We start from the raw sequence: 56798 nt of genomic DNA, 5'->3' as shown, positions 1-56798 counted from the left end.
GCTCTACATCGAGCACAACCCGTCCGGCGCGCAGCTGACCTTCTCCTCGCCGGCGAACGACCCGTCGTACGTGTCGGTTCCGCTGCGCGAGCAGTGATCTCCGGCTGCCGCCGGACGGGCCTGGCCGATGTGAACCGCCGCCCCCGTGGCCTTCGGGCCGTGGGGGCCGCACCCGGCGGGGAGAGCCCCGCGGACCGGGCGGGCGGTCTGCTCATCCCCGGCGGGATCGGCGGCCTTCGGCGAAGTCCCCCTCTCCGACAGGGATGAAGGGCACATCGTAGTCGAGGTCCGATGCGATGAGCCGTCCGGCGTGCGCCCGTTCAGTGCTTGAGGATCTTGGAGAGGAAGTCCTTGGCGCGGTCACTGCTCGGGTTGGTGAAGAACTCGTCGGGGGTGCGGTCCTCGACGATCCGGCCGTCGGCCATGAAGACCACACGGTTGGCGGCCGAGCGGGCGAAGCCCATCTCGTGGGTGACGACGATCATGGTCATGCCGTCGCGGGCGAGTTGCTTCATGACCTCCAGCACCTCGTTGATCATCTCCGGGTCCAGGGCCGAGGTGGGCTCGTCGAAGAGCATCGCCTTGGGCTCCATGGCCAGGGCGCGGGCGATGGCCACGCGCTGCTGCTGGCCTCCGGAGAGCTGCGCCGGGTACTTGTCCGCCTGATTGGCGACACCGACCCGGTCGAGGAGTTCACGGGAGCGCTCGTCGGCGTCCTCCTTCCGGCGCCCGCGGACCTTGACCTGCCCCAGGGAGACGTTCTGCAGGACGGTCTTGTGGGCGAAGAGGTTGAACGACTGGAAGACCATGCCGACGTCCGCGCGCAGCCGGGCCAGCGGCTTGCCCTCCTCCGGCAGCGGCTGACCGTCGAGGACGATCTGCCCGGACTCGATGGTCTCCAGCCGGTTGATCGCCCGGCAGAGGGTGGACTTGCCCGACCCCGAGGGGCCGATCACCACGACCACCTCCCCCCGGCCGACGGTGAGGTTGATGTCCTGCAGGACATGCAGCTCCCCGAAGTGCTTGTTGACGTCACGCAGCTCGATCAGCGGCTCGACGGCCATGCTCAGCCCTACTCACTCTCAGCTGTGTGGTGGTTGCCGCAACGTATCCAGGCAAGATCGAACTTGTCGGGCGACACGCACTTTTCGATCATTAGCCGTATTTACGTCGGACTTTGGGCCAAAGGTTGTGGCCATGGGGCTCACGACTCCGCGACTTCCGCGTACAACTGCGACAGCTCGGGCACCCCGTACGCGGCCCACTCGTGGCCGGACTCGACGACGTCGAACTCGCGGCCGGAGTCCAGCCGTACGACGGGCTGGCCGTCCGCACGGATCTCCCAGGCGGCGCCCGCGACGGTGCGCACGATGACGCCGCCCAGGTAGAGACCGGCGTCGTTGCCGAGCCAGGTCAGGGTGTCCGCGTCGTCCCGCCAGCGCGGCAGGAGCTGGTCGAGGGCCTCCAGCGAGGCCGCCGTGTCGTCCAGGCGGACACCCGCCCGGGACGCCTGGGAGCGGAGCAGTTCGCACTCGGCGAGGAGTTCCGCGATGCCTGCCGGATCGGGGACCTCGACCTTCCGGCGCCGGTTGCCCAGGAAAGGGATGTTCATACGTCCAGCGTGTCATTCGTACCGCCGTACGCACCACAGGGCGCGCGGACCCGCCGATCCGGGTCGAGTTCAGGCCGAGTTCACGCGACGCGCGTTGACGGGTCACTCCCGTCTCCCTAACTTCACCGTGCGCCTTGTGTCTCTGCCGTCGTTACCTGTGCAGTTCCGTGCCTGCGTGTGCCGGTGTCGCGTCGTGTGTCGATGAGCGGGAGGAGTCGGCCGTGCGCCGATGTGTCCGGGGGATCCTGGTCGTGCTGGCCCTGTGCGGGTCGCTGGTTCCGGCGGTGTCGGCGCATGCCGCCGGCGAGGGGCGGGCCGCGCCGGTGCCGCTGGAGCGGCTGTTCGACAACGTGGCGGTCAGCGACGACGGCTCCCCCGAGGAGGCCGACTTCGACGGCTCAGGTGCCTCCCTGGCGGCACGGGACCTCCGCGCCGCGGGCTGGACGCCCGGGCGCGTCCTCACCGTGCGGGGCGCCCGGCTGACCTGGCCGAAGCGCGGGCCCGGGGAGCGGAACAACGTCCGCGCCGCCGGGCAGGACGTCCGGGTCGCGGGGCGCGGGGACGCTCTGGCCTTCCTGGTGGCGGGCACCGCCGGCACCGAGGTGGGCGGTCCGGGCACGGTCACCTACGCCGACGGCACCCGCTCCGGGTACCGGCTGACCGCGCCGGACTGGCGCACCGGCCCGCTCGCGACCAAGGCGGTGGCCCTGCCCCACATCAACACCCCGGGCGGCCAACTCACCCGTCAGGCCCGTCTGTACGTCGCGACCGTGCCGCTGCGTCCGGACCGCGCGGTCACCTCCGTCCGGCTGCCCGACGCGGCCGGTCTGCACGTCTTCGCGATGTCGGTACGGACCGCCACACGGGGCTGGACGGGCAGCTGGACCACCGCCACGGGCGGCTACGCCGCCGTCGGCCCCTGGACGGACCGGACCCTGCGCCTGGTCGTGCACACCTCGGCCGGCGGGCCCCGGGTGCGGGTGCGGTTCGACAACACCTTCGCGGCGGCCCCGGTACGGATCGGGAGCGCCACGGTCGCGGTGCAGGCGACCGGCGCGGCCTCCCGGGGCACGCCGGTGGCGCTGTCGTTCGGTGGCGCGGCTGGTGTGACGATCCCGGCCGGGGCGCAGGCGTACAGCGATCCGCTCGGCTTCTCCGTCCCGGCGGACACCAATCTGCTGGTGAGCTTCCATCTGCCCGGGACCGTGGCCGCGGCGCCCGTGCACGGGCTCGCGCAGCAGCGTTCCTACGTCAGCGGGCCCGGCGACCACACGGCCGACGGCGCCGCCGGGGCGTACACCTCGGTGATCACCCGCTGGCCGCTGCTCGCCGGGCTCGACGTGAGCGGCGGGCCCGGGTCGGTGGTGCTGCTCGGGGACTCGATCACCGACGGCGACAAGTCGACGGTGGACGCCAACCGGCGCTGGCCGAACAGGCTGGCCGGCCGGCTCCTGCGGCAGAGCACCGTCCCGCGCTACGGCGTGCTGAACCTGGGCGTCTCCGGCAACCGCGTGGTCACCGACCGCTACCCCGGCGACGGGGTGTCCACGGACACGGCCGGGGTGAGCGCGCTGAACCGCTTCGACCGGGATGTGCTCGCCCAGCCGTCGCCCCGTACGGCCGTCGTCTTCGAGGGCGTCAACGACCTGCGGTGGGGCACCTCGGCGGAGCAGGTGATCGCGGGCCTGCGGGAGCTCGCGGCGCGCGGGCACGCCCGGGGGCTCAGGATGCTGGCGGCGACGATCCTGCCCTGCGAGGGCGAGGCGCGGTGCACGGCGGCCGTCGACGCCGAGCGGGTCGCCGTGAACGCGTGGATCCGCGAGGGCGCGGTCTTCGACGGTGTGCTCGACTTCGACGCGGTGGTCCGGGACCCCGCTCGGCCGTCCCGGATGCTGCCCGCCTACGACAGCGGGGATCATCTGCATCCGGGCGACACCGGGCTGGCGGCCCTGGCGGACTCGGTCGACCTGCGGCTGCTGGAGCCCCGGGGCGGCAGGCCCTAGACGTCCAGGTCCACGACCACCGGCGCGTGGTCGGACGCGCCCTTGCCCTTGCGCTCCTCGCGGTCCACGTACGCGTCGCTGACGGCCTTGGCGAAGGGCGCGTTGCCGTACACCAGGTCGATGCGCATGCCGCGGTTCTTCGGGAAGCAGAGCTGGCGGTAGTCCCAGTACGTGAACGGCTGGTCGTACTTGAGGGGCCTCGGGACCACGTCGGACAGGCCCGCCTCGCGCAGGGAGGCCAGGGCGGCGCGCTCGGCCGGGGTGACGTGGGTGGAGCCCTCGAAGAAGGCGGGGTCGAAGACGTCGTCGTCGGTCGGCGCCACGTTGTAGTCGCCCATCACCGCGAAGGGGCGGCTGCCGGCCGCGTCACCGGCGACGGCGGCCTTGAGCGCCTCGAACCACTGGAGCTTGTAGGCGTAGTGCGGGTGGTCCACCTCACGGCCGTTCGGCACGTAGACCGACCAGACGCGCACCGGGCCGCAGGTCGCGGAGACGGCGCGGGGCTCCACCGAGCCGTCGAACCCGGGGTCGCCGGGCACGCCCTTGACGATGTCCTCGAGGCCGACGCGGGAGAGCACCGCCACGCCGTTCCACCGGCCGGTGGCGTGGACGGCCGCCTCGTAGCCCAGTTCGCGCAGCTGCTCCGTGGGGAACTGCTCCTCGGCGACCTTGGCCTCCTGGAGGCACAGCACGTCGGTGCCGCTGCTCTCCAGCCAGGCCAGGAGCCTCGGCAGGCGGGCGGTGATCGAGTTCACGTTCCAGGTCGCGATGCGCATGTCCCACAACCTACCCGGCGGGTCCGACAACGCCGTCCCGGCGTCAGAGGTCCGCCGACGTCCCCGGGGCGAGGCGCAGGTGGTCGGCGCCGCCGAGCTGTCCGATCTGCCGGTCGTAGATCGGGCGGGCCAGGTCGGTGAGCAGGGCGTCGTGGATGTCGTAGGCGCGCCGCGGCCTCAGTTCGCGGACGTAGTCGATGACCTCGGAGATCTTGTTCCAGGGGGCCATCACCGGAAGCAGCAGCGTCTCGACGGGGTGGTCGGGGACGGTGAGGGCGTCGCCGGGGTGGAAGACCGTACCGCCGTCGACGAGATAGCCGACGTTGGTGATGCGCGGGATGTCCGGGTGGATCACCGCGTGCAGCTCGCCGTGGACCTGGACGTCGAACCCCGCGGCGGTGAAGCTGTCGCCGTGGCCGACGGTGTGGACACGACCGGGGAAGGCGGCGGAGATCTTCTCCGCGACCGCCCCGAGGGTCCAGATCTCGGCGGCCGGGTTGTCCTCCATCGCGGAGCGCAGCCGTTGCTCGTCGAAGTGGTCGGGGTGCTCGTGGGTGACGAGGATGGCGTCCGCGCCGAGCGCGGCGTCCTCCTCGCTGAACCCGCCGGGGTCCAGGACGAGTGTCCGGCCGTCCTTCTCCAGACGGACGCAGGCGTGCGACTTCTTCGTGAGCTTCATGGTCTCCATCCTGCCCCCGGGGCCGGGGTGAGGCTCACTCCTGCGGCAGGGGGCCGGGGGCAGGGGGCCGAGGGCCGAGGGCCGGGGACCGGGGTGGCTCACTCCTGCGGTGTGGTCTCCTCGCGGATGACCTGCTGGGCCACCCTGAACGCGCTGTTCGCGGCGGGGATGCCGCAGTAGACGGCCGCCTGGAGCAGCACTTCCTTGATCTCGACCGGGGTGAGTCCGTTGCGCAGGGCGGCTCTGGTGTGGGGGGCCAGCTCGTCCAGGTGCCCCCCGGCGACGAGGGCGGTGAGGGTGACGCAGCTGCGGGTGCGCCGGTCGAGGCCGGGGCGGTCCCAGATCTCGCCCCAGGCGTAGCGGGTGACGAACTCCTGGAAGTCCCCGGAGAACTCGTCGGCCTGCGCCAGCGTCCGGTCGACGTGCGCGTCGCCCAGCACCTCGCGGCGGACCTTGATACCGGCGTCGTACGGGTCGGGCCGCCCCAGCGCCTGCGGCGGTACGACGACCGGGGCGATCTCGGCGACGGGCCCGGTCTGCGGGGGCTGCTGCGGGGCGGGCGACAGGACCGGCTTGTGGGCGACCGGGGGCAGGACGTTGTGGCCGGTGGACGTCTCGAACGCGGGCTGCCAGGCGGTGGAGAAGTGCCGCACCAGCAGGTCGGTGACGGCCGCGGGCTGCTCCACCGGGACCAGGTGGGAGGCGCCGGGGACGACGGCGAGGCGCGCGTCCGGGATCCCCGCGACCAGCGTGCGGGCCTCGGCGGGGCCGGTGACCTGGTCGTCCGAGCCGACCAGGACCAGGGTCGGCACGCCGACCCGCCCCAGCTCGGGGCGGACGTCGAACGAGGCGAGCGCCTCGCAGGAGGCGATGTAGCAGCCGGGGTCGGTGGTGCGCACCATCTGCACGGCCCACTCGGTGATCGCGGGCTGCGCGGCGGCGAACCCGCCGGTGAACCAGCGCTCGGGCGCGGTACGGGCGATGGGGTCGAGGCCGTTCGTGCGGACGATCACGCCCCGCTGCCGGAACTCGTCGGCCGAGCCGAAGCGCGGCGAGGCGGCGATCAGCGCGAGTGAGGCGAGCCGCTCCGGGTGGCGCAGGGCCAGCTCGATGCCGACCGCCCCGCCGAGCGCGCAGCCCGCGTAGCCGAAGCGCTGCACGCCGAGTCCTTCGAGGGTGGCCAGCAGCCGCGTGGCGAGCTCACCCACCGACCCCGCCGGGTACGCGGGGGCACCGCCGTGCCCGGGCAGGTCGAACCGGAAGACGCGCCACTGCTTGATCAGCTCGGGGATCTGGCGGTCCCACATGTGCCATGTGGTACCCAGTGAGGGACCCAGGATCAGGACGGGAGCGTCTTCTGGCCCGTCAAAGCGGTATTGCAGGGTGTTCGGTGGTGTCTCGCTCACCCGTCTGAGCCTCTCATCTGTCACGAGATGTCACATCGCCGGGGTGGACCTAGCGGGCCTTGCCCCGCTCCGGTCCTGCCAACCAGAACCCAGGTATACATTCTCCGGCATGTACTCGTGGCCGTGTCGGCAGTGGGCCCTCCGGGCGCGTGCCCTCCTTCAGCCGCTACGAGCAACGCTTTCCTCTTTGATCACGGCCTCCAGGCGGTTCAGGAAGCAGCATCGAGTGTGGTGGCACGAACGAGGCTCGGCGCGATCCACCTGGAAACCTTCCGAAACCCCGCCCAACAGCAACTTAAACGCCACACGGTGAACGCTTGGTAGAAGGCTTGGCCGTAGCCGGATGCTCTCAGTTACAGCCACCGGTCCAAAACCAGCAAGCGGACTCCGAAGCCCCCTCGCCCCAATCCTGCAGGCCATACGGCGCGCAAGTTGCTCGGCTCATAGTCCGCGTGGCTCACTCTTGCCCCTCTGCCGTACCCCCGTGCAGGCCATCCCAAGTGGTGGCGGCTCCGCGAAGATCTTCTACATCCGGCTTGACGTACCACCGCTTGGTCGTCTTTACGTTCGTATGTCCGGCCCATCGCGCGAGGATGTGGTCCGGGACGCCGTTGTTGGCCAGGAAGGTGAAGCACGACGAGCGTGCGTCGTAGAGCCTGACGCGACGGAGCCCGAGAAGCTCCATAAGCCGGTACGCGCGTCGGCGAAGTTGCTTGATCGTGAAGGCGTCGCCCGTCTCATGCGCCAGCACGTAGCCCGACACCGTGTACGCCTCCCCCAAAGCGAGCCTCTCCTCGGCTTGGAGAGCCCGGAATGCCTTGAGGGCTCCCAGCACAAGCGCCGGCAGCGGCAGGTCCCGCTCACCCGCAAGAGACTTGGTGTCCTTCTCCACCACGTACCGGTTGCCCATCATCGTGCGCGTGTTGGCAATGACGATCGTGGCGTTCTCCAAGTCAACGTCTTCCCACCGGAGGCCGCAGACTTCAGCTGGGCGAAGCCCCATCAGCGAAAGAAGAAGCGCAGCATAAAGACGCTCGCCCCTAATTCCATGGATGAATTTCTGAACCTCCTGGACGTTCCAGGGCGGCACCTCCTCTTTAGTCTTCCGTTCTTCCTTGCGCGCTCTCCGGGGAATGGTCACGTGCGCAGCGACATTGACGTACACCAACCGCCGGGTAACGGCTCTCCCCAGCGCTTCCTTCAGCCGAGCGAGGCTCATATCCACACTCGTGACACTGAGTGGCGTCCCGGCCCTTTTACCACGCACGCGGCCATGCGCCAGTGCCCAGTCTCTCCACTCTTCCACGTGCTCTTCAGTAAGGTCCTGGAGACGGATATTGCCGAGCCTCCCCCGAACTCGGTCCAGGGTAATCCCGTAGTTGTAGATGGTGGTTTCTTCGAGATCCTCCGCTTTCATGGCCAGCCATCGGTCGAGCCACTCATTCACGGTGATCTTGTTGGGCGGCACAAGCGACCCATCATGCCGCCGGTTAGTTATGTTTGCGTACTCAGCCCTAGCTTCCTTCAACGAGTCGAAGGTGCGCCTCAACTGCTTACGCTTACCAGTTTCGGGGTCGATTCCTGCGTCGACAACAAACCGGTATCGAACCTTCCCCTTCGAGTTCGGTGGAAGTTTCTTGATGGGATCGGACAGAGTACTCACTCTCCTTGAGGGTGTGGAAACTGCACGCGGGCGGAGGGGCCACTGCGCTTCAGCGAAGGGTGCCGCGGGTATCACCGCTGCGGTAGCCGATGCTCCTCCTCTCCCTCCCCGGTGCGTTTGGGGAGCGCTGCCTTCTTCTGTGTCCGCTACGGCTCCACTGTCAAGTACAGCCAAATGTGGACCTGCTCAATGGTCGCGAAGATCGCCGGTTTGGCTAACCGGCAATCTTGGTCTATGTTGCGCTCGCGCTCCGAAAAGAGGCTCGCCCCGACTGCCAACCTCGACGCCAATCGATCCGCCCCCGTATGTGGATCCGGCATGAACGGTCCACCGTGTATCGCACAAAGAGTAAGCGGACAGGGGCGGCCGGCCGGACTGATCGGAGGACGCGCATCGGCGGAAATACTCCTCATCGGATCTCCAGGCGGGTCGCTTACCGACCTCGCACTTCCGAGGTGTTGTACGTTGACATACACCCGGAGAGGGTTCCAGTCCTTCGAGCCCCTTTCTCGTCTGCCATGGGCGAAATTCCGAGTCAGCCTGAGTACACAGAAAGAATTCGCCCTATCGGCCGACCTCGTCCGGGCCGCCGCTCGCTCTCCGCTAGGCACCCGCCGACGCGCTGTCGCCCCCGGAAGTCAGGGGCTCGCCGGCCTGCCTTGCGGTCAGTACGAAGCCCAACGGACGACACAACACCCCAGTGAGGTCACGCATCTATGCGGTCCACGCGTTCAGGTCGCCAAGCGTTTGAATGGCCTGCTGCCTGTCTCAGTGGTCCAGGTCGCTGGTTGAGTCCCGCCCACCTTCACCGGTAGCTACCGACTTCGGTGCGCGCTGGACGGCTGGGTAGGGTCGCGGTACCCGAGCTGGAGAGGTAGTTGCATGGCCAACGAGATTGTGATCGCGCAGACGACCAGCGACAACGAGGATCAGGCGAAGGCGCTGGCCTGGGGCGCTGTCGAGAGCAAGCTGGCAGCGGGCGTCCACATCGATGCGCCGATCACCGCCTTCTACTGGTGGAAGGGGAAGGTTGAGACGGCGCAGGAGTGGCGGATCTCGTACATGACTACGACGGACCGTCTCCCGGCACTGGAGGCGTGGATGCACGAGAAACACCCGTACGACGTCCCCCAGTGGATCACATTGCCCGTGACCGGCGGTTCGGAGGCGTACCTGTCCTGGGTAGTCGCGGAGACGGCATAGGTCTGCGGAGCGACGGACAGGCCGTACGACTGTTCGCGTCCTGGGCTTGTCCGCGTGCCGCGCAGGGACTCAGGATGCGAACTGCCGCAGATGGCGGCTGAGTTCCTGCTCGCTGTCCGGGAGCGACGCTGCGATAGTCGATGCGCGCTCCTTGCCCATCGTGTTGGGTTTGGCCTGTGCCGCTGCGGCGAACTGGCGTGACACGTAGACCCCTTGGTCGACGTCACCTCCACGCAGCAGGGCCGACGCGAGATCACCGAGGACCACGACGCCTCCGTCAGGTAGTTCGTCTCCGAGTCGGTCGACTGCGGTGTCTGCTGTAGCGGTGAGTTCGGGACGCCCCAACTGCCCGTATACAGAGAGGGCCAGCGAATCCATGCGGTACGGGGTCACGAACCGGACCCACGCCTGCTCGTTGGTGTGATCCGCGAAGTCGTAAGCGAAGCGCGCTCGCTCCAACGCCCGGAGCGCCCCCATCTCGTCGCCGGCCGCCGCAGCCTCCTCCGCGTGCCTGCCGAGGACCCAGGCGGCAGCAGTAGCGTTGCCGTGGCCTCGCACATCGCTGGCCGCCTGGGAAAGGAACTCCAACTTCGCCTTCGGCGTCGAGGCGCCGTAGCTGCTGTAGGTCAGGGCCAGGGCTCGGAGCGGAGGGTGCCCGGCGGTCGTCGCGCACTGCGACGTGACCTTGTAGTAGGCGTCGGCTTTGTCGTGCTCACCCAGGTCCCAGGCGACCCAACCCGCCAGGGCGGCGGTTTCTCCAGCGGCGATAGTGAGAGCCCGCTCGTGCTCGCCAGCACGAGGCAGAGCCGCGGTGATCGCGTCAAGATGCGACTCGACCGTCCTTTGTAGCCGCCGGGCGCTGAGATTGAGTTCCTGTACGTGTAGTTCAGCGGCCCGGTCGATGAGCGCGACGGCGGAGGGCGAATCGATCTTGGACCCCTTACTGAGGGCGAAGGCGAGGCGCCCCCAGGGCTCGGCAGCCGCGCTCACGCCGACAGCGGCGCCACCCAGCAGCGTGCGACGCTTCACGGCGTCCTGGTCCTCCTCTGCACTGGCATGCCCCTTTCTCTTCCGAGCGCGGGCAGCCTTGGCCTCCCGCTGAAGCTCCTCGAAGGGCACACCGCAGGCCGCCGCGATGTGGGCGATTGTGTGATTGGTAGGGACGTTCTCGAAGTTCTCATAGCGGCTGATCTCTCGGCGGGTCATGGTGTCCCGGCCGGAGACAGCGTTGATCGCGTCTGCCTGCTCCTCCTGCGTCCTGCCCGCCTCCTGCCGGAGCCGGAGGAGCAGGTCGGAGAACGGATCTGGCATGAGTGTGACCTCTGTTGGTGGGCGGAATCCAATCATGGCCTCAATTCCCCCTCCGACTTTCCCCCTTGACAGATATTTCCCCCTCTGGATTCCCCTGGTCGACGGCGTCGCCACGCGGTGCGATAGCCCCCATGACCAGGCTCCAAGAGGAGACCCCGCCCGGCGGGGGCATCCGTAGCTTTGCCGACGTGGCAGGCGTGCCATGCGCGAGGTCGGTTCACGAAAACCGGCACAGCACATCGGCGAGGGCAGGCATACCGGCGGCACCCCATGGCTGTCAGGCGGCCTTTCTCCCTGATCTCGCGAAAGTTGGGGAGATGCGGCAGACAGCCGGGGCGTTCCTGCGGCGGTGCCGTGTTTCGGACCCGGTGGCGGGGGTCGTCGTACTGGCCGTCTCGGAGCTGGCCACCAACGCCGTGATTCACGGTGAGGGAGAAGTCGTGCTCCGGATCACGGTGGCCGTCGACGTGGTGCGTGTCTCGGTCACCGATCACAATCCGGCCCCAGCTGTACTCAAGGAAGCCGGACCCGACGGTGAATCCGGTCGCGGGATCCGGCTTGTCGATGCGATCTCAGACGCGTGGGAGAGCAGCGGCAAGGAGACGTGGTGTGAGTTCCGGTACGCGAGGGCTGAGGGTTGAGCCAGACTTCCAAATGGTTCCCGGCCATGCGGTTGACGAGTCGGGCAGCTCAGTCACTTCCCCTACAGGGGACGCTCGGAGGGCCGTTCGCTTGCCTTCGCCCAGTAGTTCGGTTCAAGCATCTCGCCAGGCCATGCGGGCTGACGGATCGGGCCCTGAGGCCCCATCTGTTCGAAGTACGGTGCCAGGTCGATCACGGGCGTCCCGTCGACGGCGTCGAGATCGGCGACCAGGAGGTCCCTGCCTTCGACCTTGAGCAACCGCGGGTAACTGACCGCCAGTTGGTTGGGGCGCCGGTGGTTGCGGTGGACGAACGTACCGGTCGCCGGCCAGTTCTGGTTTCCCCTTGGACTGCGTGCGTGGAGCTGGACGTCTTCGGGTCGGGCCAGATGGAAGCGCCAGGTCACGGTCAGGTGGGAGAACTCCTCGATTCCTTGCAGCGTTTCAAGGGGATACGCGTCGTCGAGCCGGATGATCGATTCGACCCCGCCTTGGTAGTCGTCCTGTACGCGAGTGTGGCCGCCGACGACCGTGGCGATCGACTTGACCTCGTAGGTCGGCATCAGCGCTCGTTCCTCTCCCTGGGCGTAGCGTGCGCGGCGGCCTCCGGTCAGCGCCGCGAAACCGTTCTGTGGTCAGCCTATGGCGCGCAACAAGCCTCGCGCGCGACGGTCCAGTTCGGCGACGTGGCCACCACCGCGCCGCCGGACGGGCGAGATGTCGCTCTGCATGCGGACGATGACGTCGCGGGCTCGCCCGGACTGGATACCGGCCATCGCATCGAGTGCTTCGTTCCAGGTTGCGCATGCCTCGTCAAGGCGTCCCTGCTGGACTTGGACGGCGCCGAGGTAACCGAGCGTCACGCCGTGGGTACGGGCGAACTGCTGGCGTTGGCGCGTGGCCACGCTGCGCTTGAAGTGGATCTCCGCATCCCGAGGCTGGCCCATATCACGCAGAGCGCAGGCCGTCTCGTGGGCGAGGGAGGCTTCCTGAAAAAAGCCGACGCGCGCCGGCGCCTCGTTGGTGTCGGCGCGGGCGAGGTCCCGCTCCGCGCGGCTGATGGCCGCGAGAGAGCCGGCCCGGTCGCCATCGGCCGCGAGTGCGCGAGCGTGGACGATCGCCAGAAGTGCCTTTTCACGATGGCTGGCTTGGCCGTAGCGGTCGCGGGACATCGAGGCGTCGGCCAGGGCGAGCGCCCGGCGTGGATGCCCGAGGTCCACGGCCTGGTGGGCGAGGGCGCGCAGGACATGACCACCGAGCGGTCCGTCTCCAGCTTCCGCCGCGATGCGGGCGGCAATGGTGAGGTAGCGCTGGGCAGTGCGGTGTTCACTGGCGTCGAAGGCCATCCAACCGGCGAGGTAAGTCATCTCCGCCACGGCGGAGTACGTGTCGCGGCGGAGCTGATCTGTACGGAATCGGCCGCCAAGCAGCGGTACCGCACCGTCGAGCAGGTGGCTGGCGAGGGCCTTGCGGCCGGAAGCGCCGCCTCGCTGCTGGTCGCGCGCGGAGTAGTAGACCGTGAGGTCGCGGACGTCGTCGATGTCTGTCTGGGTCACCGGGCGCGGGGATGCCGGTCGGCGCTTCGCCGCTGCGGCGGGGGCGGCTGCCCACCACGAGGCTGTGGGCAGGGCGAGGCCGGCCGCAGAGTAGGCGGCGGTGGACAGCAGCTTGCGTCGGTGCATGTCGAGATCGTCGCTTCCCAGCTCGGCCAGTGCGGTCAGAGGGTCGACGCTCCAGTCGGATCCGGTGTCGGTCGTGCCTGTTGGCTCTTCTTCCAGCCCGAGGTCGGCCAGGGTGAGGTGGCGGCCGAGTCTGCGGGACAGCGTCTCGCGCAGGATATGCGGCGCTCTGCCACTCGGCTTCGTGCCGAGCACCCACATGGAGATGTGCGAGCGGGAGATCGCCTCCAGCTCACGCACTCCGCTCTCCGCGGCCACTCGAGCAACGGCAGCGGCTGCTTGTGGCTGGGACCAGCCTGCTTCGCGCAGAAGTGCGGCGAGGGCGACGTTTCGTTCACGGGCCATGGACTGCCCCTCGGGTCCGAAATGATCTTTGGCGCCTTTGGCGGCCTTCCGGTCCGCACAGGCATACCCCTCAGACGGGATTCACGGTTCGCTCAACGTAGCTGCCAGATCACTCACTTCGCACGCCAGCCGTCGGTGCCAACCGGCGATTTCGGCTCACTTTGGCTTGATCCGAACAGGAGTTGTGTCATGCGCCTTTCGCTGGTCCCTCGCGGAGGAGACATCCAGAGTGTGGGCGGGAGCGGAGAGCGAGGGTCCGTCACCGTGACGCGGGCGCCGCAGCGTGATCACGTGGTGGCCGCGTCGGAGACGGTGACGCTCGTGCTGGGCGAGGATTCACCGCTACCCGAGAGCGCTGCTGATGTGGAGGACCTCGTTCGCCGTCTGCGCGGTCACGTTGCCCAGTTGGGAGCACGAACCGCTTCGGGCACCCCCGTCCTGCTGCGCGCGCAGCGGCTCTGCTCAGAGAGCGTCCCCGAGGGCTACATGCCCAGCCGGGTGTACCTGGTCGAACTCGCCGAAGCGACGCAGGAACTCGTCACGCATGTGGAGCGCGGTGATCCCGGGTCGCTGCGCCCGGAGCGCAGGCGGCGTTCGTGGAAGCCCCGGATCAACATGCTGCGCGGGGCGGTTTTCGCAGTCGCCCTCGCCTGTTTGGTTTGGGCCGCTTCGGTGCCACGGCCGTGACAGTAACCGGGGTCGTCGTCATCGGGCTGACTCTCGGGCCGATGGCCTGGCTGGTCCTCCGCGGCGAGCGCGCAGCCAGTCCTGTCGCGGCCGACGAGGACTCCCCGCCGACCCTGAACGACCCGACCTCACCCCGGTGACCACAGGTGCCCCTCCTTTTCAGTGTTCCCGGCCGCCGTAGCGGCCCCCGATACCCCCCGGCCTGCGGGGTCAATGGAGATTCACAAGCGATGGAACGTCTTCCGCGTATCGAGCAGTACGGCCTGATCGGCGACATGCAGACCAGTGCCCACGTCTGCGACGACGGTTCGATCGACTGGCTGTGCCTGCCCCGCTTCGACTCGCCGGCCGTTTTCGCCGGCCTGCTCGGGACGCAGAAACACGGCACCTGGCAGATCGCTCCGGCCTCGCCGCCTCCTGGCCGGTCCGGCTCCGAAGCGGAAGCCAAACGCCGGTACTGCGGTGACTCACTCGTCCTCGAATCGGTGTGGCGGATCCCGACCGGTTCGGTCCGCGTCCTGGATTTCATGCCGCCACGCGACGGGGCACCTCAGGTGATCCGAATCGTAGAGGGTCTCACCGGCGAAGTGCCGATGATCTCGGCCATGCGTCCGCGGCCGGGATACGGCAGCGTCAGCCCGTGGATCCACGAGGTCGGGGGCCGCATGGTCGCGGAGGCCGGCGCGGACGCTCTGTGGCTCGACACCTGCGTCCAGCAGGTGGAAAAGGATGGCGCCATCGTCAGTGCCTTCGCCGTCGCCGCCGGGCAGAGCGTGGCTTTCGTGCTCAGTTGGTGCCCATCCCATGCAGCCGCGCCTGACGTTCCCGACCCGGAGGTCGCGCTCACCGAGACACTCGCCTTCTGGCGGGAGTGGGCGCAGGAATGCACCTACGACGGCCCCTTCCGCGAGCCAGTGGTTCGTTCCTTGATCGCGCTGAAGGCTATGACCTATGGGCCGAGCGGCGGGATCGTCGCGGCGCCGACCACATCGCTGCCTGAGGAGATCGGCGGAGGACGGAACTGGGACTACCGCTTCACCTGGCTGCGCGACGCCTCCACGACCCTGGCCGCGCTGCTGGGGACCGGGTACCGGCAGGAGGCGCAAGCATGGCGGCGATGGCTGTTGCGTGCGGTGGCCGGTGATCCGGAGAACTTGCAGATCATGTACGGGATCACCGGGGAGCGCGATCTGCGGGAGCGGGAGCTGGCCTGGCTTCCCGGGTACGAGGGCTCAACCCCAGTACGGGTCGGAAACGGGGCGGCGGACCAGCTTCAGCTCGACGTGTATGGCGAGGTGATCGAGACCCTGTACCTCGCGCACCAGAGCGGTGTCGCCCACTGCGCCGACACTGCGGTCCTGCACCAGCGCCTCGTCGAGCACCTGGCGCAGCGCTGGCAGGAGCCCGACGAGGGAATCTGGGAGATCCGCGGGGCACGCCGGCACTTCGTCCACTCCAAGGTGATGGCCTGGGTCGCGGTCGACCGCACCATCCGCCTGGCCGAAGTCGGTGCCCTCGACGTGGACCTGACCCCCTTGGTCGAGCTGCGGGCCACGATCCACGACGAGGTCTGCACCAAGGGCTTCGACCCGGCGCGCAACACCTTCACCCAGTCCTACGGCTCCCAGGAACTGGACGCCGCCACGCTGCTCATCCCCCGCGTCGGCTTCCTGCCGCCGAACGACCCGCGCGTCATCGGCACCGTGGATGCGGTACGTCGTGAACTCTCCACACCGGACGGGCTCGTGTACCGGTACCCGACCCGCGGCAAGCGCACCGGAGTGGACGGCATGGCCGGCGATGAGGGCACCTTCCTCCTTTGCAACTTCTGGCTCGTCGATGCGCTCGCCCTGACCGGCCGCCTCGGCGAGGCCCACGCCCTGTTCGAACACCTTCTCGCGCTGCGCAGCGACCTCGGGCTCCTGGCCGAGGAGTACGACCCCGTCCAGCAGCGCCAGGTCGGTAATTTCCCGCAGGCGTTCAGCCACATGGGCCTGATCCAAAGTGCCCGGCTCCTTCATCAGCTGGCGACGCAGTCTTCCTGCCACCGAGGCACGGTCGAGGTTCCGGCGCCTCGCTCGACCTCACGCAACACGCTCCAGACCTGCACAAGCCTGACGCCGCAGCACGCCTAGCAACCCCACCCCCTGACGAGGATTCCCATGCCTGACAGCGCCTTCCCGGCACGGCCGGCCGCTCCCGGCCACCGCAGACCTCCACGGATCGACACGATCACGCTGCACCGTGTCCGCCGCGCCGTGGCCTTGCCCGTGGTGCTTCTGGCCGCGCTGTTGGGTGCCGCCTTCGCCCTCTGGTCGATGTCTGCGGTAGGTCCCGGCTGGCTCCTGACCGGCCTTGTCTGTGGGCTGGCCGGGGTCGCGCTGGTGGCGGCTCGCGGAGTGCGCACGGCCGCAGGGGTCGTGCAGGCAGCTGTGGAGGAGGCCCAGGCAGCGGCGCTGACAGCGGTCGCCGAGGCAGGGGCGGCCGTCGAGAAGTCGGTGCAGTGGTCGGCGGACGAGCTGTGCCGCGGGGGACGCCCCGCGCTGCCGGACATGCAGACGCCACCGTCGGCCAGTCCGACCGTCGAGATCAACAAGGCGTTGAGTTCCCTCCAGGCGCAGGCCATCGCGTCGCTGATACGTGTGCACGACGAGTCCCAGTCCGTCGTTCTCCTGGAAGTGCTGCGCCGTCTGGCGATGCGCGAGCACGCCCTGGTCGGCAAGGCGCTCCAGGCACTGAGCCAGTTGGAGATGCTGACCGACGACCCGGAGCTGCTTTCGAAGATCTTCGAGATCGATCACCTCGTGACGCGGATGCGTCGCCAGGTCGAGAGCACGGCGGTGCTGGGCGGGCAGTCCCTGCGCAGCGTGCGTCGGCCCGTCCCCGTCGCGACGGCGCTGCGCGGCGCAGTCTCCGAAGTTGTGCAGTATCCGCGTGTGGCCGTCGCGGCTGGTTCCGTGGGCGCTGAGTTGGGCCTTCCGGGACATGTGGGTCCGGACCTGACCCACCTTCTGGCCGAGCTGATCGAGAACGCCTGCGAGTGCTCCGATCCGGCAACGAAGGTGACCGTGCGAGCGCAGCGGGTTTCTAACGGGCTGGCGATCGAGGTCGAGGACCGGGCCATCCCTATGCATCCGCAGACACGCGCGCAGATGAACCACCTGCTCAAGGCCCCTGACGAGGTGGACGTCAGCGGTCAGGTACGAGCGGGACAGCTCGGCTTGCTGGTCGCCGCGAAAATCGCCCAGTCGCACGGGCTCTCCGTTCTCCTCCAGGAGAACGTGACGGGAGGCACCACCGCCCTGGTCGTCATTCCGGCACGGCTCCTCGTCGCGATTCCCTCGCTCGAGGACTCGGGCGCGCTCCCCAGGAGACCCCACCCCTCCGCGCCGCCGCCCCGGCAGAGTGCCACGGCTCCAGCCATCCCGGCGGGCCAGGTACCACGCCCGGGCACCGCAGGGGCGCCGAGAGCCGGAGAGGCAGGTCACTCGGCTGATGCGCCCGCCCTTCCCACGCGTACGCGTCAGGCTGGCTCGTTCCGTCCACCACGCGAGCGGGAGCAAGCCCCCGTGACCGCGGCGACGCCAGGGCTCGCAGCCGCCTTCCGCAACGGCATCCAGGCCGGCGGGACAGCTGGTTCTCCGCCCGCTTCGGCAGAGCAACCCAGGCCCTGATTCTCGCCCTTCCCTCCACGTTCCCGGCGGCCTGTTACATCCGCTGGCCCTTCCCCCTTCTGGAGCGATCCCTATGAGCACCCACCCCGCGACTGACAACGTGACCAGCGACGCGCCCGCATCCGAGACGACAGCAAGCGGTCAACGGGACAACATGGCCTGGCTGCTGCGTCACTTCGCCTCCGAGACTCCGGGCGTCACGCACGCCGTCCTGCTGTCGCGCGACGGACTGCGGCTGCTGGACAGCGACGTCGACAAGGACTGGGCGGACGAAGTGTCGGCCGCGCTCAGCGGAGTGGCCTCCCTCGCGACGAACATCACCGGCCCCAGCCACAAGAAGAGGCCGGCCAGGCAAGTCATCATCGAGCGAGACGACTGCCTGTTCTTTGTCCAGAGCGCCGGGTGCAGCGCAGCGTTCGAGGGCCATCCAGGCAACGAACGCGGTGAGGTGGACACGATCCTCGCCGTCATCGCCACCACGGACGCCGACGCGGGCACCGTCGGGTTCGAGATGGGGCGCCTCGTCCAGAAGTTCGCTCCTTACATGCAGATCCCCGTCCGCGTCGGCACGGGTGCTGAGGTCCGGTGACCGCACACGGCCGCTCGGCCGAGGAGTCGACGTTCGTGCGGACCTACACGCTGACGCGCGGGCGCACCAAGCCGCGGCACCTGCTGGGCCTGGAAACCGTGCTGGACGCCGGGCCGGGGCGACCCGGCCCGGGCCAGGCCGAGGAATGCGAAGACATCCTCACCCTGTGCCGAGAGCGCCGGCGTTCGGTGACCGAGCTGGCGGGCCGACTCGGCCGCCCCGTCACCGCCGTCAAGATCCTCGTCTCGGACCTCTTGGACGCCGACGCCCTGGTCGTCTCCGTCGCCGATGCCTATGCCGCCTCCGACGCAGACGCGGATGAGCGTCCCACCACCCACCTATTGGCGGCCCTCTCTGTGGGCCTGAAGAGGAAGTGGCCCGATGCCATCGCCTACCCCCAGGCCGGATGACTCGACCGTGGCGCTGCGGAGTCCGTCGCGCCCGCAGGCCGGTGCACCGACTGTGCTGAAGATCGTGATTGCCGGGGGCTTCGGCGCGGGCAAGACCACCGCCGTTGGTGCCGTCAGCGAGATCACGCCGCTGAGCACGGAGGAGTACCTGACCGAGGCGAGCGCGGACGTGGACAGCCTGGAAGGCGTCGAGGCCAAGCAGACCACCACGGTCGCCTTTGACTTCGGCCGCCTCAGCCTGCCGGACGCGCCTGTGCCCCTGGAACTGTTCCTGTTCGGCACGCCCGGCCAGGACCGGTTCGTCGACCTCTGGTACGAACTCTCCCGCGGCGCGGTCGTCCTGGTCGACACCCGCCGCCTGGAAAGCAGCTTCACCCCCGTCAGCTTCTTCGAAGACATCGGCCTGCCCTTCGTCGTCGCCATCAACCAGTTCGACGGAGCACACCGCTACCACCCCGAACAGGTCCGCACCGCCCTCGAACTCCCCACCTCTGCGCCGGTGGTCACCTGCGATGCCCGCGACCCGAACCACGTCGCCGGCGTTTTGCTGACCCTCGTCGGCCACGCCGTGAAGAACGCATCAGCAGGCCCCGCTCGCCCAGCAGCCACTACCACCCTCCAGGACGCCTGATGTCATATCAGCCCAACGACCCCTACCTCGTACCGCAGACCGCCCCAGCAACCCGGTCACTGCCGCGACGCAACATGCGAGACATCGCCCTTGGGCCGTCCGTCTCGGCCGACGTTGCCGTCACCGGCCCGCAGGACCAGCAGACGACCGAACTGGCGCGGCGGTATGAGCTGCTCGAGCGCCTGGGCGTGCCCACCGCTGCCAGCCAGGACTTCGACGAGCTGGCACGCGACATGGCCACGCAGGCCGGATTCCTGTACGGGTTCGTCAATCTCTTCCTGGAGGAGCAGACCTTCGTCGGGCTGCACCAGCCGCCCGCGGACAGCGGGTACGTCATCGTCGGCCGCACCATGAGCCGCGACCACGGCTGGTGCCCGGAGGTCATGGCCCGCAAGAAGGCCCTCCCGCTGCACGACGTGCACGCCAGCCCGCGCTTCAGCGGCAACCACGTGGTCGACGCGGTCGGGATCCGCTCCTACTTCGGCGCACCGCTCATCCACGGCAGCGGCACCGTGCTGGGCACGGTGTGCGTCATCGACCCCGAGAAGCGGCCCCTGAGCGAGGCCCGACGGCTGAGAGACATCGTCATCAACGCCGGCGCCCAGGTGATGGACCACATCGCCCACGCGCCCGTCCGCTAGGCCGTTCCACCACCCCCACCCGGGAGCCGCAGGCGATCCCCGGCAGCTCCACTGTGCGACCTTCACCCAGGGAGAGGGAGACGACCATGCCCGCCACACCCACCACGCCACCACCGGCGCTGCGTCCCTACCTCACCGCCCGCCACGAGCTGCTGTGGGACGAGGCGGACGCCTTCGCGGAAGAGCACATCGCGCCGCGCGCCGCACGTATGGAGGCCGCTCCGGGCAGGGTGGAGCGCAAGGTCGCCAACCTGATGGCCGCACGGGGCTGGTTCGCCGTCACCGTCCCGGCCGCCTTCGGCGGTCTTGGCGCCGGCCATGTGGCAAAGACGGTCTTGGTCCACCGCGTCGCCTGCCTGTCGGCGGCTGCCGCGGCCATTCTGCAGGCCACCCTCATCCCCGTCGGCGGGTTGTTGCACTTCGCCACTTATGAGCAGAAGGGCCGCTGGCTGCCGCGGGTGGCGGACGGTTCACTTCTTTTGTCGATCGCCGTGACCGAACCGCGGGCCGGCGGACACATCGGCGGCATCGAAACCACCGCCGAACGCGCCGGCAATCAATGGGTGATCACCGGCAGTAAGGTCCACATCGGCAACAGCCATCTCGCGGGAGCCCACCTCGTCGTCGCCCGAACCGCCGAGGCGGGCGTACGTACTTCCCAGGCGCTGACCGCGTTCATGGTCGAATCCGACCGACCCGGGCTATCGGTCTCCGACCACCGTCCCGGCCTCGGCCTGCACGGCTTCTCCGCCGGCCGCCTCGACCTCGACCACGTCCGCGTCCCCGAGGACAACGTGGTCGGAGAGATCGGCCAGGGGCTGAGCGTGGCCCAGAGCAGCAGCATCCTGTACGGCCGTCCCAACCTGGCCGCGGTCAGCCTCGGGATCCACGAGGCGGTCGTGGCCACCACGACTGCCCGCCTCAAGGCGCGCGCCCGCTACCGGGGCGCCCTGTCCGATCTGCCGGTCCTGCGGGACCGCATCGGTGACATGGAGGCCCGCCTGCGCGCCGGACGAATCCTGGCCTACCAGTCCGTGCACCTCCTCGACCAGGGCCTGCCCTGCGACGCCGACCTGATCAACGCCAAGTATCTCGGCCACCAATGGGCCATGCAGTCCACCCAGGACGCCATGGAACTGCACGGCGCCCACGCCCTCGACCGCGACTACGTCCTCCAGCGCCTGTGGCGCGACATCCAGCACACCTATCCACCGGCCGGAACCGGCGAAGTCCAGCGCATACGCCTGGCCGACGCCGCCTTCGACGAGGACCACATCCAGTGGTCCGAACGCCTCGCCGCTGAAGCGTCCTGGGCACGACCCGACCCCACCGCCGCATGAGCCCCCGTGCGCGGCATCCCGTGAATCCAGACCGCCGCGCACGGGCCCATGTCGCCGGCCCCCGTCCCCCGCGGGGGCCGGCGGCACCCCTTCCGGTGACCGTCCACTCAGCCGAGAAAGAGACACCCGTGACCCCGCCCGTGACGACCAGCGCACCGATCACACCCCTGACGCCGACCCTGCAGCGCGTCGCCCAGCACCTCGCTGACGACCTCACCCCCCGAGAAATCGCCACGAGAACCGGGCTGTCGGCCGTTACCGTCCGCCAGTACGTCCGCGACATCCGGGAGAGCCTCCACTGCCCGCCCCGCTGCAAGCCCCCGGTGATCGTGCACCGCCTGTTCGATGCCCAGCAGGTCGCCCCACCCACAACGGACAGGCCAACGCCCAAGCTCAGCCCGGAGCAGCAACTGCTGCTGCAGGCCGTCGCTGAGCACAGCAATCCCCACGACATCGCCGTCGCCGCCAAGATCGCCCCCGCCGATGTCCGAGCGGCACACGACGAACTGCTCGACAAGACCGGGGCGGCCAACACCACCCAGCTCGTCGTCCTTGCCCACGCGTGGGGCCTACTGGGCACCAGGCCAGCCGCCACGACGGAGAGCGGAGCGAGCCAGTGAACGCGTCACCCGTTTCTGTGGCCACCAAGCCATTCCCCGCCTCCCCGCACCGGCGCGCGACAGCGTTACCGGCCGTGTACGAGATGCGGACACTGTGCACCGACGCCGAACGAGACGAGGCCGCCGCACTCGTCCAGGACCGTCAACGCTGGCTCACTATGCGCGGCCTGCCTGTACCCGCCCGAGCCGACATCCCGGCTCTGTTCCGCGACCCGCAGGCCAAGCCGGCCGGACTGTTCGAGGACGGGCTGCTGCTGGCCTGCATGATCCCGCAGCGCGGGCCCCACCTCCGATGGGGCGAGGGCCCGTGCCTCTTCCTGGGCTGCGTCCACACCCTGCCCGACCGCTCCGACGACACCGTCCGGCTGATCACTCTGTGGGTCTCCGACTTCGCCGCCCGGCTCGGCGTACCGCTCGTGCGGGCCGAGGTCTTGGCCCGCCATCCTCTCGACGTTGATCCGATCGCCACATTCCTTCATCGGCTCACCGACATGGGCTGGGACCTGCGAGGATCCGGCACCGGGCAGCACGATGAGCGAGTCGCTCGCCTCGAACTCACCGCAGAGCGCCGGCCTGGGCTGAGCGCGCTCATCGGCTGCCGGGTCCACGAGCCGCGTTCCGCCGCAGACCAGCGGGGCATCGCGTGAGGACCGCCGAACCGCTACGGCCGGACCTCGCCCGCGAACTCCTCGTCCGAGCCGCACAGTCGGCAGCGCGCCGGGCCCAGCGCGTGCGCAACCACCTCGACGCCGTCCAACTCGGCCAGGACCGTCACGCCGACCACGCCGACACCAAAGTGCTGCGCCGCATCCTGGCCGAACACGACTGGCCCGGCCACCGCCTCGTCGGCCCCGAGGCGGCACGTGCCGCCTGGAGCATCGCTCTTCACGCCGACGGCGAGCCCGACTTCCAACGGGCGGCCACCACCCTTCTGAAGCGCGCAGTCCAGGACGACGACGCACGCATCCAGCACTGGGCCCACCTTCACGACCGTGCCCTGGTCAACAGCGGGCGACCACAAGAGTTCGGGACCCAACTGGCCCTCAACGCAACAGGGGTTGAGCTGTGCCCGCTGCGCGCACCGGAGTCCCTGGACCAGCGAAGGGCCGCCGTCGGGCTGCCGCCGATCGCCGTCGCCCTGGAGAAGGTGCGGCGCCGGTACGCCCCGGATCGCCATGCCGACGACTCCCCGACCGTCGTGCTCGCGGGGGCCGCATGACGCAGCGGGCCCCACAGGCTCCACAGACCCCCTTACCTGAAAGGACCGTTGAAGTATGAAGCTCACTACCGCCGTCCTCGCTGTCGGCGCCGCCGTCTCCCTCACCACCGCCGTGGTCGGAGCCGCCCGGCTCAGGCAGGACGCGCGGCACCAGGCCGAGCGAAACGAAGTGGCCGTCGCGCGGAACCAGCTCGACTGGCTGACGCAGATGTCCACCAACCCGGACCTCGCCAAGCTCTGGACGCCCGAGGACATCGACGTCGAGGAGTACATGCAGCTGCTCCATGCCAACCAGCAGATCTGCACCCTCAGCCTGCGTGACCGGCTGGGCTTCGTTCGCCACGGACAACTGCCCTTCTACGCCTCGATGCTCATGAACAGCGACGTCTGCAGGCGGTACTGGGCCCGTTTCGGAGACCTCCGCGCCCAGGAGGCCGAGGGTGACGAGCGCGCCGAGCACTTCACCGAGGTCCTGGACAGGGCTGCGAAGACCCACTCGCGGGCGCAGCCCTCAGCAGCCTGACGACACGGCTCACACCGACTCCCAGACGCCCTGGAGCAGGCGACACCGTCGCCCGCCACCGTCTGGCACCAAGTTCCGGGTCCCGACCGGGCCCGGGATCCCGCACCACCCATCGCCACTAGGAGGCAAGCATGACCGCCGTGCAGACGGAGAGGCCGACCGCCCCCGCGCAGCCGGACCTCGCAACCACCGACGAGACCGACCCCTTCGGGCTCGACATCACCTTCATCGAGGGCACGCCGGCGACCGAGACGGTCCTGATGTGCAGCACGGGCGACACCTGCGGCAGCTCCTGCCCCAGCGCCTGCACCACCTCGTAAGCCGGTCCGATCCGGCTGCGCGGGCCGGGCGGGGCTTCCCGTCCGGCCCGCATCCCGCCCCGTCACGAAGGAAGAAGGGAGAGCGGTGATGACACGGGTACGTCCCAGCCTGTACCAGGGCGCGGGGCAGGCGATGCTGCGCGCCGCGGTGCACCTCACCGAGCCCGCCATGCCACCCTGGCCGGCATCCACGGCACCGGTGGAACCGTGGCGCGCGTGGCTGAGCAGCGTCTGGTCCGACGATGCCTTTCGGCAGACGGTGACCGACGCCAGCCCCGACCTCGCCGGACAGGTGCAGGCCATCATCGACGGCCGCACGCCGAAGCCGCGCCGGGTTCGCCGTGCTGCTCTGGCCACGGCCCGCTACGCGATCCGGTACGCACACCGCTCCACCCCCTACGGCCTGTTCGCCGGCGTCGCCCTGCTCGGCTTCGACCAGTCGACATCTGTGCGCTTCGGAGAAGACCACCAGGCCGTCGTGCGCCCCGATCCGGCCGGTCTCGACGAGATGCTCAGCGCCTGGGAGAGCGACAGCACTCGCATGGCCGACACGGCGGTCTGCGTCAACACGCTGGCCCGGCAGCGTAACGAGCACATCCACGTGCCGTCCGAGGGCGACGCCGAGTTCCGCCTCGCCCTGAACCCTGCGCTGCGCCTCGTGCTCAACCTGGCCCGCTCCCCGATCGAATATCGCCAGCTGGCCGACAAACTCGCCGCGGAGTACCCGGCTGTGAGCGACGCAGCGCGCCACCGGCTCCTGGGCGAACTGCTGCGGGTACGGCTGCTGCGCTCCTCGCTGCGCGCACCAGCCACCGCCGTCGACCCCTCAGACGCCCTACCGCACGCGGTCCGCGCCCAGGCAGACCGGCTGCGGCCAGCATGCGACCTGCGGCTGGATGCCGACGTGCGGCTGCCCGAACAAGTGCTGACCGAGGCAGGGACGACAGCGACCGTGCTGGCCCGCCTGGCCACTCATCCGAACGGGACACCGACCTGGCGTCGGTGGATCGAGCAGTTCACCGAGCGCTACGGCGAGAACGTCCCCGTTCCGGTGGAGGTGGCCACGGACTCCGACCGGGGCTTGGGCTTTCCGGAAGGGTTCGTCACCGTGAGCGAACCGCCCCGGCCGATGTCCCGGCGCGACCGCCTGCTGCTGGAGCTGGCCGGCACCGCCGCCGCCGAGGGCAGGCGCGCGGTGGCCCTGACGGGCGCGATGATCGAGGAGCTGGAAGCGGCAGCCGGCGAGAAGCCACACCATCCGGCGCCCCATCTCGAACTGGCCGCTCAAGTGCACGCCTCCTCCGTCCAGGCCCTCAACCGGGGGGACTTCCGGCTGCGGGTCCTGACCGTCTCCCGCTCGGCCGGTTCGATGACCGGACGGTTCTGGCACCTCTTCCCCGGCACCGAGGCAACGTACGCACACTTGCCCACCATCAATGCGGAGGCGGAGCTGGCACAGCTGTCCTTCCACGCAGGACGTGTGCCGGCCGACCTGCTCACCCGCGCGCCCCAGGCCCTGCCCCGCGTCGTCAGCGTCGGCGAATTCCGCCGCCCCGCCCCGCACGTCCTCTTCCCCCGCGACCTGTCGGTCACCGTCGCCGACGGCCGCCCCCAGCTGGTGGAGTGCGCGACGGGCAAGCCGCTGGAGCTGCTGGCCCCCACCGCCATCAACTTCCTGTGGAACAACTACACCCCGCCGATGGCCCGCTTCCTCGGCGAGATCAGCCGGGCCGCATCCCCGCAGGTGACCTGGTTCGACTGGGGCGCCGCCTGGACCCTGCCCTTCACCCCGGCCCTCACCTACCGACGCACCATCCTCACCGCCGCCCGGTGGAAAATCCGCAGCCGCACGCTGCCCGCCCGCACCGCACCACTCCAGCAGTGGGCAGACCAACTCCACGCCTGGCGTGCCCGGTTCCGGGTGCCGGAGCGGGTCCTGCTCGCCGAGGACGACCAGCAGCTGCCCCTCGACCTCACCCGCGACGTCGACCTGGACCTCCTGCGAGCGCACCTGGACGCCAGCCCCTTCGGCATCGCCACCCTGCACGACGCGCCCCCGCCGGACGCCGACGGGTGGATCGGCGGCCGGGCCCACAGCATCGTCGTCCCCCTGGCCAGGCGCTCATGACCACGACGACCGTGCCCCGTACGCAGGACCTGTCCGAAGGCGCCCTGGGGATGGCCCTTCTCGACATCGAGCGCCGTGACCTGGCCACCGCCCGCCGCCACCTCGCCCAGGCCACCGTCCGAGGGGTGAGCACCGGCAGCAACGCCAGCCTCTTCCACGGCGCACCCGCCCTGGAGTTCGTCCTCGCCCGCGCCCACGGGTCCGGCGACGACGTCCGCGCGGCCGTCGACCGCGTCGTGGACGCCCGGCTCGCCGCCGCCCGCCGCCGTCAGGCGGCCGGCGCGCTGCCCCACCTCGCCGAATGGGACCTCATCCGCGGCCTGACCGGACTCGCCGCACTGCTGCTGTCCCGCCGCCCGATCGCGCCCCGGCTGCCCGACCTGCTCGCCTGCCTCGTCGCGCTCGCCCACCCCGCCCATGGTGAAGGCCGGATCCTGCCCGGGTGGTGGTCGCCGGTCGGCCCCGACGGGAAGACGATGGCCGGCGGCCACGGCAACAACGGCATGGCCCACGGCATCGCGGGGCCACTGGCCGTGCTCTCCCTCGCCCTGCGCGCCGGAGTCAGCGTCCCCGGGCAGGAGGAGGCCGTCGGCACATTCGCCACCTGGCTCGACCGGCACGGCGCCCACTACTGGTCCACCGCAGCACACCTGGAGGCCGACCAGCCGCCCGCAGCGGAACCGGCCCGCCAGTCCTGGTGCTACGGCCAGCCCGGCATCGCCCGCGCCCAGCAGCTCGCCGCGCTCGCCCTCGGCGACACGGCCCGGCGCCAAGCGGCCGAGGACATCGTCGAGACCATCCTGACCGACCCGCTGCGGCTCGCCCGCATCACCGACTCGACCCTCTGCCACGGCTGGGCCGGCCTGCTGACCCTCACCCGCGCGGTCGCCGCCGGCAGCCCCGCACCCGCACGCTTCACCCCGATCGTCCAGGACCTGCACCGACGGCTGGCCGCCGACTGGGAGCGCCTGCCCAAACCCGGATTCATGGAAGGCCGCGCCGGAGCCCAACTCGCCCTGAACGCCACCGACACCACCGGCTGGACCCGCGTCCTCCTGCTCACCTGATCCTCTCCCCGCCGCCTCGCAAGGAGTTTTCTGCCCATGACCTTCGACGACGAGAACCTGCCGATCCCCCCGGACACGTCCTGGTGGCACGCCTCCGTGGCCTTCCCCGACCAGCACGCGGACGCCGCCCGGGCCCTGGCGACCGCGCTGTCCGGGCGCCGCTTCCACTTCCTGCGCAAGGACGCCGGCGTGCGTCTGCGCACCGAACAGCCCGCCACCGGCCTGCTGGACCAGCTCGTCGCCGCCCGCGTGATCACCGGCTGGACGGGCGGGATCTACGAGCCGGAGATCCATGCCTTCGGCGGCCCCGAGGGCATGGAGGTCGCGCACGACGTGTTCTGCGCCGACAGCCCGGCCGCGCTCGCCGAGACTGGCACCCCCGGCGCCCGTGAGCGCAGCGTGATGCTGCTGTCCGCCATGATCCGCGAGGCGGGACTGGACCCGTTCGAAGCCGGAGATGCATGGGCCCGGTGGGCTGCCCTGCGGCCCCCCGTCACCCCGCCCCAGGGGCCCGCGCTGGAGAGAGCCGTCTCCGCGATGCGGCGGCTGATGAACGCGGACGCTTCCCTGCGCCCAGACGCGGAAGCGGGCTGGGTCGAGCGCGTCGCCGCGTTTGAGGACGCCGGCCGCCGCCTGCGCCGGCTCGCCGCTGACGGCCGACTGATACGCGGAATCCGGGGCGTCATCGCCCATCACGCGATCTTCGCGTTCAACCGCGCAGGCGTGCCTGCCGAAGCGCAGGCCGCCACCGCGTGGCTCGGCCGTCACGTCGCCTTCTCCACCGGAGAAGGAGCTGACGTGTCCACCCGCAAGTCCGCCCCGGCGGACCCTAGCCTCCCTCGAATGGAGATCACCATGACACCCGTCACCGACCCCAACCAGCTGCGCGAATCCCTCGCCCAGCGGCTCGTCGACAGCGGCCACCTGCGCAGCAAGGCGGCCATCGACGCCTTCCGCACCACCGACCGGCACGCCTTCCTGCCCGGCGTCGACCTGGAGAGCGCGTACAAAGAGGACGCGGTCCCGATCAAGCACGACGAGCACGGGGAGATGATCTCCTGCATCTCCGCGCCGTCCATCGTCGCCACCCAGCTCGAACAGCTCGGCGCCCAGCCCGGCCACAAGGTCCTGGAAGCCGGAGCCGCCACCGGCTACAACGCCGCCCTCCTCGGCAAAATCGTCTCCCCCGGCGGGCAGGTGTGGACCCTCGACGTCGACCAGGACCTCGTCGCCGGCGCGAGCCAGCACCTCGCCGAGGCAGGCGTCGACAACGCCACTGCGGTGATGGCCGACGGCGCGGCCGGGCTGCCCGAGCACGCCCCCTACGACCGGATCATCTTCACCGTCGGCGCCGGCGACGTCCCCGTGAAGATCCTCGACCAGCTCGCCCCCGGCGGGCGCCTGGTCCTGCCGATGCGCATCCGCGGCAGCATTTCCCGCTCCTTCGCCTTCGAACGCGACGGCGACACGTGGAAGACCGTCTCCTGCGAGATGGCCACCTTCATCCCCCTGCGCAAGGGCGTCTGCGACGACGTGTACACCCTCGTGCCGATGGCCGGCGAGGGCAACGTGCGCCTGGAGACGTTCAGCGAGCAGGACGTCGACCGCGAGGCGCTGCGCTCCGTTCTCGACCAGCAGCAGACCAAGCTCTACACCGGGGTGAAGTTCCGGCAGGGCTCGGCGTGGGAGTGGCTGTACCTGTACCTGGCCTGCGTGCTGCCCAACGGCCTCTCCCGCCTGCCGGGCCAGCGCCCCGGATTCACCCCGCACTTCGGGTGGGGCTCCATGGCCGCCCTCGACGCCGGGTCGCTCGCGTACCTGACCATCCGCGAGGGCGAGGACGACAAGGGCCGGTACTGGGAGGTCGGCGTGATCGGCCACGGCGAGGGCGGCGCCGACCTCGCCGAGCGCGTCGTGAGCGAGATCCGCGCCTGGGACGCGACCGGCGGCAACGACGCCCCCGAGCCAGGCTTCCGGATGGCCGTCGCGGACTCGCGTGACCGGCTGACGGCGGACGACGCCCGCTTCGTCGTCGACAAGCCCTACAGCCGACTGGTCGTCGACTGGGCGCGCAAGGGCTGAGCCGATGATTCCCGCGATAGCCAGCCGCATCCCCCTGGTCCGCCGCACCAAGGCGCCCGCGCTCCCCTTGGAGGAGCGCATCAACCACCTCACCGGGCTGACCGTCGCGCCCGCAGGTGCGAGCCACCATGACCTGGTGGCCCGCGCCTGCGGGGTCCTCAACTACGCCGCGCTCATCGCCTCCGACGTCGGCCTGCCCGAACTGGCCGAGGATCTGTGCTGGCGCCAGCACCAGGTCTTCACCAACGCCGGACGCCTCAGCGGACGGGTCGCCGTCATGTCGCTGATGCCTCTCGTCAATCTCTCCCGATTGCAGACTCGCGCCGGCCACGGCGAACTCGCCTACGGCTTGTTGTACTGCCTCAACGACGCTGCCCGACATCGGAACAAGGCTGACATCGACGGCCGCACCGTCGACCTGTCTGCTCTGACCGGCACGGACGAGGACCACCGCACGGTGTGCCAGGAGCTGTACGTCACCCTGCTCGTGGACGGCGCCCGCGCCCTCGCCCAGATCGGGCGGTGGACCGACGCGGCCGACGCCATGGCCCGGCATCGCGGCATTGGCAACCGGCTCCTCGACGGCCGCCAGATCAAGATCATGGCCCTGATGGAGCAGGGCCTGGACCAGCAGGCCCGCGACCTGATCGACACCACCCAGCCCACGGAGCCTTGGGAGAGAGCCATCGCCCTCCTCCTGCACGCCCACTGCCGGCCCGAAGACACCCCCGTCCCTGAACCCGACCTCGACCGCACCGTTGATGCAGCCGTCCAGCTCCTCGACCATCCCGATCCGCCGACCGCCGCCTTCCAGACCCGGACGGGCCTGTCAGCCCTGGAACTGGACCGCACCGGACGCCATGTCGCCCGCGTACTCGACTCCCTCGTCAGCGTTGCCCGACTCGACGCCTACGCCGCACGAGACGCACTGCACCACCCCGTCGCCGCGGCCGCCCTGGACGACCGGGCGACAGACGCGCTGAACGCGGTGATCGCCGCGGCCGGACTGGGATCCGGCGTCCTGTCCGCCCACCACCATGAGGCTCTGACGGGCGCGGTCGGCCACGCCGAGACAGAGCTGGAAAGGCTGCTACAGGCCGAACCAGATCCCGGTTAGGAGAGGGCGACCGGGATGGGCCCGCCGTGCTGCCCACGCTGTTTGGCGGTGTCGGCGTTTCGGCCATTTCCTGCCCGCGGCCGCTCCAAGCCAGACCAGGGATCCCGCGCCCGCGGGGTTCCCTGACGCAGGAAATAGCAGGCTCCCCAGCACGACCGAATGACGTGTGTTCGATATCGCAGCCGTGTCGTTAGACCTCACGACTCTGCCGCAGCGACCGTCCTAGGGGGAACGATGACCTCGGCCATTACGCAGGACCAGCCGCCGCAACCGCCAAAGGGGGCCGCGCCGGACGACGAACCGCAGGAGGCCGGTGTTCGAGAGGAGGAATACCTCTACCGCGACGAGTCGAGGCTCCAGGCCGGCTCCCTGCTGACCTCCCGCACCATGGCGCGGCGCCTGCCCTCGCTGGTGCGGCGCTCGGTGCAGATGGCCTGGCGCGTGGACCGCGCCGCGACCATCGGCCTGCTGGTGTGCCAGATCGCAACCGGCGTCCTCGCGGCCCTCGGCCTCCTGGCCGTCACGGGCACGATCACCGCGCTGATCTCCTCGGGCGACATCACCGAGCGGCTGAGGGACGCCGCCCCGCAGCTGGCCGTGATCGCCACCGCCACCGGCCTGCGCGCCCTGCTGGGCATCACCGTCGTCTGGCTGACCGGCCGTCTGCGCCCGGTGCTCGGCCGGGCAGCGGAGCTGACGATGATCGAGGCCGCGCTCGGCACGGAACTGGCCGCCAACAACAAGCCCGGCTACAACGACGCCTACGACATCGCCGACCGCGGCGCCCAGGTCACCCCCGACCTCGTCGAAGAAGCGCAGGACGTCCTCGCGGCGACCGCCACGCTCGCGGCCGGCGCCACCGTCCTGACCGTCCTGCATCCGCTGCTCCTGCCTCTGCTCTTCCTCGCGTGCCTGCCGCAGGCCGCCGCCTACGTGCGCTCCGCACGCGTGATCTACCTGGCCGGGCTGGAGACCTCCGGGCGGCGCAGGATGCTGGGCAAGCTGCGCTGGCACATGGCCTATCAGGAGTCCAGTGAGGAGATGCGCGCCTGCCTGGCCGGGCCCTTCCTGATCGGCCGGTACCGGCGGCTGGCCGACTCGGTCAACGCGGCCGAACGCAAGGCCGCGAACACCGGTGCCTGGATGGGGCTGGCCGGAGCAGTGGCCGGCGGGATCGCCTCGACCGCGGTGTGGGCGGCGCTGCTGTGGCTCCTGGCCTCCGGGCGGTTGAGCCTGGCGGCCGGCGGCGGCGCCGTCTTCGCCCTCCAGACCGCCACCGGCTCGGTGCGCGGCATCATCAACGGTGGGGCACGACTGGTGCGCACCGGCTGGTACGTGCAGGACTGGCAGAACTTCCTCGACAACGCCCACGGCCAGGCCATGACCGATTCCCGCGGCACCGCGCCCGTGACCGCGGCCCCGGAGCGTTTCGAGGTCCGCGACGTCACCTACCGCTACGACGGCGCCCCCAAGGACAGCCTGAGCAACGTCTCCCTGCACGTGCGGCGCGGGGAGATCGTGGCGCTGGTCGGGGAGAACGGCTCCGGCAAGACGACCCTCTCGCGCCTAATGTGCGGGCTGCTGCTGCCCACCGAGGGCGACGTGGCCTGGGACCACACCTCCACCGCGGACCTGGACCCGTGGGGGTCGTGGGAGCACGTCGCGCTGGTGCCGCAGAAGTTCACGTACCTGCCGCTGACGATGCGCGACAACATCACGTTCGGGCAGGGCGACACCAGCGACGCCGCCCTGCTCGCCGCATGCGAGGCGTCCGGCGCCGCGGAGATGCTGCCGGGCCTGCGCTCCGGCCTGAACACCCTGTTGACCAGCGAGTGGTTCGGCGGACAGCAGCTCTCCGGCGGGCAGTGGCAGCGCCTGGTCCTCACCCGAGCGTTCCACCGGCAGGCGGCGCTGCTGGTGATGGATGAACCCACGGCCGCCCTCGACGCCCGCGCGGAGCACCGGATCTTCGCCGGCCTGCGCGAACTGGCCAAGGACCGCGCCATCCTGCTGATCACGCACCGGCTCACCAACGTGGCCGTCGCCGACCGGATCGTGGTCCTGGACGAAGGGCAGATCGTCCAGGAGGGCACCTACGCCCAGCTCACCCAGGAGCCAGGTCTCTTCCGGACCCTGTGGGAGCTGCAGCGCCGGATGAGCGGCGACACCCCCTGATCACCCCTAGCCGTTCCGCGCTGCCCACTCGCCCGTACACCGTCTCGGAAGGCAGAGATACGTGACCTCTCCCGTCTCCCCTTCGGATCACGTCTCACCGCGTGCCGCTCTGCCCGCAGCGCAGTACGCCGCATCCCGGCATGCGGCGTGGCTCGGCGCCGCCGCGATCATCACCGACGAGGTCGGCCGGGTCCTGCTGGTGCACCCCACCTACCGCGAGGACGACTCGTGGCTGCTGCCCGGAGGCGTCGTCGAAGCCGGCGAACACCCACACGTCACCTGCAGGCGGGAGATCACCGAGGAACTGGGCCTGGATCTACCCCCGTCGGCCGTGCTCGCCGTCCACTCCTTCTCCCCGCACCACCCCGACCTCCAGCCCGCCACGGCATGCCCCGGCGAGATCCGGTTCGTCTTCGACGGGGGAACCCTCCGCCCCGACCAGGTGGAGGCGATCCGCCTGCCGCGCGAGGAGCTGTCCGAGTACGCCTTCCTGGAGACCCGGGACGCGGTGCAGAGGCTGCGGCCCGTGGACGGGCAGATCATGCTCGCCGCCTACCGTGCCCGGCTCGGGAACACCGCCACCGCTCACCTCGCCGACGGCCGGCACATCCTCGACGTCCCGGCGCTGGACCGCCATGACGTGCACGTCCGGTACCGGCCTCTGTGGGACAGCCCTCTCCACCGCGGCCCCGTCCCCGGGCAGCTGCCCGTGCAGCAAGCCTGGGCGTGGTGCTTCATTCCCGACGGCCGGGTCGTCCTGGTGGCCGACCCCGGCCCGCGGGGTGCGCTGCCGATGCTGCCCGGCGGCACCGTGGAGACGACCGACGCGACTCCCGAGGACACCTTGCACCGCGAAGCCGCCGAGGAAGCCCAGCTCACCCAGCCGATCCGGTGCGACTGGGCTGGGTGCTGGACGAGACCGGCGAGGTCTACGGCGGCGTGGGGCCCAACGCCCGGCTCCGCCTGGCCGCCCGGGCCACCGCCATCGGGCCGACGGCCGTCGACCCCGCCACCGGCCACCCCTTCGCCCGCCTGCTCACCACCCCCGCCCAGGCTGCCGCCTTGCTGGGATGGGGCCCGCCCGGAGCGCACCAGGCCCAAATCGCCGCGGAGACGGCACGCGAGCGGTGGGGCCTGCCCGCCGCCCGCACCGCCGTCATCGAGGAGATCCCAGCGGAGGGGATGCGACTGACCTGACCCGAACGAGCGCCCCACCCCGCCTCGGCCCGCCCCTCTCCACGCACCCCTGAGGTAGCCCCATGCCGTTGTCGCACGACCACATCCGCACCACCGTCGAGACCTACCTCGCTCGCCACCCTCACGAGCGCACGCAGCTCGGCGGCCTCCTGGACGCCCTCGAACGTCCCACCGACATCGCCAGCCGCTCCACCTTCACCGGACACGTCACCTGCGGCGCGATCGTCGTCGACCCGCTCGGCCGCGTCCTGCACGTGCTGCACCTGGCGAGCGGGAAGGTCCTCGCCCCCGGCGGACACACCGAGCCCGCCGACGAGTCCCTGGCAGCAGCGGCGCTGCGGGAGCTGCACGAGGAGACCGGCATCCCGCCGCAGGCCGTGGCACCGTGGCCCGGCTACGAGACTGTGCCGTTCGACATCGACACCCACGACATCGACGCCCACCCGGGCAAAGGCGAACCCGGCCACCAGCACTTCGACCTCCGGTTCCTCTTCCGCCTGCACACCGCGGCCGAGGCGCCGGTGGTGCTGCAGGAAGAAGAGGTCGGCGGCATCGAGTGGCGGCCCGTGGACAGGGTGACCTCCCCCTCCCTGCGCGAGAAGCTGCTCAAGCTCACGCCGGAGACCGAACCGGAGAGGGCCAACGCCTCCGCCCTGATCTACAACGACCGCGGCGAGTACCTGCTCCACCTGCGCGACTACTTCCCCGACCAAATCTGGGAGCCGGGCATGTGGTCCCTGCTGGGCGGTGGCCGAGAGCCCCAGGACGCCACCCTGGAAGACACCGTGCGGCGCGAGCTGGCCGAGGAAGCCAGCCTCGACATCGCCGACCTGACACCGTTCGGCACTGAGTACGCCTCCGACGACGCCGGCGCGAGCGTGCCCATCGCCATCTACGCCGGCCGCTGGAACGGCGACCCCCGCGACCTCCGCCTGACGGAGGGGGTGATGCTGGCCTGGTTCGCCCCCGACGACCTCCACCGCCTGCGCATCGCAGACACCACCAGCGACCTCGTACGGCGCCACGCCGCCAGCCGCCCAGCCAACGCTTCCAGCACTGCGTCGCAGAGCGGGCTCTCATCGCACGAGGAGCACCGCCCAGCTGCGCCGCACGGCACAGTCCTCAACGTCATTGGCGTCCACCTCTACCTGGAGCGGCCCGACGGGACGGTGCTGCTCGGGCTGCGCCACCCCGACTCCGCGTTCGCGCCGTCCACCTGGCACGTCCTGGCCGGCCACTGCGAGCAGGAGAGCGCCATCACCTGCCTGATCAGGGAGGCACGGGAGGAAGCCGGCCTGCACATCGAGCGCCAGGACGTCGAACTCGTCCACGTCGTCCATCACATCGACAAGGCCGGGGACCGGCCCCGCATGGGCCTGTTCTTCCGCGCCCGCGCCTGGAGCGGCGAGCCGGAACTGCGCGAGCCGGACAAGTGCACCCAGTGGAAGTTCTGGGACCCCGCCGCGCTGCCCGACAACCTCGTTTCCTACACCCGCCAAGCCATCGCAAAGATCCAGAACGGGGACCTGTACAGCGAGACGGGATGGCCCGCATGACCGGCACACCGAGCGGCGCACACCGTCGTGTGCCCACTGCAACTGCGGCCGGCCGTGAGGACACCCGCCTGGTGGTGATCCGCGGCAACTCGGCGACAGGCAAGTCAAGCGTGGCCCAGGGCCTGCGAGATCACTACGGCCGTGGTATCGCGATCGTGGGCCAGGACGTGATCCGCCGGAACGTGCTCAGGGAACACGACACCGCGCGCGGCGCCAACATCGCCCTGCTGGGGAGGATCGCACGCGAAGCACTGAACGCCGGCTTTCACGTGGTGCTTGAGGGGATCCTGTACGCCGATCGCTATAGCCACATGATCACGTCTCTGGTACGGGACCACCGCGGCGTCTCCTGCTGCTACTACCTGGACGTGCCGCTGGAATCGACGTTTGTCCGACACGCGTCGAAGGCGGATGCCGCGTACCTGGCGCAAGTCACCGACAGCCACCTCGCCTCCTGGTACCGCGAGCTGGATCTGCTGCCCGGCGGTCTGGAGACCGTGATCCCGGCCGACAGCACGCTGCAGGACACCATCGCGCGAATCCTGCGCGAAACCGACCTGGCCTCTGCCTCCCCAACCCCGCCGCCGCAGTGCAAGCCGTCGCAGGGAGACTCGATGAGCAGTCTGGTGTTGATGTCCGATCCGCAGGTCGCCGCCGTCCCGGTGCGCGAGTGCGGGGAGCCGCTCGTCGACGTGCGTGACCACAGCTTCCGCGTCGATCCCCGCAAGCAAGATCCGCTGGGCGCGTTCGCCCACGTCCGCGAGGGCGTCCTAGCCCGGCTGGAGCACGCCCGCTCGCTCCTGCCCGCTGGCACCGACCTGCTGTTCATCGAGGGCTACCGGCCGCTGGCCCTACAGCAGCGCTACTTCACCGAGTACCGGGACGAGCTGGCCTCCGCTCGCCCCGGCTGGACAGCTGAGCAGCTGTACCAGGCTGCCAGCCGGTACGTATCACCACCGGAGATCGCGCCCCACTCCGCGGGCGCGGCCGTGGACGTAACCCTCGCCGACCAGGACGGTCACGAACTCGACCTCGGTACCCGCGTCAATGCCTCCCCCGAGGAGAGCGACGGTGCCTGCTTCACTCACGCCCCGAACGTCAGCGATCGTGCGCGCCACCACCGCATGCTGCTGCTCAACGCCATGGAGAACGCAGGTTTTACGAACTACCGAACCGAGTTCTGGCACTTCTCGGTAGCGGACCGGTACGACGCGTTGATGCGGCAGGAGCCGCACGCGCGCTACGGACCGATCGAACTGCCGTAGCGCGCTGGCATCCTCGTCCACTTCATCGCCACCCACGCCGATCCGAAACACAGGAGCGCGGCCACCGGACCCTGGCCCGGTTGGGATCCCAAGACCGCGACGGACGGAACGCATCGAACGGAGGCACGTGTGCCTGACGACACCCAGCAGGCGATCCCAGCCGTCCCGAGTCCGGCGACCGGAGGTGAACCACAAGAGCACCACATGCACCTGCTCGGGCGGTACTACCGCCAAGTGGAAGCAGGCCGCAAGACGATCGAAGTGAGGGTGGCCACCCCGCAGAAGCGCGCCGTCGCAGTCGGTGACACGGTCGTCTTCCACGACCGGGACACCGGGCGGGAACTCGACGTCATCGTTAAGCGGATCACCCCGTACCACTCCTTCGAGGATCTGCTCAGCTCGGAGGACACCGTGCGCATCGACCCGGACGGGCCGCCCGGAGAGCTGCTCGCCAACCTCCGCAGCATCTACCCGCCGGCCAAGGAAGCCCTCGGCGTTCTCGCCCTCGCATTCGACCACCGCCCTGCCCGGCCCGGCCGCCCCATGCCGATGACGCCCACGCAGTACGCGCAGACCGTCCCCCACCACACGGTGTACGGCTGCCTGTACATCCGCGACGAACACGACCGGCCGGTCCAGCTCCGCTCGGTCTACGGCTCGAGACTCTGGCAGTTCCCGGGCGGCAACTTGGACGCCCGAGGCGAGGACCCGCTGCAGACAGCACGGCGAGAGGCGGTCGAGGAGACGGGCCTCCAACTCGGTCTGGAAACGCCGAAGCTGCTCCTGACGCACTTCCTGCACGCCGGGCCGCGCCTGCCGCTGAACAAGGTGGGGCTCATCTTCGACGGAGGCCAGCTGACCGCCGACCAGCTCGGCCGGATCCGACTCGATCCCGCAGAGCACGACATGTGGGCCGTCCACGACCTCGCGACCTGGCAGGAGCTGATGGCGCCGCGCGCCTTCGCCCGCCTCGACGCCATCGAACGAGCCCGGCGCGGCGAGGGCCCCACCTACCTGATCACGCACACCTGATCCCCAGCACCTCCACCCAGGAGGCAACCGTGCCCGCCGAACTCAAGTTGGAGTCCTCCATGCCGCATCTCTCCATGCGCCGGTCGATATCCTCGGACGGCGCCGTCGGCACCGACCGCCTGCGTCATCTGGAGCAGGCTGCCTTGCGCCACGGAGTCCCCGTCGAGGACGTGCTGCTGATCGCCGTCAACCTGTACGGGATCACCTCCGACCAGGACCGTCACCGGGCCCGGGTCAACCTTCGCCTCGTGCGCCGCCCCGATGCCCCCTGGCAGATCATCGTCCCGCTGAACCAGCCGGCCAGCCCCTTCCGGCTCCGGAGCGACGAGCTGTCGCTGAACGGCGAGGTGGTCGCGCACGTCGGGCGCATTGATGCCGACGAGGCGGTCGGAGGGTACTTCCGCAACGACGGCCGCGCCGCGACCCTCAACCCCAACGCCCGCAGCCGGTGCGTCGGGTGCGGCTGGTGCCCCAACACCTTGGAGGCCGCCGCCGATCCGAGGATGCAGGAAGACCAGGGGCTCGACGCCCTGCTGCACGCCCTCGGCGAGCAGCATCCCCGCCGCAGCCTGACCGAGCTGACCGAGGTCACCGTCTCCACCGGCTGTTTCGAGCGGGAGGAGGCGGCCGTCGCGCACCTAACCGCCCTGCGGCCCGCTCTGGAGCGGGCCGGCGTCAAGGCTCGGATCGGCTTCCTCACATCCGTGCTGCGCAGCGACGAGGCATTCGAGACCATCGCGTCGAAGGTGTCACCGTTCGTGCTCAGGCTGACAGCCGAGCACTTCACCCGGCGGGAGGCACTGATGAAGGCGACCAAGGCCGACCTTCGGCCGGAGCAGATGCCGGACCTGCTGATGCGGGCGCGGGCGGCGGGGCTGGACACCTCATACACGTACATCGTCGGGCTGGACCCGATGGAGGACCTCGTGCGCGGGGTGAACGCACTGGCGGGCGAGGTCACCGCGTTCCCGAACTTCCAGGTCTTCCAGGCGCACACGGTGATGATGCAGGGGATGCGGACGCCGGGCGCGGAGAGCCTGGAGTACTACCTGCAGGCGCGTACGGCGATCGAGCGGGCCATGGCACCGACCGGGCTGCGGCCGGTGGGCTGGGAGTGCTACCGGCCGCTGTGGTACTTCACCTACGCGGGAGAGGACCTCGTCGATGGACCCCGCTGACGCAGTCATCGACCGGGTGCGGGTAGAGCGCCTCGACGAGAGCGGGGCGGGTCCGTGGAAGGCTGGCGACAGCCGGTTCGCGATCGTGGTCGAGGCCGACGGAGTGACCGGGGCATTCGCCCCGGTCGACGAGCTGCCCGCCGCGCTCGTCGCCACCCGGCTTGGGCAGAGCGCTCTGCGGCACCCCGTGGCCGACCACACGGGTCTGTTGCACAGGCTCTTGGCCAGCCTCGGCCCGCACGCGGCGGGGCTCGGCCGCTGGGCGGTCGGGGCGCTGGACTGCGCGGTGTGGGACCTGCACGGCCGACTCGCCGACCTGCCGGTCGCGGCCCTGCTCAGCGACCGGCCCGAACCGCGAGTGCCGGTCTACGCCTCCTGGCTCTCCCTGGACCTGGCCTCCACGTCGGCCCCCGAGTCCGTCAAGTCCACCGCCGACGGGGGCTTCGCCTTCACCAAGTGGGCCCTGCGCGGCGCTGAAGCCGCCGAGATGGCGCTGCTGGCCGAACGGGCGGCGAAGTGGGCGGGGGACAGTGTGGCGGTGGACGCCCTGGGCGCATGGGGGCACCTGCGGACCATGGAGGTCGCACCGCTCCTCACTCCGGAGACGGTGCGCTGGGTGGAGGACCCGCTCCCGCGAACCGACCAGGCCGCGTACCGACAGCTGCGCCGACAGACGGAGGGGCTGAGGGTCGCATTCGGCGAGCGGCTGTCCCATGCGGAGGACGCCAGGGCCCTGCTGGAGCACTGCCGGCCGGAGGCGTTCACGTTCGACGCGGTGTGGTGCGGCGGGATCACCGAGGCGCAGGGCTGGCTCGGCGCCGCACACGACGCGAAGGTGCCCGTCCACCTGCACGGCCGGGCGTTCCTGCCCGCCGTGCACCTAGCCGCCGCGTTTCCGCACGTGTCGGGCGCGGTGGAGTACCAGGTGGTGTGGGAGCCGCGCCGCCAGCGGGCACTGTGCGGCACACTCCGGCCGGACGGCGGCCACGTCGCTCTCCCGGACCGGCCCGGTCTCGGGATGGAGGTGCGCCGGTAATGCCCAGGCACACGGGCGAGCTGGCGGTCCACGGCCGCCTGGAACAGCGCGAGGAGAAGGTCCTGCTCATCGTGGACGAGCGGCTTAGCGGACACGACACCTTCCTGTCCACGACCCTTCGCCTCGCCCGGCCGGTGCACCTGCCCGAACTCCCGGTCCGGATCCTCACCTTCGACGACGTCACCGTCCTTGCGCCCCTCGGCCCTGCCCTGCCGCAGGGGCAGGCCGGAGAGAGGTGGAGCGGCACGCTGCTGTTACCGCACGGCGCGCGCCCGCCGACGATCCCCGACGACCTCGCCCGGGCCGCTGCCGAGGCCGGTGTCGACACCAGCAGCTGGTCGCCGGCCGAAGCCCGGCAACTGCTGACCTTCCTCGGCGAGGCTGGCCCTGGCCCGGTGCGCACCGAACGGATCGACATGATCATCGCTGCTCTGGCGGGACGTTCGTGAGCACGGCGGCCCCGGTGCGGCTGGTAAGCCTCGACGTCGGATACACCCTGGGCGAGCCGTCCGGGACGACGCTGACGCAGCGCCTCGTGGAGCTGTCCCCGCTCCCGGCCCGGCAGGCGAAGAAGGTCGCTCAGCAGATCCTGCACGCCCTGGACCCGCGCAGCGATGCGACAGCGCCGCAGACGGTGTGTGCCGCTCTGAGGATCGCGCCGTCCGCCTTCCCCCAAGACCACTGTCCGCCCGGCTTCGCCCTGTGGCCCGGCGCGGTGGAGGCGGTGGCACGGATCGCCCGGGTCGTGCCGGTGGTCACCCTGTCGAACGTGAGCCACTGGGACGAGCAGGAGACCGACGTCGCAGCCCTCCTCGCCCCCCACCTCCGGGCCCATCACCCCTCGTGGCAACTCGGGTTTGCCAAGCCGGACCCGCTCGCCGTGGAGACTGTCGCTCGACTGCACGGCCGCGACCCCGCGGAGGTGCTGCACGTCGGCGACAGCCTCGACTACGACGTACGCGGGGCCCTCGCCGCCGGAGCCCACGCCCTGTGGATCACCTCGCGCCCGCCGTCGTCCGAGGCACTCCGGCTGCTGGCCGAGTTCCCCAGCCGGGTCACGGTCGTACCGGACCTCACCCGTGCGGTCGAGCACATCGAGCAGACCGTCCCTCCGTCCTTCCGTCAACCCAGATGATCAGGAGTTCTACCCCGTGAGCCAGTTCGACACCACCGCCCCGTACTACGCCGCCTACCGGCCCGGCATTCCGAAGGAAGCCGTCGAGCTGCTCGCTCAGCGGGTGGCCGGCAAGGAGCACCGGGCCCTGCTCGACCTCGGGTCCGGCACCGGGCAAGTCCCCCTGGCCCTGGCCGGGGCGATGACGGAGATCGACGTCGTCGAGCAGGACGCGGGCATGCTCGCCGAGGCCGACAAGGCGCTCGCCGGGCTGCCGCTCACTGTCCGCCTGCACAACGCTCCGGCCGAGGCGTTCACCCCACTCGCCTCTTACCGGGCCGACCTTGTCACGGTCTGCCGCGCCTTCCACTGGATGGACCAGGACGTGGTGCTGTCGCGTCTGGAGGACATGACCGCGCCGGACGCGACCGTCGCGGTCATGGGCGACGGCAGCCTGTGGACCGCGCGCTCCGCCTGGACCGACGCCCTGCGCGCCCTGATTCAGGAGTACCTGGGCAAGGAGCGGCGGGCCGGGCTGGGCAAGAAGTACGCGGCGCACAACCGGCCGTACCGCGACATCCTCGCCGAGTCCGCGTTCGGCCAGGTCGAGGAGCACACCGTCGCCGTCGAGCGGGAGTGGAGCACCGAGACGGTGATCGGCTACCTGTACTCGACCTCCTTCGCCGCCCGGCCGCTGTTCGGCGAGCGGGTCGACGACTTCGAGCGCCACGCCCGGGCTCTGCTCGACGAGCACGCCGCCGCCGGCGGCGGCCTGATCGAGCCTGCCTCCTTCCAGATCGTCCTCGGCCGGCGCGGCTGACCCGCTCCTCCCCCTTCGCGCCGGGGCGGCCCCCCTTCCCGCCCCGGCCCCGTGTCCCTCCGGAAGGAGATCCACCATGCCCAGTCCTGTGACGTGGAGCGACGACGAGCGGCGCCGGTTCGTCGACGACGGCGTCCTCATACGCCGTGGCCTGGTCCACGGCGCCGTCCTGTCCAAGGCGCGCGCCCTCGTCGGCGGCTGGCTGGCCGAGGCGTACGACCCCGCGCGGCTCACCGCTTACACCGAACGCAGCTTCGCCCCCGAGCTGGAGGAGCACCCCGACCTCCTCGCCCTGTACCGGCGAAGCGGCCTGGCGGAGTTGGCCGGAGACCTGCTGCGGCCCGCGAGGCCCGCCCCGGTCACCCGGGCGCAGATCCAGATCCGGCTTCCGCACGGCGCGCAGCAGCCCGTGAAGCGGATGCACGTCGACGGTGTCTCCTGCCCCCACCTGGAACCGCGCGACCTACGCACGTTCACCTTCATCGCCGGCGTCGTCCTGGACGGCAGCTCCACCGCGGACGCCGGCGCTATGCACTACGTGCCCGGCGGGCACTACCGGATGGCCGACTACTTCGCCACGGACTGGGTCCTGGGGCAGCCGGCCCAGACTCCCGACGACATCGACGCCCAGGACGGCACCGCTCTCACCGCCGAGCCCGGCGACGTGGTCGTGATGCACCACTTAGTCCCGCACCGGGTCGGCATCAACGCGAGCAGCACCCCGAGGGTGATGGCGTACTTCCGCGTCAGCCACGCCCAGCACCCCGACCTCGCCCGGCGCGCTCTGTCGGACCCGTGGCTGGAGTACCCGGCGCTCGCCGCCCTCGCCCGTCCCGGCACCGTGTGAGAGGGGAGAGCTCCGTGGACGTCCTCACCCCCGCCCAGCTCCCCGACGCGGCCCGGCTCCTGGCCTCCGGACAGACGGTCGCCGTGCCCACCCCCCGCTGGTACATGCTGTGTGCCCGCGCCGCCGACCCCGCCGCCACGAACGCGGTCTTCCGCGCCAAGCAGCGTCCCACCGCCAAGCCGCTGTTGCTCGTGCTCGATTCCCCGGCCACGGCCGAGATCCTGTTCGACCTGAGCGCCGACGCCCGGCTGCTGACAGGCGGCCTGTGGCCGGGGGACCTCGCGCTGCGTCTTCCGTGGAAGCCCGAGGTGGAGCCTGTCGCGGCGGTCGGCTCCCCGGCGCTCGTCGGATGCCCCGACGGAATACTGGGCCAACTGGTCGCCCTGGCCGGCGAACCGCTGGCCGCCGCCGTGTGCAGCATCTCCACCCCCGCCGCCGGCGAGAAGGACCACCCGGCGCTCACCGCCGGCCAGGTCGCCGTCTTCGAGCGGACCATGAGGGCCGGGATCGCCGCGGTCGTCGACGGCGGGATCTGCCCGCACGGCCGGCACATGACCATCGTCGACTGCCCCGCGGGCGCCGCAGCGCGCCTGGAGCGGGAGGGCGCCGTCCACGCCCGCGCCGTCGAAGCCGCTCTCGCCCCGGCAGGAGGACCGCATGTGGGGTGACCTCGCCCGTCGGACGAACCGCCTGGTGCCCGACGCGTCGGTGGCCGCCGTCGCCGACGCGCTCGACTACCTCTGTCTCGCCCAGCTCTATCTGCGCGAAAACCCGCGCCTGGCCCGGCCCCTGACCCCGGCCGACGTCAAGACGCGACCGGCCGGCCACTGGGGAGTGTGCCCGCCCGTCAACCGGATGCTCGCCGCCCTGGGCCCGCTCCAGGCGAGCGTCCCCGACGGCTACGAGCTGCACGTCCTGCACGGCGCCGGGCACGCCGGCCCCTCCGCCCTCGCCCACGCCTACCTCACCGGCCGACTCGGCCACGCCCACCCGGGCTTGCGCCAGGACGAGGCCGGCCTGCACGCACTCGTCGCCGGCTTCCCCCGGGCCGACATCGGCGGGGAGATCACCCCGATGATCCCCGGCCACCTGCACACCGGAGGCCAGCTCGGCCCCGCCCTCGCGATCGGGCAAGGCACCGTGCTCGACGCGCCCCATCGGCTGACCGTGGTCCTGATCGGCGACGGCGAGTGCGAGACCGGGACGACCGCCGCCTCCTGGCTCGCCACCCGCGCGCTGCAAGGTACGGGCGACCACGGCACCGTTCTCCCCGTCGTCCTGCTCAACGGGCTGCGCATGGGCGGCAAGAGCCTGCTGTGCACCCTGAGCCGCGCCGAACTCACCGCCTATTTCATCGGACTTGGCCACCGGCCCGTCTACAGCGACGGGCTCGACGTCGGCCAGCTCCGCCAGGCGGTGGCCGAAGCGCTCGGCGCCGCCGCGCCCTTGGGCATTCCGGGACCGTCGAGCGTCATGGTCCTCACCCTGGACAAAGGCCACGGCGCCCCCGCACACCTCGCCGGCACCCCGGCGGTCCACAAGACGCCGCTGCGCGACCCGGCCGGTGTGCCCGCCGAGTTCGACGCGCTAGCCGACTGGCTGGCCTCCTACCAGCCCAACCAGCTCCTCACCTCCAGCGGCCGACCCCAGCCGCACCTGCTGCCCGCGCTCCCTCTGTCCCGGCCCGAGCCCGACGGCCTCCCGGCGCCGCGCGGCTGCGTCGCCGCCTCCGCCCAGGTCGCCGACCGCGCCGCCGGCCGCCCGTTCACGCAGGTGGTCCCCGAGGTCCTGCGGGCCCGCGCCGAGCAGGGCCCGTTCCGCGTGTTCAGCCCCGACGAGCTGCCCTCCAACCGCCTCGACCTCACCGACGATGACGGGCGCCCGGTGCCGTGGGCGGTGGAAGTGCTCAGCGAGGAGCTGTGCCACGCCTGGGCCCAGGGCTACACGGAGACCGGCCGGCACGCCCTCGTCGCCACCTACGAGGCGTTCGCGCCGATCACCCTCAGCCTCATCCAGCAGCAGCTCAAGCACCGGTCCGTGCGTCGGCACGCCGGGCTCGCCCCGCTGCCCAGCCTGGTCTACCTCCTGACCAGCCTGGGCTGGCACAACACCCTCACCCACCAAAACCCCAGCCTCACCTCGGCACTTCTGGCCGGCGACGACCCCACGCTCCACGTCCTCACCCCCGCCGACCCCGCGCGCACCGCCGCCGCACTCACCTTCGCCCTGCGCAAACTCGGCCGGTGCACGATCGTCATCGCCGGCAAGCACACGACCGTCCACCACTCGCTGGAGACCCTCGACGAGGAACTGCGGCACGGCATCGCGATCTGGCCCCACCTGACCCACCCCGGCCCCGGCGAGCCCGACCTGATCCTCGCCTCCGCCGGCGACCTGCCCGCCGAGGCCCTGACCACCCTCGCCCGGCGGCTGCGCGCCGAACGCCCGGGCCTGCACCTGCGGTACGTCCACGTCCACGACCTCACGGCCCTCGCCGAGGACGGCACACGCCCCCTCGCCCTCGCCCCGGACGCGTTCGCCCGCCATTTCGGCACCCGGGCACCGATCGTCCTGGCCACCAGCGGGCACCCTGCCGACATCCACGCCCTCCTCGGACGCCGCCACCCCGGGCCCCGGCTCACCGTCCTCGGCTACCACGACCCCGGCCGCCCCGTCTCCCAGGCCCACCTCCGCCAGCTCTGCGGCCTCGACGACCCCGGCCTGTGGCAGCTCGCCATCACCCTCACCAACACCCCGAAGGAAATATCGGCATGAGCACCCCGCTCCCACCCGTCGCCCCCGACGCCGGCACCATCGACGCCTTCGAACGCGACGGGTACGCGGTCGTCCGCGACGCGATCACCCCGGACCTGCGCGACCGGCTCCTGACCGCCGCCGAGAAACTGCTGGCCAGCGACATCACCCAAGGCCGCGACCGAGGAGGCGACGGCAAGGACGGCTTCCGCGGATGCCTCAACCTCGACCCTGCGTTCCTCCCGCTCCTCGCCAACCCGGCCGTCCTGCCCACCGTCGTCCAGCTCCTCAGCCCGAACATCCACCTGCTGTCGGCCCACCTCATCGCCCTGCCCAGCGGCCCGCCCCGCACCATCCGCATCCCCGGACGCCACGGCTGGCACCGCGACATGTACGGTGTCACCGCCGACCTCGGCTTCCCCCACACCCCCCGCATGGCGATCAAAGCCGCCCACTACCTCACCCCCGTCACCCCCGACTGCGGGCTGACCATGTTCCTCCCCGGCAGCCACCGCCTTACCGACGAGCCCGTCGTCCCCGCCGGCGCCATCGACCCACTCGGCGCCGTCACCCCCGACATCACCGGAACCGACGCAGTTCTCTTCGAGAACCGGACCTGGCACACCGGAGGCATCAACCTCTCCGGCCGGCCCCGCATCGCCCTGATGCTCCAGTACGGGTATCGCTGGCTCCACCCCGTCGACGACCCGGCCACGGAACTTCGAGCGGACCCCGCTCTCACCTCCATAGAACAGCAGCTCTTGGGCCTGCCCGACCGCCACCCGGACGGATCCCTCGCCAAGGGCAGCGGAGCCGCCCCTATGCGCTCGTGGTGGCAGTCCGGCCCGTCTGTTGCACACTGCCGCTAGAGCCAGGGGTAAGCCCCCAACGACCCCACCGGTACGAGCAGCACGAGGGAGCACGACATCGTGAGCGAGTCGACTGCCGTCCTGCTCATCGGGATCACCGGCTCCGGCAAGACGCACCTTGCACAGGCCCTCTCCGCGAGGGGCATTGTCCGTCTCAGCGTTGACGAGGAGGTTCACCGCCTCCACGGCCGGTACGGCGTCGACTACCCCGGGCACGAATATTTCGAGCGCGAGGCACCCGCGGTCGAGACCGTACGGGCGCAGCTTATGGAGCTGCTGCGCGCCGGCCGGTCCATCGTCCTCGACCACGGCCTCTGGCGTCGTTCCGATCGCGACGAGTGGAAGAAGACCGTCCGGGCCGTGGGAGGACGCCCGCTGCTCGTCTACCTGCCAGCGTCCAAGGAGGTCCTCCTGCGGCGCCTGGCGGCACGCAACCAGCGTCGAGACGCCAATGCCTTGACCGTCACTCCCGAAGCCTTGGACGACTTCTTCGCTCGGTTCGAACCGCCTACCGCCGATGAAGACGCAGTCACTTACAACGGTGACGTAGAGGTCATCCGCTCCGTGGTGCGATGACGCCCTCGGCCGTCCCTCCGAGCAGGAGCGCGAGGTGCTCGGCCATCACGAGCAGGGTCCGGTCCGAATAGGCCGGTCCTACGAGCTGCACACCGATCGGGAGGCCGTCGGCGCCGTGCGCAATAGGCATGACCAGGCTGGGCAGGCCGATGTGGCTGGTGAGGTTGGCCCAGCCGGTCTGGTCGAAGTAGCTCCGTTCGACGCCGTCGACCGTGAGAGAACGGCTCCCGGCTGGGATCGCCGCGGTGGGAGCGGCGGGCGTAATGAGGACGTCGTACTGACCGTCGGTGAAGAACCGGTGCCACGTCTGCTGGAGCCGGTGGCGCTCCTCGTTGGCGCGGAGCCAGGCGCGGTGTGTCTGCGTGCGGTGGCGGAGGATGGCGGCCCGTGGGCTCGCGTCGTCCGTGTGCAGGTCACGGGCGGCGGCGAGTTCGGCCGCGCCGGCGGCATCGTCGGTGGCGGCCGTCGTGGTGGCGTGGAGGAGCTGCTCGAAGAGGCGGAGGGATTCGGCGAAGCGGACCGACCCCGCAGTGCGGTGGACACTGGCGCCGGCGGAGGCGAGTGTCCCTTCGAGGGCGGCGACAGCATCGGCGATGTTGCGGTCGACGGGGCAGCTCGCGTCGTCGGCCCACACCGCCACGCGGAGCTGGCCGATCGGGCGCTGCGCAGTGGGCAGCGTGACGCTCCAGGGGTTGTTCTCGTCGGGTGACGGTGTCGTCAGTGCGGCGAGGAGCAGGTCGAGGTCGCTGGGGTGGCGGGCCAGGGGGCCGGGGGTGACCATGTCGCTGCTGGTGATCCATCCCGGCGGGCGGGGGATGTGGCCGCGGGCTGGGATGAGTCCGTGGGTGGGGCGCAGGCCGTAGACGCCGCAGTAGTGGGCGGGGAGCCGCAGGGAGCCGGCGAGGTCGCTGCCGAGGTCGGCGGGGGTCAGGTGGGCGGCGACTGCTGCGGCGGGGCCTCCGGAGGAGCCGCCGGTGGTGTGCTTGGGGTCGTGCGGGTTGAGCGTGGGGCCGAACAGGACGTTGTCGGTGTGCAGGTCCTGGCAGTACGCCGGGGTGTTGGTCTTGCCCATGATGACGGCACCTTGGTGGCGGAGCCGGGCGACCGCGTCGGCGTCGCGTGTGGGGACGTGGTCGGCGAGGTCTTCGGCGCCGCTGGTGGTGCGCAGGCCGGCCGTCTCGAAGCTGTCCTTGATCGTGAGGGGAAGGCCGTCAAGGATGCCAGTGCTCTCGTTGCGAGCGCGGCGTTCGTCGGCCGCGTGCGCGGCGGCTCGGGCCGCGCCATCGTCGCGGGTGACGACGGCGTTGATCTGGCTGGCGTCTATCTGGGCGAGGTGCAGGTCCAGCAGTTCGCGGCTTGAGATCTCGCCGCGGTCCAGTGCCTGGAGCTGGACGTGGGCGGGCTGGTGGGTGAGGTCGTTCGTCATGCGAAGACTCGCTCAAGGTGGGGGGCTCGTGCGGGCTGGCGGGGCAGGTGGCGCGCGACATCGAGGAGAGCGTCGATGTCGTCCATGGGCCCGCTGGTCTGGCGTTCGGAGTCGGCGAATTCGGTGAGCTGGTCGGGCGCCGGCCGGGTGCCTTCGGCCCGGGCGGCGATTCCGGCGAGGATTTGGTCGGCCGTGACAGCGGCGGACAGCTCCTGGCCGTGGAGTCCTCGGGCCCGGTGGTGGGCTTCGCTGGCCTCGCGGACGGCGGCGTCGAGGTACTGGCGGATCACGAACCGGCCGTCCCGGATCTCGACGGCTCGGCGGTAGAGCCGAATCGAGATGCGACGGAAGCGGCGCCGCTGGGCCGGGTCGACCCTGTCGATCGGCAGCTCGATCTCGGGTGCCTCCCTGTAGAAGGCCAGCCATAGGCAGCGCAGGCCGTAGTAGCTGCGGTACTGCTTGATCCGGTACCGGACGCTCTGGGCCTGGTCGCTGATGGTGGGCACGAGCCAGCCGATCAGCGTGAGCATGGCGCCGACATCGCCGCAGGTCCAGGCAAAGCCCTCCCATTCCGCGAGGGAGGTGTCGAAGGCGCCGGCGACCACGTTGCCGATGCGGACGGCGCTGTATCCGAGGGTGACGGTCGCGCCGAGGGCGACGATGAGCAGGCCGACACGGACGGACCCGCGAGTGCTGCGGCGGGCCAGGCGCCAGCAGGCGCGGGCGAGGAAGACTTCGCCGATGGTGTAGGCCGTGACGTACAGGGTGAGGTACGCGGCGTACCAGTCGTCGTGCGCGTAGTAGAGCGTGAAGTCGATCGGGTGCGGCGCGTTGGGCGTCAGCAGGGCGAACAGCACCAGCAGCCCGGCGATCACCGCGAAGCCGGCCCAGAACCAGCGGCGACTGCGCCGGCGGGCTACCTCGGGCGGGGATCCCCAGTAGGTGAGGACCACCTGTTGGCAGGCCAGGAGCGCGACCACGCAGCCCTGCGCGAGGGGCACGGAGATGTTGACGGTGCCGAGCACGCGGTCGAGGTAGTTCCACATCGGCGTGATGGAGAACAGGAACGAGAGCCCTGACAGCAGGAAGACAGCGGCCAGCGCGGCGGAGGCGGGGTCGCGGCGCCGCGTGGGCACGTCCCGCAGGAGGCAGAGGAAGCCGAGCGTCGCGACGACGAGGCTGATCGGGTGGAGCAGGTCCTTCACGGCCGGGCCTCCCGTCGGCGCAGCAGCGTGTGCGTGACCCGATCCTGCACTTCGTCCCCGGAGGACTCGTCGCTGCGCAACCACCGGTCGATGATCCGGCGCTGGAGCAGCGATGCCAGGAGTTCGGTGTCTCGCTCCTCGTCCTCGTCGTACTTGGTGCGCCCCAACATCATCTGCACGGTGGCCGGGTCCACGCTGGTGATGAAGGCCGGAGCCAGCGCGGAGACCGGTCGGTTCTCGTGGTGGCCGAGCAGTAGGTGGCTGAACTCGTGGGCGATGATGTGGTCCTGGTGCAGGACGCTGGTCCACGGGTCGTAGAAAACGTGGACGGCACTCTCTGTAACGGCACATGCCCCGCACACCGAGGGCGCCTGCTCCCGGGGCTCTAGGACCACCGTCCGTCCCGTGCGGCGAGAGACCTCGTCGCTGAGGTCGCGGATATTGGTGACGTGCGGGAGCTTCAGCTCGGCCAAGAGGTCAGGCCGGCGCAGCCTACGTGCAGACCACATTGCTTTCCTTGATCATTTACTGAACTGCGGCCGTTTACGCGCCAGTTGAGGGCGGCAACCCCTCGGATTTTCGTACGCTCTCAACGATCCCCAGGACGGCATCCTTTCCATCTGCAGAGACGTCGGACAGGCGAAGAAGAACGTTCTTGATCTTCGCGTCGCGAAGCAGCGCGAGCAACTCAAGTTCCTGCACGGTCTTTTCGGCGACAGCATCGTCGAACCAATAGGCGGGATCCACACCGAAGAACCCTGCGAGCGCTTCGAGATGACGCTTCGTCGGGTTATCGCGCCGCCCGGTCCGCAAGAGCCAAAGGTACTGCCCCGACAGCTTGCCCAGCCCTCGCTTCTCCATCAGTTCGGCCACTTCAGCGTTGCTGTAAGGGCCGCGATCGGGCGGGTGCACAGTGTCGAACAGGCGGTTTAGGCGATCCATGAGCCCCCTGGGGCTCACCTGACCTTCGGTCACTCTTCCATGATCCTTTCCAGGGCGGGCTTCCTCGCAACTTCAGCCACCCTACCCCGCCATAAACACCAGTTTGACGCGCCGATCACACGTATGGAAAGTTCTTCCCCACCAGCACGTTTCCGTGTGGCGCGTACCGCCTGTTTCAGGTCGACCTGTCCGTTTCTGCCGACAGAAGTACGCCGGGCGACGTGGCGCAAGCCACATTCGCCAGCGACATAAGTCACGTCTGGCAGGCCGTATTTGATCTTCGATCGGAAAGCGCGGAGGCGACCGTGGAAACACCTCATCCACATCGCATTTCCGCTGCGGGGAGTACCAGACTCCCGCTCCAATTCGGACACAATGGAACGCTCTCGGCGTACGGCAACGGTGCGCTTCGACGCGAGGACGGACCCCGCCAGGCCCTGTGCGGACGGCTGCGGCACACGACCGTTCGGCGACTCTCTGCAACCAGTACAGAGTTTAAGAACCAAGTCTGGATCTTGACACCGGTCCGTGCGTATGTTCGTCGTCCCCGGGCAGCCCGCCTGCGGCGACGAACGTGAGGAGACCGCGAGCACGGACCGGACCGCGAAGGTCCGCAAACAGCGACGGCGCCCGAGAGCGGTAACTCACGGACGCCGAACGCTAAGCGGCATACCCGCCCCGGCAAGGGCGGAGATTGCCCACCATCACCACGCTGAGTCCTTCCGAGGGGCGCGTCAGCGTGGCAACACTGCAAAGGGGAGTATCGCATGCCTCCTGCCCTGCGCAAAAGGCCCTTCCGCCTGGCCTGCGCGGCAGCCACCACCGCCTCGGCGCCTCAGTGCCCCGAGCCGGACCGCACCACCCTGGCCCCGGCGAGCAGCCGGACCCGCCCGCTCGTCTGGAGCGGCCGATGAGCAGCGAAGCCCGCGAGTGGGTGTGGGAGCACAGCTCCAGCCGAGGGGCCGCACGCCTGGTCCTGCTTTCGATCGCCGACCGGGTGGCCGACGAGCAGTGCGTCTCCTGGGCCTCGCTGTCCAGCCTGGCCAAGCGCACCCGCGCCTCGGTCTCCACGGTGCGCGAAGCCGTCGAGCGCCTGCTCCTGGCCGGCGAGCTGGAACAGCTCGATGACCTTGTAGGCCCGCAGCGCAGCACGGTCTACCGCATGCCTCTCGCCGCCGAAGTGGTCGCCCTGGCCCAGCGCGATCAGCAGGAGCAGGAAGACAGCGACACAGCAGCAGACGAGCCCGCGGGCCCCGCGAAGCTTCGGCTCTCGGCTCTGCGGCGGTACGGAATCCGCCTGCGTGAGGTGCCGGAATCCCCCGCGAGGGTCCGGAATCCGGCAGTACCGGAAACCGGCAGGTCGAGGCGGAAACCGGCACAGCGACGTACCGGCCACCGGCACAGCGATGTACCGGCTACCGGCACACAGAACCGTAGTGAACCTGATTTGAACCGGAGGTACAGCAGTAGTGGTGCTGCCGTCCTCCCGGCTGCCGAGTGGCAGGTCGACTCCGCCACCCACACCTGGGCCCGCCAGCAGGGACACCTCGATCGCCTCGGCGAGCAGGGCCTGCGGGCCGCCGACGCGAAGTGGCGTGCACACCGGGCGGGCCATGCTCCGAGGGCGGCGGAAGCCTGGGCTGCCGACTGGCGCTCCTGGGTCGCCCGGGAGCACGCTCCCAGCCGACCGAACCTCTACGCCGTGCCCGGCAAGAACACCGCCGTACCGGGGGGCATGACGCGGACGGAGGCCCACACCGCCGCCCTGCTTGCCGCCCTCGACGAGCCGACCGGAACGGAGGGCTGACCGTGGACCGCCGCGAAATCGCAGCCCTGCTGGCCTACATCGGCCGACTCGACCCCCGCACCATCCGCACCGACCAAGGCGAGGCGCGCGACCAGCTCGCCCAGTGGCACGAGCTGCTCGGCGACGTGCCACTGGCCACCCCGCACGGCTGGGACGTCCGCGTCGCCGCCCGCCAGCACATCCGCACCTCGCCGTACCAGATCCTGCCCGCGGACGTGGCCCGCCCCTGGGAGAGCTACCGGCGCGACCGCCTGGCGAGGCACTCCGATCCCACGCCGTCCGTCGACCCGGACGACCAGGCCGCCTGGACCGCAGAGCTGGCCGACACCCGCCGCGCCGTCGCCGCCGGCACCGCCCAGCCCGCGCAGGCCCGAGCAATCACCAGCGGTCGCGACGGAGTCGACCCGAAGCTGGAGGCGCGGCTGCGGGAGATCGGCTCCTGCATACCGCCCGCCGCCCGAGCAGCCCTCGCGCCCTACCGACCCGCCCGCGCAGCCCGTGAGGCCGCTGTCGCGCAGGGACTGCCCGATGCCCTGAGCGTGCGATGCGAATGGTGCCTGGCCCCGGTCGGCGAACCATGCCGCCGCCGAAGGATCGGCCCCGACGGCGGAGCCCGCGGAACCGCCCCGCGCGCCACCCCGCACCCCGGCCGCCTCAACCTCGCCACCGCCCAGCACACCGAGCAGGCCCAGCAGCCCTCCCTGGCCTGACCGGCGCACCCGGCGCGTGCACCCCGTCCGCTGCACCGCCACCCGACACGTCCCGCACCGGCTGCGACGCACGCCCCGCGTCGCAGCCGGCACCCGACGCCGCACCCGCCGAGCACCGCCCTAGCCGGCCGCCGCGGCAGCACATCGGAGACCCGCCTTGCGCCACATCACCGCCCACGACGCGCCGGCCACCGGCCTGCGCGGCATCGCAGACACCAGCTGGCACGCCCGCGCAGCGTGCCACGGCATGGACGTCGAAGACGCCGACGCCGTGTTCTTCCCCGGGCCCCGGGACCACGAGGAGATCGCAGAGGCGAAGGAGCTGTGCGGCTGGTGCCCCGTACGCCGCGAGTGCCTGGACTTCGCCCTGGAGAACGTCCTCAAAGAGGGCGTCTGGGGCGGCCTCACCGAAGCCGAGCGGCGCCCGCTGCACGACGGACTGCACCAGCGCCTGGACTACCGGCGCGTGACCGCCTTCTTCCAGGGACGCGACGTGCACCTGACCGAGGCCGAGCGGCAGGTCGTCATCGACCACGCCTACGTCCGGGGCTGGCAGCCCGACCGGCTCGCCGCCGCCCTGCAGATCAGCCACAAGCACGCCCGAGACCTGCTCCGGCAAGCCGCCAACAAGGTCCTCGACCGCGACCGTAACTACGGCGTGCCCCGCCCCAAGAAGAAGCGGAAGAAGACCTCCAAGACCAAGGGCACCCCCGCGTCCGCAGCTCCCGGCACGCAGCAGCCGGCAGGCCGCCCGGCAGCGTCGCCCCCGACGCACGCCCCTCTCGGAAAGGCAGCATGACCCACCCCGTCCTCGCCTTCGGTGCTACTTCGGACCTCCCTCTCCTCCTCGCCGCCGTCGTGCCCGCCACCCTCGCGCTCGTGCTGACTGCCTGGACCATCCGGCGCCGGGGATCTCGCTCGCAGAAGCGTCTCGGCGGCCCGGCGGTCAAGGTCGCCGCTGTCGCCGCCCTCGGCTGCACCGCCTACAGCGCCGACACCTCGTGGCGGTTCGCAGCCGACTACCTCGACATGGCCGGCGCCGCCGAGCGCGCCAGCATGTTCGCCGCCGCCGAACTCGCCCTGTTCGCCACCGCGCTGATGGCGCGGCAGAACCTCGCCGTCCAGGGCGCCCCCGGCCTGCCGGGCACGCTGGTCTGGGTGATCACCACGGTGCAGGTGATCCCCGCCTACGCAGAGAGCGGCCCCATCGGCGGCACGGTCCGCGCCTTCGTCGGACCAGTCATGGCGGCGATGCTGTGGCACCTGGCCATGGGCATCGAACTGCGCCTGCGCACACCCGGTGCCGCCTCAAAAGGACTGATCGCCATCCTGGGCCGGGAGGCACGCGAGCGTCTCCTGTCTCGCCTCGGCATCGCTGCGCGAGACCGCGACGCCGCACAGATCACCCGGGACCGGGCCACCGCCCGTGCGGTCACCCTCGCCGCCCGCCTCGCCGAGCGCACACCCGAGCAGCAGCGGAACCGTCGAGGCCGGCGGCTGACCCGACGCCTGTCGAAGGCGGTCGGCAGGGCTTCGGTCGGCACCGACCCCCTCCAGCGAGCACAGCTGCTCGACCAGCTCGCCGCCCGGCGACACGCGCTCGCGCTCGCCACGGTCCCGCTCCCTTCTCCCTGGTCCCCGGCGCACAGCAGCGCATCAGCGGCCACGGTCCCCGCACAACCGACATCGAATGTGCCGGTCCCCGTCCCCGGTCCCGACGGTTTCGACGAGCCGGTCCCGGACCGAGGACCGAGGACTCCTCGGGGACCGGTCCCCGAGGAGGCGGACCCTGAAGCCAAGGTCGGCGCGGGGACCAAGGGCGACGAAACGGGAACGACCGCGGGGACCAAGCCCCCTGAAGAGGGTGCGGTCCCGGGGACCGAACCCGCCGATCCAGAAGCCGCAGCGCGGGACGCAGCGGCCACGAGGACCGACCGCAACACGCGAGAAGTAGCAGCTCAGGGCACAAAGCCTCATCGGGGACCGGGCATGGCAAAGTCGGGGACCGAGAGCACCGCGGACCGAGGACCGACCGCCACCGAGTCCGGGACCGAGACCACCCAAGACCGAGGACCGACCGCCACCGAGTCCGGGACCGAGACCACCCAGGACCGAGGACCCAAGGTCCCACTCCGTCGGAAGCCGGCCAGGAAGTCCCGGACGAAGAACAAGGACAACCGTGCCCGGTCCCGCTCTCCGCAGACGGAGCGCCCGGCACGCGAGCTGGGCGAGTCCGAGCGCCAGCTTGTCCAGGAGGTACGCCCCCATGTTCCCGCCCTGCTCGAACGGGACGGCAACGGAGCGATCACCCGGGTGCAGCTGCGCGAAATCATCCGCCGCCAGGGCCTGACAGGTGTCGGGAACGACCGACTCGGCCTCGTCCTCCAGGAGCTGCGGAACGAGGACATCACGACGACGAGGAGCACCGCCCGATGAAGACCTGCCACCAGTTCGACACCGTGCGCGCGGAGTACGAGCGAGAGATCGGATTCATGCTCGCTCACTCCGAGCGGCACGCGGGCAGGCCGGCGGCGAAGTCCAGTGCGAAGCACGCTGCCTCGGCGAAACAGCGAATGGCCCGCGCGCTCAACAGCCACGTCGGGCGCTGCCCCGAGTGCGGCTGAACCGGCAAAACTCCAGGTCAAGCCCGTACCCGTAAAGGTGGCCGACTCCACGCCGGGCCACCGCCCCGCTTAGGAGGTACGCAGTGATTCCGCGTCCCCCTCGTTCTTCCGAGCCCACCACCGCCGAGGCCGATGCCTGGGCGGACGTCTTGGTCCGCCGGCAACTCCTACACGCCGTCGTCCCCACGCCGACCGGGCAGTGGCTCGTCCAGGACCACCCCGAAGGGCCGGTCGGCGTCCTTGCCAGCCCAGCCGATGTCCTCGCGCTGGCCGCAACCATCCAGCAGCGCACCCGCTCGACGAGGCCCGAATCCCGATGACGAACGCACGCAAGAACGGCACCACCCCGGAACCTGATCCCGACTCCAACTCGGTCTCGGGGCGAGCAAGTTATCGGCCAAGCTACTCTTCCCCGTCGGGGAAGGCAGCTTGGCCATCTCCCGCCCCAGGGGTGGCGGGAGTGGTCCAGCACCGGGGGGCGCTGGACCGTCAGGCAGCGACCGAGGGCGGATCGCAGCCAGAGGTGGGGAAGCAGCAGCGAAGCCGCGTGAACGCAGCTCCACCAACCACGACACGTAAGCGCTCCCCCCAGAAGAACAAGCGCGCACGCATCTGCAACGTCCGTCTCAACGACGACGAGTGGAATCGTCTGACCACCGCAGCACGTACCTCACGCAAGAGCCTGCCCGCCTTCCTCGTGCGCGCCGGCCTCGCCGCCGCCGACGACTCCGAGAACACAGCAGCGGCCATCGCAGGCCACCGAGATCTCATAGCCGAGCTGTTCGCCGCACGCCGTCATCTCGGACAGGTCGGCAACAACCTGAACCAGGTCGCCCGCACCATCAACAGCGGGGGACAACCCGCCGAACTCGACGCCGTCGTTTCGGCCGTCCAGCGAGCAGTCGCTCGTGTGCAAGCGGTCACCGACAGGATGCTCGAACAGGATTGACCGGGCGGCTCAGGCAGACCACGAGGCGCTGCCAGACAGCAGCCCGCGTACGTCACGCCGGACAGCATCCTGGAACCGGTCGCGCAGGCTTCCGACCTCATCCTTCATAGCGAGGAGCCCTGGGGTGTCCTGCGGATCCGCAGCTGCGACGTAGTCACGAGCACGTCGCAGAGCACGGAAGATCTCGTCGGCTGCCCGGACGACGTCGAGTGGAGCCAGAACGTGGATCCGCTGCCGAGTGCCGCCGAGGTTGAAGTCGGCGAACGCCACCTCGGCCGCCGTCTCGCGTTCCTCACCCGCCGTGGTCCGCAACACGCGCAGGAGGTCTCTTCCCGTGTCCTCCATCGCGA

58 protein-coding genes (2 of these 58 cut by a window edge) are annotated in these 56798 nt (G+C 70.5%); 44 read left to right on the top strand and 14 right to left on the bottom strand.

Annotation, left to right across the window (positions count from 1 at the left end; genetic code table 11):
* Positions 1–97: the 3' end of a CocE/NonD family hydrolase gene (locus ACFZDE_RS14175; protein ID WP_390995175.1), read on the top strand. 1472 nt of this gene lie to the left of the window's left edge; 97 of the gene's 1569 nt are visible here — the last part of the coding sequence; its start codon lies beyond the left edge, outside the window; its stop codon occupies positions 95–97.
* A gap of 223 nt (positions 98–320) precedes the next feature.
* Here ACFZDE_RS14175 and ACFZDE_RS14170 read toward each other — a convergent pair whose 3' ends face one another.
* Positions 321–1064, bottom strand: a complete 744-nt coding sequence (locus tag ACFZDE_RS14170) for an ATP-binding cassette domain-containing protein (protein WP_390995172.1) — start codon at positions 1062–1064, stop codon at positions 321–323.
* Positions 1065–1204: 140 nt separating this feature from the next.
* Positions 1205–1612 (bottom strand): DUF6278 family protein, encoded by a 408-nt coding sequence (locus ACFZDE_RS14165; protein ID WP_390995170.1) that lies wholly within the window; start codon positions 1610–1612, stop codon positions 1205–1207.
* Positions 1613–1833: 221 nt separating this feature from the next.
* Here ACFZDE_RS14165 and ACFZDE_RS14160 point away from each other — a divergent pair, with 221 nt between their 5' ends.
* Positions 1834–3615, top strand: a complete 1782-nt coding sequence (locus ACFZDE_RS14160; RefSeq protein WP_391200031.1) for a GDSL-type esterase/lipase family protein — start codon at positions 1834–1836, stop codon at positions 3613–3615.
* Here ACFZDE_RS14160 and ACFZDE_RS14155 read toward each other — a convergent pair.
* The 4 genes from ACFZDE_RS14155 to ACFZDE_RS14140 form a co-directional block, all read right to left on the bottom strand.
* Positions 3612–4391: an exodeoxyribonuclease III gene (locus ACFZDE_RS14155; RefSeq protein ID WP_390995164.1), complete on the bottom strand. Its 780-nt coding sequence runs from the start codon at positions 4389–4391 to the stop codon at positions 3612–3614. The genes ACFZDE_RS14160 and ACFZDE_RS14155 overlap by 4 nt on opposite strands.
* A gap of 43 nt (positions 4392–4434) precedes the next feature.
* Entirely contained in the window at positions 4435–5070 is a 636-nt protein-coding gene (locus ACFZDE_RS14150) for an MBL fold metallo-hydrolase (protein ID WP_391200030.1), read from the bottom strand.
* 98 nt (positions 5071–5168) lie between these two features.
* Entirely contained in the window at positions 5169–6476 is a 1308-nt protein-coding gene (pcaC, locus tag ACFZDE_RS14145; RefSeq protein WP_391200029.1) for a 4-carboxymuconolactone decarboxylase, read from the bottom strand.
* Between the two features lie 457 nt (positions 6477–6933).
* Positions 6934–8139 (bottom strand): tyrosine-type recombinase/integrase, encoded by a 1206-nt coding sequence (locus ACFZDE_RS14140; RefSeq protein ID WP_390979115.1) that lies wholly within the window; start codon positions 8137–8139, stop codon positions 6934–6936.
* Between the two features lie 882 nt (positions 8140–9021).
* Here ACFZDE_RS14140 and cutA point away from each other — a divergent pair.
* Positions 9022–9342: a divalent-cation tolerance protein CutA gene (gene cutA / locus ACFZDE_RS14135; protein ID WP_283971155.1), complete on the top strand. Its 321-nt coding sequence runs from the start codon at positions 9022–9024 to the stop codon at positions 9340–9342.
* A gap of 69 nt (positions 9343–9411) precedes the next feature.
* On the opposite strand, the gene ACFZDE_RS14130 is transcribed toward cutA, so the two are convergent.
* On the bottom strand, positions 9412–10653 hold the full coding sequence (locus ACFZDE_RS14130) for a helix-turn-helix domain-containing protein (protein WP_391200028.1): 1242 nt from the start codon (positions 10651–10653) through the stop codon (positions 9412–9414).
* 131 nt (positions 10654–10784) lie between these two features.
* Between ACFZDE_RS14130 and ACFZDE_RS14125 the strand changes: the two genes are divergently transcribed.
* The gene (locus ACFZDE_RS14125) at positions 10785–11294 is read left to right on the top strand and encodes an ATP-binding protein (RefSeq protein WP_391200027.1); all 510 of its coding nucleotides are present in this window, start codon (positions 10785–10787) and stop codon (positions 11292–11294) included.
* 62 nt (positions 11295–11356) lie between these two features.
* Here ACFZDE_RS14125 and ACFZDE_RS14120 read toward each other — a convergent pair whose 3' ends face one another.
* Both ACFZDE_RS14120 and ACFZDE_RS14115 read right to left on the bottom strand, forming a co-directional pair.
* Complete coding sequence (locus ACFZDE_RS14120) at positions 11357–11857, bottom strand: TrmO family methyltransferase (RefSeq protein ID WP_391200026.1); 501 nt, start codon at positions 11855–11857, stop codon at positions 11357–11359.
* A 72-nt stretch (positions 11858–11929) separates the two neighbouring features.
* The gene (locus tag ACFZDE_RS14115) at positions 11930–13318 is read right to left on the bottom strand and encodes a Tat pathway signal protein (RefSeq protein ID WP_391200025.1); all 1389 of its coding nucleotides are present in this window, start codon (positions 13316–13318) and stop codon (positions 11930–11932) included.
* A 264-nt stretch (positions 13319–13582) separates the two neighbouring features.
* Here ACFZDE_RS14115 and ACFZDE_RS14110 point away from each other — a divergent pair, with 264 nt between their 5' ends.
* The 33 genes from ACFZDE_RS14110 (at position 13583) to ACFZDE_RS13950 (ending at position 46785) form a co-directional block, all read left to right on the top strand.
* The gene (locus tag ACFZDE_RS14110) at positions 13583–14005 is read left to right on the top strand and encodes a DUF6415 family natural product biosynthesis protein (RefSeq protein ID WP_391200024.1); all 423 of its coding nucleotides are present in this window, start codon (positions 13583–13585) and stop codon (positions 14003–14005) included.
* Complete coding sequence (locus tag ACFZDE_RS14105) at positions 14002–14145, top strand: hypothetical protein (protein WP_391200023.1); 144 nt, start codon at positions 14002–14004, stop codon at positions 14143–14145. The genes ACFZDE_RS14110 and ACFZDE_RS14105 overlap by 4 nt, the downstream gene beginning before the upstream one ends.
* 90 nt (positions 14146–14235) lie before the next feature.
* On the top strand, positions 14236–16140 hold the full coding sequence (locus tag ACFZDE_RS14100; protein WP_388325922.1) for a glycoside hydrolase family 15 protein: 1905 nt from the start codon (positions 14236–14238) through the stop codon (positions 16138–16140).
* Between the two features lie 27 nt (positions 16141–16167).
* The gene (locus tag ACFZDE_RS14095) at positions 16168–17679 is read left to right on the top strand and encodes an ATP-binding protein (protein ID WP_391200022.1); all 1512 of its coding nucleotides are present in this window, start codon (positions 16168–16170) and stop codon (positions 17677–17679) included.
* Between the two features lie 73 nt (positions 17680–17752).
* Positions 17753–18268, top strand: a complete 516-nt coding sequence (locus ACFZDE_RS14090) for a roadblock/LC7 domain-containing protein (RefSeq protein WP_391200021.1) — start codon at positions 17753–17755, stop codon at positions 18266–18268.
* The gene (locus ACFZDE_RS14085; protein WP_356043864.1) at positions 18265–18678 is read left to right on the top strand and encodes a DUF742 domain-containing protein; all 414 of its coding nucleotides are present in this window, start codon (positions 18265–18267) and stop codon (positions 18676–18678) included. Before ACFZDE_RS14090 ends, ACFZDE_RS14085 begins: the two co-directional genes overlap by 4 nt.
* A 52-nt stretch (positions 18679–18730) precedes the next feature.
* Positions 18731–19309, top strand: coding sequence for an ATP/GTP-binding protein (locus ACFZDE_RS14080; RefSeq protein ID WP_391200020.1), 579 nt, complete (start codon positions 18731–18733; stop codon positions 19307–19309).
* Positions 19309–19950 (top strand): GAF domain-containing protein, encoded by a 642-nt coding sequence (locus ACFZDE_RS14075; protein ID WP_142157619.1) that lies wholly within the window; start codon positions 19309–19311, stop codon positions 19948–19950. Before ACFZDE_RS14080 ends, ACFZDE_RS14075 begins: the two co-directional genes overlap by 1 nt.
* 86 nt (positions 19951–20036) lie before the next feature.
* The gene (locus ACFZDE_RS14070) at positions 20037–21290 is read left to right on the top strand and encodes an acyl-CoA dehydrogenase family protein (protein ID WP_391200019.1); all 1254 of its coding nucleotides are present in this window, start codon (positions 20037–20039) and stop codon (positions 21288–21290) included.
* A 128-nt stretch (positions 21291–21418) separates the two neighbouring features.
* On the top strand, positions 21419–21910 hold the full coding sequence (locus tag ACFZDE_RS14065) for a DNA-binding protein (RefSeq protein WP_388325775.1): 492 nt from the start codon (positions 21419–21421) through the stop codon (positions 21908–21910).
* A gap of 74 nt (positions 21911–21984) precedes the next feature.
* Entirely contained in the window at positions 21985–22557 is a 573-nt protein-coding gene (locus tag ACFZDE_RS14060) for a hypothetical protein (RefSeq protein WP_388325772.1), read from the top strand.
* The gene (locus ACFZDE_RS14055) at positions 22554–23129 is read left to right on the top strand and encodes a DUF6624 domain-containing protein (RefSeq protein WP_391200018.1); all 576 of its coding nucleotides are present in this window, start codon (positions 22554–22556) and stop codon (positions 23127–23129) included. Before ACFZDE_RS14060 ends, ACFZDE_RS14055 begins: the two co-directional genes overlap by 4 nt.
* Before the next feature lie 55 nt (positions 23130–23184).
* Positions 23185–23652 (top strand): DUF6082 family protein, encoded by a 468-nt coding sequence (locus ACFZDE_RS14050; RefSeq protein ID WP_391200017.1) that lies wholly within the window; start codon positions 23185–23187, stop codon positions 23650–23652.
* Positions 23653–23783: 131 nt separating this feature from the next.
* The gene (locus tag ACFZDE_RS14045) at positions 23784–23972 is read left to right on the top strand and encodes an FxLD family lanthipeptide (protein ID WP_175435679.1); all 189 of its coding nucleotides are present in this window, start codon (positions 23784–23786) and stop codon (positions 23970–23972) included.
* An 88-nt stretch (positions 23973–24060) separates the two neighbouring features.
* Complete coding sequence (locus tag ACFZDE_RS14040) at positions 24061–26100, top strand: lantibiotic dehydratase (RefSeq protein WP_391200016.1); 2040 nt, start codon at positions 24061–24063, stop codon at positions 26098–26100.
* Complete coding sequence (locus ACFZDE_RS14035; protein WP_391200015.1) at positions 26097–27167, top strand: lanthionine synthetase LanC family protein; 1071 nt, start codon at positions 26097–26099, stop codon at positions 27165–27167. The genes ACFZDE_RS14040 and ACFZDE_RS14035 overlap by 4 nt, the downstream gene beginning before the upstream one ends.
* Positions 27168–27203: 36 nt before the next feature.
* A complete protein-coding gene (gene fxlM, locus ACFZDE_RS14030; protein WP_391200014.1) occupies positions 27204–29249 on the top strand; it encodes a methyltransferase, FxLD system in 2046 nt (681 codons plus the stop codon).
* Between the two features lie 4 nt (positions 29250–29253).
* Positions 29254–30366: a hypothetical protein gene (locus tag ACFZDE_RS14025; protein WP_391200013.1), complete on the top strand. Its 1113-nt coding sequence runs from the start codon at positions 29254–29256 to the stop codon at positions 30364–30366.
* A 234-nt stretch (positions 30367–30600) separates the two neighbouring features.
* Positions 30601–32541 carry an ATP-binding cassette domain-containing protein gene (locus ACFZDE_RS14020; RefSeq protein ID WP_391200012.1) on the top strand — a complete coding sequence of 647 codons (1941 nt, stop codon included), beginning with the start codon at positions 30601–30603 and terminating at the stop codon, positions 32539–32541.
* A 61-nt stretch (positions 32542–32602) separates the two neighbouring features.
* Entirely contained in the window at positions 32603–33733 is a 1131-nt protein-coding gene (locus ACFZDE_RS14015) for an NUDIX domain-containing protein (RefSeq protein WP_391200011.1), read from the top strand.
* Positions 33734–33800: 67 nt separating this feature from the next.
* Entirely contained in the window at positions 33801–35294 is a 1494-nt protein-coding gene (locus ACFZDE_RS14010) for an NUDIX domain-containing protein (RefSeq protein ID WP_391200010.1), read from the top strand.
* Positions 35291–36559, top strand: coding sequence for a M15 family metallopeptidase (locus tag ACFZDE_RS14005; RefSeq protein WP_246112002.1), 1269 nt, complete (start codon positions 35291–35293; stop codon positions 36557–36559). Before ACFZDE_RS14010 ends, ACFZDE_RS14005 begins: the two co-directional genes overlap by 4 nt.
* 129 nt (positions 36560–36688) lie before the next feature.
* Complete coding sequence (locus ACFZDE_RS14000; RefSeq protein WP_307852278.1) at positions 36689–37591, top strand: NUDIX domain-containing protein; 903 nt, start codon at positions 36689–36691, stop codon at positions 37589–37591.
* Positions 37592–37620: 29 nt separating this feature from the next.
* The gene (locus ACFZDE_RS13995) at positions 37621–38769 is read left to right on the top strand and encodes a hypothetical protein (RefSeq protein ID WP_391200009.1); all 1149 of its coding nucleotides are present in this window, start codon (positions 37621–37623) and stop codon (positions 38767–38769) included.
* Positions 38756–39805 carry an enolase C-terminal domain-like protein gene (locus ACFZDE_RS13990; protein ID WP_391200008.1) on the top strand — a complete coding sequence of 350 codons (1050 nt, stop codon included), beginning with the start codon at positions 38756–38758 and terminating at the stop codon, positions 39803–39805. The genes ACFZDE_RS13995 and ACFZDE_RS13990 overlap by 14 nt, the downstream gene beginning before the upstream one ends.
* A complete protein-coding gene (locus ACFZDE_RS13985) occupies positions 39805–40254 on the top strand; it encodes a hypothetical protein (RefSeq protein WP_391200007.1) in 450 nt (149 codons plus the stop codon). Before ACFZDE_RS13990 ends, ACFZDE_RS13985 begins: the two co-directional genes overlap by 1 nt.
* Positions 40251–40940, top strand: coding sequence for an HAD hydrolase-like protein (locus ACFZDE_RS13980; protein ID WP_391200006.1), 690 nt, complete (start codon positions 40251–40253; stop codon positions 40938–40940). The genes ACFZDE_RS13985 and ACFZDE_RS13980 overlap by 4 nt, the downstream gene beginning before the upstream one ends.
* Before the next feature lie 16 nt (positions 40941–40956).
* Positions 40957–41739 (top strand): methyltransferase domain-containing protein, encoded by a 783-nt coding sequence (locus tag ACFZDE_RS13975; protein WP_391200005.1) that lies wholly within the window; start codon positions 40957–40959, stop codon positions 41737–41739.
* Positions 41740–41815: 76 nt separating this feature from the next.
* The gene (locus ACFZDE_RS13970; RefSeq protein ID WP_391200004.1) at positions 41816–42586 is read left to right on the top strand and encodes a phytanoyl-CoA dioxygenase family protein; all 771 of its coding nucleotides are present in this window, start codon (positions 41816–41818) and stop codon (positions 42584–42586) included.
* Positions 42587–42600: 14 nt separating this feature from the next.
* Positions 42601–43254, top strand: coding sequence for a Sua5/YciO/YrdC/YwlC family protein (locus tag ACFZDE_RS13965; RefSeq protein ID WP_391200003.1), 654 nt, complete (start codon positions 42601–42603; stop codon positions 43252–43254).
* On the top strand, positions 43244–45361 hold the full coding sequence (locus tag ACFZDE_RS13960) for a phosphoketolase (protein WP_391200002.1): 2118 nt from the start codon (positions 43244–43246) through the stop codon (positions 45359–45361). The genes ACFZDE_RS13965 and ACFZDE_RS13960 overlap by 11 nt, the downstream gene beginning before the upstream one ends.
* Positions 45358–46209, top strand: a complete 852-nt coding sequence (locus tag ACFZDE_RS13955) for a phytanoyl-CoA dioxygenase family protein (RefSeq protein WP_391200001.1) — start codon at positions 45358–45360, stop codon at positions 46207–46209. The genes ACFZDE_RS13960 and ACFZDE_RS13955 overlap by 4 nt, the downstream gene beginning before the upstream one ends.
* A 60-nt stretch (positions 46210–46269) precedes the next feature.
* The gene (locus ACFZDE_RS13950; RefSeq protein WP_391200000.1) at positions 46270–46785 is read left to right on the top strand and encodes an AAA family ATPase; all 516 of its coding nucleotides are present in this window, start codon (positions 46270–46272) and stop codon (positions 46783–46785) included.
* Here the strand turns inward: ACFZDE_RS13950 and ACFZDE_RS13945 are convergent.
* From ACFZDE_RS13945 to ACFZDE_RS13930, 4 genes are all read right to left on the bottom strand, one after another.
* A complete protein-coding gene (locus ACFZDE_RS13945; RefSeq protein WP_391199999.1) occupies positions 46763–48211 on the bottom strand; it encodes an amidase family protein in 1449 nt (482 codons plus the stop codon). The two genes, ACFZDE_RS13950 and ACFZDE_RS13945, sit on opposite strands and share 23 nt — an antisense overlap.
* Positions 48208–49416: an MAB_1171c family putative transporter gene (locus tag ACFZDE_RS13940; protein WP_391199998.1), complete on the bottom strand. Its 1209-nt coding sequence runs from the start codon at positions 49414–49416 to the stop codon at positions 48208–48210. The genes ACFZDE_RS13945 and ACFZDE_RS13940 overlap by 4 nt, the downstream gene beginning before the upstream one ends.
* A complete protein-coding gene (locus tag ACFZDE_RS13935; RefSeq protein WP_242435748.1) occupies positions 49413–49889 on the bottom strand; it encodes a hypothetical protein in 477 nt (158 codons plus the stop codon). The genes ACFZDE_RS13940 and ACFZDE_RS13935 overlap by 4 nt, the downstream gene beginning before the upstream one ends.
* Before the next feature lie 70 nt (positions 49890–49959).
* On the bottom strand, positions 49960–50391 hold the full coding sequence (locus tag ACFZDE_RS13930; protein ID WP_355720378.1) for a helix-turn-helix domain-containing protein: 432 nt from the start codon (positions 50389–50391) through the stop codon (positions 49960–49962).
* A 734-nt stretch (positions 50392–51125) separates the two neighbouring features.
* Between ACFZDE_RS13930 and ACFZDE_RS13925 the strand changes: the two genes are divergently transcribed.
* The 7 genes from ACFZDE_RS13925 to ACFZDE_RS13895 all read left to right on the top strand — a co-directional run bounded on the left by ACFZDE_RS13925 (position 51126) and on the right by ACFZDE_RS13895 (position 56448).
* A complete protein-coding gene (locus ACFZDE_RS13925) occupies positions 51126–51272 on the top strand; it encodes a hypothetical protein (RefSeq protein WP_189722332.1) in 147 nt (48 codons plus the stop codon).
* A complete protein-coding gene (locus ACFZDE_RS13920) occupies positions 51269–52165 on the top strand; it encodes a helix-turn-helix domain-containing protein (protein WP_391199997.1) in 897 nt (298 codons plus the stop codon). The genes ACFZDE_RS13925 and ACFZDE_RS13920 overlap by 4 nt, the downstream gene beginning before the upstream one ends.
* A 2-nt stretch (positions 52166–52167) precedes the next feature.
* Positions 52168–52875: a hypothetical protein gene (locus ACFZDE_RS13915; RefSeq protein WP_391199996.1), complete on the top strand. Its 708-nt coding sequence runs from the start codon at positions 52168–52170 to the stop codon at positions 52873–52875.
* A gap of 157 nt (positions 52876–53032) precedes the next feature.
* Positions 53033–53674, top strand: a complete 642-nt coding sequence (locus ACFZDE_RS13910; protein WP_391199995.1) for a WhiB family transcriptional regulator — start codon at positions 53033–53035, stop codon at positions 53672–53674.
* Positions 53671–55311 (top strand): hypothetical protein, encoded by a 1641-nt coding sequence (locus ACFZDE_RS13905; protein WP_391199994.1) that lies wholly within the window; start codon positions 53671–53673, stop codon positions 55309–55311. The genes ACFZDE_RS13910 and ACFZDE_RS13905 overlap by 4 nt, the downstream gene beginning before the upstream one ends.
* The gene (locus ACFZDE_RS13900) at positions 55308–55499 is read left to right on the top strand and encodes a hypothetical protein (protein WP_020276726.1); all 192 of its coding nucleotides are present in this window, start codon (positions 55308–55310) and stop codon (positions 55497–55499) included. The genes ACFZDE_RS13905 and ACFZDE_RS13900 overlap by 4 nt, the downstream gene beginning before the upstream one ends.
* 460 nt (positions 55500–55959) lie before the next feature.
* Positions 55960–56448, top strand: a complete 489-nt coding sequence (locus ACFZDE_RS13895) for a plasmid mobilization protein (protein ID WP_391199993.1) — start codon at positions 55960–55962, stop codon at positions 56446–56448.
* A gap of 9 nt (positions 56449–56457) precedes the next feature.
* Here the strand turns inward: ACFZDE_RS13895 and ACFZDE_RS13890 are convergent, their stop codons facing one another.
* A protein-coding gene (locus tag ACFZDE_RS13890; RefSeq protein WP_391199992.1) for a hypothetical protein crosses the window boundary here: on the bottom strand, positions 56458–56798 show its 3' portion. 145 nt of this gene lie beyond the right edge of the window; only the last 341 of its 486 coding nucleotides appear in the window; its start codon lies off the right edge, out of view; its stop codon occupies positions 56458–56460.

The organism is Streptomyces sp. NPDC007929, assembly GCF_042959065.1.
Taxonomy (GTDB): domain Bacteria; phylum Actinomycetota; class Actinomycetes; order Streptomycetales; family Streptomycetaceae; genus Streptomyces.
Note: the sequence above shows the minus strand (reverse complement) of the source record. Positions and strands in the feature narration are given on the sequence as shown.

Coding starts and splice junctions, on each gene's coding strand:
- ACFZDE_RS14170 (WP_390995172.1), bottom strand. CDS start 1,064: ATGGCCGTCGAGCCGCTGATCGAGCTGCGTGACGTCAACAAGCACTTC.
- ACFZDE_RS14165 (WP_390995170.1), bottom strand. CDS start 1,612: ATGAACATCCCTTTCCTGGGCAACCGGCGCCGGAAGGTCGAGGTCCCC.
- ACFZDE_RS14155 (WP_390995164.1), bottom strand. CDS start 4,391: ATGCGCATCGCGACCTGGAACGTGAACTCGATCACCGCCCGCCTGCCG.
- ACFZDE_RS14150 (WP_391200030.1), bottom strand. CDS start 5,070: ATGAAGCTCACGAAGAAGTCGCACGCCTGCGTCCGTCTGGAGAAGGAC.
- cutA (WP_283971155.1), top strand. CDS start 9,022: ATGGCCAACGAGATTGTGATCGCGCAGACGACCAGCGACAACGAGGAT.
- ACFZDE_RS14130 (WP_391200028.1), bottom strand. CDS start 10,653: ATGCCAGATCCGTTCTCCGACCTGCTCCTCCGGCTCCGGCAGGAGGCG.
- ACFZDE_RS14125 (WP_391200027.1), top strand. CDS start 10,785: ATGACCAGGCTCCAAGAGGAGACCCCGCCCGGCGGGGGCATCCGTAGC.
- ACFZDE_RS14120 (WP_391200026.1), bottom strand. CDS start 11,857: ATGCCGACCTACGAGGTCAAGTCGATCGCCACGGTCGTCGGCGGCCAC.
- ACFZDE_RS14115 (WP_391200025.1), bottom strand. CDS start 13,318: ATGGCCCGTGAACGAAACGTCGCCCTCGCCGCACTTCTGCGCGAAGCA.
- ACFZDE_RS14100 (WP_388325922.1), top strand. CDS start 14,236: ATGGAACGTCTTCCGCGTATCGAGCAGTACGGCCTGATCGGCGACATG.
- ACFZDE_RS14095 (WP_391200022.1), top strand. CDS start 16,168: ATGCCTGACAGCGCCTTCCCGGCACGGCCGGCCGCTCCCGGCCACCGC.
- ACFZDE_RS14090 (WP_391200021.1), top strand. CDS start 17,753: ATGAGCACCCACCCCGCGACTGACAACGTGACCAGCGACGCGCCCGCA.
- ACFZDE_RS14075 (WP_142157619.1), top strand. CDS start 19,309: ATGTCATATCAGCCCAACGACCCCTACCTCGTACCGCAGACCGCCCCA.
- ACFZDE_RS14070 (WP_391200019.1), top strand. CDS start 20,037: ATGCCCGCCACACCCACCACGCCACCACCGGCGCTGCGTCCCTACCTC.
- ACFZDE_RS14050 (WP_391200017.1), top strand. CDS start 23,185: ATGAAGCTCACTACCGCCGTCCTCGCTGTCGGCGCCGCCGTCTCCCTC.
- ACFZDE_RS14045 (WP_175435679.1), top strand. CDS start 23,784: ATGACCGCCGTGCAGACGGAGAGGCCGACCGCCCCCGCGCAGCCGGAC.
- ACFZDE_RS14040 (WP_391200016.1), top strand. CDS start 24,061: ATGACACGGGTACGTCCCAGCCTGTACCAGGGCGCGGGGCAGGCGATG.
- ACFZDE_RS14035 (WP_391200015.1), top strand. CDS start 26,097: ATGACCACGACGACCGTGCCCCGTACGCAGGACCTGTCCGAAGGCGCC.
- fxlM (WP_391200014.1), top strand. CDS start 27,204: ATGACCTTCGACGACGAGAACCTGCCGATCCCCCCGGACACGTCCTGG.
- ACFZDE_RS14025 (WP_391200013.1), top strand. CDS start 29,254: ATGATTCCCGCGATAGCCAGCCGCATCCCCCTGGTCCGCCGCACCAAG.
- ACFZDE_RS14020 (WP_391200012.1), top strand. CDS start 30,601: ATGACCTCGGCCATTACGCAGGACCAGCCGCCGCAACCGCCAAAGGGG.
- ACFZDE_RS14010 (WP_391200010.1), top strand. CDS start 33,801: ATGCCGTTGTCGCACGACCACATCCGCACCACCGTCGAGACCTACCTC.
- ACFZDE_RS14005 (WP_246112002.1), top strand. CDS start 35,291: ATGACCGGCACACCGAGCGGCGCACACCGTCGTGTGCCCACTGCAACT.
- ACFZDE_RS13990 (WP_391200008.1), top strand. CDS start 38,756: ATGGACCCCGCTGACGCAGTCATCGACCGGGTGCGGGTAGAGCGCCTC.
- ACFZDE_RS13985 (WP_391200007.1), top strand. CDS start 39,805: ATGCCCAGGCACACGGGCGAGCTGGCGGTCCACGGCCGCCTGGAACAG.
- ACFZDE_RS13970 (WP_391200004.1), top strand. CDS start 41,816: ATGCCCAGTCCTGTGACGTGGAGCGACGACGAGCGGCGCCGGTTCGTC.
- ACFZDE_RS13960 (WP_391200002.1), top strand. CDS start 43,244: ATGTGGGGTGACCTCGCCCGTCGGACGAACCGCCTGGTGCCCGACGCG.
- ACFZDE_RS13955 (WP_391200001.1), top strand. CDS start 45,358: ATGAGCACCCCGCTCCCACCCGTCGCCCCCGACGCCGGCACCATCGAC.
- ACFZDE_RS13945 (WP_391199999.1), bottom strand. CDS start 48,211: ATGACGAACGACCTCACCCACCAGCCCGCCCACGTCCAGCTCCAGGCA.
- ACFZDE_RS13925 (WP_189722332.1), top strand. CDS start 51,126: ATGCCTCCTGCCCTGCGCAAAAGGCCCTTCCGCCTGGCCTGCGCGGCA.
- ACFZDE_RS13920 (WP_391199997.1), top strand. CDS start 51,269: ATGAGCAGCGAAGCCCGCGAGTGGGTGTGGGAGCACAGCTCCAGCCGA.
- ACFZDE_RS13905 (WP_391199994.1), top strand. CDS start 53,671: ATGACCCACCCCGTCCTCGCCTTCGGTGCTACTTCGGACCTCCCTCTC.
- ACFZDE_RS13900 (WP_020276726.1), top strand. CDS start 55,308: ATGAAGACCTGCCACCAGTTCGACACCGTGCGCGCGGAGTACGAGCGA.